The organism is Streptomyces albicerus, from assembly GCF_008905045.1.
Lineage (GTDB): Bacteria > Actinomycetota > Actinomycetes > Streptomycetales > Streptomycetaceae > Streptomyces > Streptomyces albicerus.
Genome location: NZ_VWMY01000036.1, coordinates 1 through 57,671, shown reverse-complemented (window position 1 = coordinate 57,671; position 57,671 = coordinate 1). Strand labels below are relative to the sequence as shown.

Here is a 57,671-nt window from a genome sequence, read left to right as displayed (position 1 = left end):
TTGATGCAAAACCCGCAGATCAAACGGCTGTTGACAGCCAACGGCAGGTGGCCGGTAGGTTCGGCCGGGTCCACCACCGGACGTCCGACCGGTGAACTTCCGCGCAGTCGCCGCAGCGCAGTTGGGTCAGGGGTGGTGTGCCGCACCGGCGCACCACCACTGGGAGCCAGGCCCAGCGCCCGCGCCACGGGGCGAGGGAACGTTCCGGCCGGATGGTGTGACCCGGGTGGGGCCCGGACGCTCAGTAGACAACGGCTTTCGGTCGACCCGCAGCCAGCGGGTCCCAGGTCGGCCCGAAGGGCGCCGGGCCCCGATCCGCAGTCCCACACCTCCCTCTCGGAGCCTTCAGGCCAACGCCTCACCAGCGTGAAGAGCGGTGCTCGCTATGGTGGAGCCCCTGCACGGAAGTCTTAAGGGGAAGCTGTGAACGACGGCGGTGGGCGACGGTTCGGTCCGCTCGGCACGACCTTGGTGATCATCCCGACCTTCAACGAGGCGGAGAACATCAAGGCGATCGTCGGCCGGGTGCGGGCCGCCGTGCCCGCCGCACACGTCCTGATCGCCGACGACAACAGCCCCGACGGCACCGGCAAGCTCGCCGACGAGCTGACCATCGAGGACGACCACATCCACGTGCTGCACCGCAAGGGCAAGGAAGGCCTCGGCGCCGCCTACCTCGCGGGCTTCCGCTGGGGCCTGGAGCACGGATACGGCGTCCTGGTCGAGATGGACGCCGACGGTTCGCACCAGCCGGAGGAGCTGCCCCGGCTGCTCACCGCGCTCAAGGGCGCCGATCTGGTGCTCGGTTCCCGCTGGGTGCCGGGCGGGCGCGTGGTGAACTGGCCCAAGTCCCGTGAGTTCATCTCGCGCGGCGGGAGCCTGTACTCGCGCGTCCTGCTCGATGTACCGCTCCGCGACGTCACGGGCGGCTACCGGGCCTTCCGCCGCGAGACCCTCGAGGGCCTCGGCCTCGGCGACGTGTCCTCGCAGGGCTACTGCTTCCAGGTCGACCTGGCGCGGCGGGCCGTCAAGGCCGGCTTCCACGTGGTCGAGGTGCCCATCACCTTCGTCGAGCGCGAGCTGGGCGACTCCAAGATGAGCCGCGACATCCTGGTGGAGGCCCTGTGGCGGGTGACCACGTGGGGTGTGGGGGAGCGGGCCGGACGGATCCTGGGGCGGAAGAAGTGACGCGAGACGTCCTGAGCGGCGTAAGGCGTAAGGCGTCCTGAGCGATGTGTGGGGTCCTGAGCGACGCGACAAGTCCTGAGCCGGGTTCGGATCTGATCCACAGGCATCGCTGACCACCTGTTTATGCCGTACTGAGCCGTGCCCAGGCACACTGGACGCATGACGACTGGCGCTTCGACTCCGCCCCACCCCGCCCGGCCCCGGCGCTCCCCGCTGCTCAGGTTCCTGCCGCTCGGCATCGCCGCATGGCTGGTGCTGGAGATCTGGCTGCTGATCGTGGTGGCGGGCGCGGCGAGCGGGCTCACCGTCTTCCTGCTGCTGGTCGCCGGTTTCGTGCTCGGCTCCGTGGTCATCAAGCGCGCCGGACGCCGGGCCTTTCGCGCCCTGAGCGAGGCGCTGCAACAGCAGCAGAGCGGGGTGCTGCCGCAGGGCGGGGGCAATTCCGAGGGCAACGGCCTGATGATGCTGGGCGGCCTCCTCCTGATGCTGCCTGGCCTGATCTCCGACGCGCTCGGCCTGCTTCTGCTGATTCCGCCGCTCCAGAAGGCCCTCAGCCGCTATGCGGAGCGCACGTTCGAGCGCAAGATGCGTGAGGCGACGCCGGGGACCCTCGGTGACGCTTTCCAGCAGGCCCGCATTCACCGCCCCGACGGCAAGGTGGTCCAGGGCGAGGTGATCCGGGATGACGAGCCGCGGGGATATGAGGGGGACGCGGGGCCGAGGCGTCCGTTGAACGGCTGAGGCCGGAGGTTTCTCGCCCCCGCCGCCCCTACCCGTCCCATCCTCTGGGGCTCCGCCCCAGACCCCGCTCCTCAAACTCCCCCAGCTACCACTGGGAGGCGCCCCCAGGGGGCTGGATTTTCGCGTTTGAGGACGTGGCGGTTCAGGCCGAAAAGACATCCGCACGCACAAAACCGCAGGGACCGTACTCAGAAGTACGGCACCCGCGGTCGCGTGCGTGCGTTGTATGCCGCCCAGCCCCCGGAGGGGCTACGCGGACTTGCGGCTGTCCCGCGGATGGACCGCGATGTTCATCGCCCCAGAGCGAAGCACGGCCAAACGCTCTTCGAGGACCTCTTCGAGCTCCTCCCGCGTACGCCGCTCCATCAGCATGTCCCAATGCGTACGCGCGGGCTTGGCCTTCTTTTCCTCAGGGCCGTCGCCGTCCACCAGGAGTGCCTGGGCCCCGCAGACCTTGCACTCCCACTCCGGCGGGATCTCCGCCTCCACCGAGAAGGGCATCTCGAATCGATGACCCTTCTCGCATGCGTACTCCACGGCCTGGCGCGGGGCCAGGTCGATGCCGCGGTCCGTCTCGTAGCTGGTCACCACGAGGCGCGTGCCGCGAAGAGCTCGCTCACTCATGAATCGTGCCTCCCGGGCTTGTCGCCCACAGGACAGGTGTCGCTGTCGTCGTCATCCGGTCAACGTCCGGTCGGCGGTAAAGATTCCCGTTCCGGGTCATGCGTCGCCGTCGTAGCCGCCCCTTGTTGTACCCACCTGCGTCCGGTTTGTCACATCTGGGAGCAGATGTAACCCACCGTTTCGGCATCTTTGACGCGCAGTAACGGTACGCCTGGCAGGCCAAACGCGTACACTACCGGCCTTTGGCCTCGGGCGCTAAATCCTGTCCGGAACGGGATTGCCCGCGGCGCGCACCGCCTGCCGCACCGGAACCCGCGCGAGCAGCACGAATCCCAGTACGAAGAAGGCCACGAGCGAGATGATCGCGTCCCGATAACTTCCGGTTAGCTGGTATGTCAGACCGAACAGAAGCGGACCCAGCCAGCTCATGCCGCGGTCGCTCATTTCGTACGCCGAGAAGTACTCGGCCTCCTTGCCCGGCGGCACCAGATGCGAGAACAAGGAGCGGGACAGCGCCTGGCTGCCGCCGAGGACGAGTCCGATCCCGGCGGCGAGGACGAAGAACCAGACGGGGGCGCCCGCGGGCAGGAAGAAACCGGCGGCCAGCGTGAGGGTCCAGGCGATCAGTGAGCCGAGGATGGTCCGCTTGGCGCCGTACGTCCGGGCGAGCCGGCCCATCCCGAGGGCCCCGGCCACCGCGAGCAGCTGGACCAGCAGTACGGCGACGATCAGTGTCGACTGGCCGAGGCCCAGTTCCTCGGAGCCGTATACGGAGGCCTGTGAGATGACCGTCTGGATGCCGTCGTTGTAGACGAGGTAGGCCAGCAGGAACGCGAGCGTCAGCGGTTGGCGGCGCATGTCCCGCACCGTCGCGGCCAGTTGCCGCCAGCCATGCACGGATGTCCCCGAAGGGGATGCCGTCGTACGGCGGTCGCGCAGCCGCTTGAGCGGTATGAGTGTGAAGGCGCCCCACCAGATGCCCGCCGAGGCGAGACAGATGCGAACCGCCGTCGCCTCCGAGACGCCGAAGCTGTCATGGGCCGTGTAGAGCACCAGGTTCGCCACCAGGACCAGCGCGCCGGATGCGTATCCGAAGGCCCAGCCCCTCGACGAGACGGCATCGCGCTCCTCGGGCGGGGCGATCTGCGGCAGATAGGAGTTGTAGAGCACCATCGAGACGGCCAACGAGGCATTGGCCACGATCAGCAGGAGGCCGCCGAGCAGATAGCGGTCGCCGTCCAGGAAGAACATGCCCGTGGTGGCCGCGGCGCCCAGGTAGGCGGCGACCGCGAGGAGAGGCTTCTTGCGGCCCGTGCGGTCGGCCGCCGCGCCCGCCAGCGGCATCACGAAGATCGACAGGATCACGGACGCGGACACGCAGTACGCGAAGAAGGAGCCGGCGCGCAGCGGGATCCCCATCGGGTGCACGAACCCGTCCGCGTCCGCGGCCGCCTTGGCCACCGACGTCAGATAGGGGCCGAGGAAGACGGTGAGCACGCTCGTCGAGTAGACGGAGCAGGCCCAGTCGTAGAAGTACCAGCCGCGTTGTTCGCGCCGCCGCTCGGCCGTCTCGTCGGCCGCCCGTTCCCGCACGGTGTCGGTGCCCACCCGTGCCCTCGCTTCCCCGTCGCAGTCCCCGTGAGCGGACGTGCGCATGGGGCGACGGGCCGTCAGACCCAGGTGCCGCGGTCCTTGAGGACCCCGCGCAGCGTCTCGATGTGATCGGTCATGATGCCATCGACTCCCAGGTCCAGAAGACGGTGCATCCGCTCGGGTTCGTTGATCGTCCACACGTGGACCTGCAGCCCGCGCGCGTGGGCTGCGCGCACGAAGCGGTGGTCGACCACCGGGACACCCGACTGGGACTCCGGCACCTGGGCGCAGACCGCCGAGCGGCGCAGTGCGGCGGGCATGCCCCACGAGCGAAGCCGCAGCCCCAGTACACCCCGGGTGCCGTACGAGGTCGCCAGCCGCGGCCCTGCCAGCTGCTGTGCACGAGCCACGCGCGCCTCGGAGAAGGAGCCGACGCAGACGCGGTCCCAGGACTCGGTGCGGCCGATCAGGTCGAGCAGGGGATGCAGCGCGGGCTCCGCCTTGACGTCGACGTTCCAGCGCACGTCCGGGAACGTCTCGAGCAGCTCCTCGAAGAGGGGCACCGGTTCGGCGCCCGCCACGCGCGCGTGCCGTATGTCGTCCCAGGGGAGGTCCGCTATCCGGCCCGCCCCGTCGGTCACCCGGTCCAGGGTCGCGTCGTGGAAGGCGACGAGTTTTCCGTCCGCCGTGGCGTGTACATCGGTCTCGATGTATCGATAGCCCGCCTCGACCGCGCGCCGGAACTGGGCCACGGTGTTCTCCAGGCCGTCCGCCGCTCCGCCCCGGTGGGCGAAGGGGATCGGGCCGGGATGGTCGAGATAGGGGTGGCGTATACGGCTGGTCACCTGCGCAGTATCGCTCGCTCCGGTTGCCCGGCGGCAACAACCGTGCTGCCGCTCGGTGATGCCGGGGGGACGGCGAACACGCGCAGGAAGAGCTGGGCGAGGGGGCCGATGGCGACCGCGTACAGGACCGTGCCCACGCCGACCGTGCCGCCGAGGACGAAGCCCGTGGCCACGACCGCCAGTTCGAGGGCCGTGCGGACCAGGCGGATCGAGCGGCCCGTGCGCCGGTGCAGCCCTGTCATCAGCCCGTCGCGCGGGCCCGGACCGAAGACGGCCGCTATGTAGAGGCCGGTCGCCACGCCGTTCAGCAGGATGCCCGCCACCAGCAAAGGGATACGGACGGCAAGGGGGTGCGCGTCCGGGACCAGGGCGAGCGTGCCGTCCATGGCGATGCCGATCACGAAGACGTTGGAGACCGTGCCGAGGCCAGGGCGCTGACGCAGCGGAATCCACAGGAGCAGGACCGCGGCGCCCACGATGATCGACACCACGCCGATCGTCAGCCCGGTGAGCTCGGCGAGACCCTGGTGAAGTACGCCCCAGGGTTCAAGCCCCAGGCCCGCCTCCACGAGGAGGGCCGAACTCGCGCCGTACAGAGCCAGGCCCAAGTACAGCTGAAGCAGTCGGCGGGGGAGGCGCCCCGCTGGCGGCGTGGACAAGATGTGCCCCCGTGTGGTGGTAGTGGCCTGACTCGTGACACTCTGTGGCTTGAGAAGAAACCTCTTCCATGGCCAATTCGGGGAAGGTGGACTGGAAATCATGGCGCAGTGGACCTCGGCAGTGGGTGCCGCTCAGCTCGCCCGGCTGCTCAACTCCCAGCAGGAGCGCCCGGCGGGCCCCGGCACGCGCCGCCCGCCCGCCTACCGCGCCCTCGCCGACGGCATCCGGCTGCTCGTCCTCGAAGGACGCGTCCCCGTCGCCGCGCGGCTGCCCGCCGAGCGCGAGCTGGCCCTCTCCCTCTCCGTCAGCCGCACCACCGTGGCGGCCGCCTACGAAGCGCTGCGCGCCGAGGGGTTCCTGGAGTCCCGCAGAGGAGCGGGCAGCTGGACCGCCGTACCGGCCGGGAACCCGCTGCCCGCGCGCGGCCTGGAACCCCTGCCGCCCGAGGCCCTCGGCTCCATGATCGACCTCGGCTGCGCGGCCCTGCCCGCGCCCGAACCCTGGCTGACGCGCGCCGTCCAGGGCGCGCTCGAGGAGCTCCCGCCGTACGCCCACACGCACGGCGACTATCCGGCCGGGCTGCCCGCACTGCGCGAGATGCTCGCCGAGCGGTACACCGCGCGCGGCATTCCGACCATGCCCGAGCAGATCATGGTGACCACGGGAGCCATGGGCGCCATCGACGCCATCTGCCACCTCTTCGCCGGGCGCGGCGAGCGCATCGCCGTCGAGTCGCCCTCGTACGCCAACATCCTCCAGCTGATGCGTGAGGCCGGGGCCCGTCTGGTGCCCGTCGCCATGGCCGAGGGCCTCACGGGCTGGGACATGGACCGCTGGCGGCAGGTGTTGCGCGACGCGGCACCCCGGCTCGCGTACGTCGTCGCGGACTTCCACAACCCGACAGGCGCGCTCGCCGACGAGGACCAGCGGCGGCGACTCGTCGACGCGGCGCGGTCCGCCGGCACCGTGCTGGTCGTGGACGAGACCATGAGCGAGCTGCATCTGGACGACGGGCCCGAACTGCCGCGCCCCGTCTGCGGGTTCGACCCGGCCGGCTCCACGGTCATCACGGTCGGCTCGGCCAGCAAGGCGTTCTGGGCGGGCATGCGGATCGGTTGGGTACGGGCCGCGCCCGACGTCATACGCAGTCTGGTCTCCGCGCGCGCGTACGCCGACCTCGGCACCCCCGTCCTGGAGCAGCTCGCCGTGAACTGGCTGCTCAGCACAGGTGGATGGGAGCAGGCCGTGGACATCCGGCGGACCCAGGCCCGCGAGAACCGCGACGCGCTCGTGGCGGCCATCCGCCGCGAGCTGCCCGGCTGGGAGTTCGACGTGCCGCGCGGCGGGCTCACCCTGTGGGTGCGTACCGGGGGCCTGTCCGGTTCGCGGCTGGCCGAGGCCGGCGAGCGGGTGGGCGTGCGTGTGCCGTCGGGACCGCGCTTCGGAGTGGACGGGGCCTTCGAAGGCTATGTGCGGCTGCCGTTCACCGTCGGTGGCGCGGTGGCCGACGAAGCCGCCGCGCGACTGGCCGCAGCGGCCCGGCTGGTGGAGGCGGGAGGGAACGGAGGGACACAGACGCCGCGCACGTTCGTGGCGTGACGCCCTGCGCTGTTCGCGTCGCGATGAGTCCCCCTTGCTCGCGTGGTTCGTGGCGTGGTGCCCCCGCGCCCGTGTGGTTCGAGGCGTGGCGGCGGCCCGCGTGGTTCACGGCGTGGGGCCCCGCGCTCAGCCTTCCGCGGGGACGCCCACCGGGCCTGGCGAGGTGATCCTTACGGGGTGTGCGGGGGCTGTGTCCACGGAGTCTTCCGGGGCTGTGTCCGCCGGTGCCGCGGCCGCCGGAGTCGTGCGCCCCGGCAGCAGACCGAGCACCGCCCGGCGGTGGGTCTCGCTCGTCGCCTCGTCGTAAGGGTCCGGGGTCGCCGGTACCTGGAGGCGGTGGACCGGGCCCGCGCCCAGCCGGGCGTAGCCGCGGCCCGGCGGCACGTCGTGCGTCGGAGTGGTGGGCGGGCGCGACCCGAGGACCGCTTCGAGCTGATCCGTCGACGCCGGGCCGAGGACGACACGCGCGCGCGTGTGCCCCCGTACCGCGTCACTCAGGGACTCCATGGCGTCGAACTGCTCGGCCACCACCACCGTCACACCGGCGGCGCGGCCGTGACGCAGCGGCACCTGGAGGAGGGCCTGCGGGTCCTGGCGGTTGTCGGCCGCCGCGAGGTGGCCGAGCGCGGTCGGGCGGTCCAGGAGGAGCCAGAGGGGACGCCTCGTGTCCTCCGGCGGGGTGAGGCCCGCCTGCCGGGCCCGGTTCGCGGCGATGAGGCGGCGCTCCGTCTCGTGCGCCGCCCACTCCAGGCCGGCCAGCGCACCCGCCAGACCGCATTCGACGGCCAGCACGCCGTCGCGGCCCGTGAGACACGCGAACTCGCCGGTGCCGCCGCCCTCGACGATCAGTACGTCGCCGTGCTGGAGGGCCTGGAGCGCCACGGAGCGCAGGAGGGTGGTCGTGCCGCTGCCGGGTCCGCCGATCGCGAGCAGGTGCGGCTCGGTCGAGCGCACGCCGGTGCGCCAGACGACCGGCGGGACGTCCCGCCGCTCCTCGCCGAAGGTGAGCGGGAGCGTGCGCTGGACGCCGGCCGGGTCGGTGAAGCCGAGGACGGTCTCGCCGGGAGCCGTGACGAATCGCTGGGCGGCGACGTCGGTGGGCAGCGGCGGCAGGACCGTCACGGTGAGCTGGTTGCCCTCCTCGTCCCACTCGAAGCGGTACTCGCGCCCGCGGCCCGACTTGGCGTGCAGCAGCTGTTCGATACGGGCTCGGGCGTCCGCCTCCCCGTCCGTGAAGTACGCGGGGTAGCGGATCGAGAGGTGTGAGACACGGCCGGTGCCGTCGAACTCGTACGAGGCGAAGGCCTTCGCCCAGTCCCCGCCGTGGGCGTAGAGGGGCTCTGGATCCTCGGGGACCGAGAAGTACGGGACGAGCGCTTCGTAGAGCGATTCCAGGCGCTTGGTCTGCGCCTCGTCGGGCCCCGTCGGCCCGGGCGTGCGGTCCCGGCCCCGCCACGCGGCTGCCCCCATCAGGGCGATGACGGCGAGCAGCGGTCCGTACGGCACGAGGGCCACGACCAGGACGACCGAGGCCACCAGGAACAGCAGGGGCCCGCGTCGGTCCTTGGGGGTGTCCGCCCACTTGCGCCGCCCGGCGGCTGCCAGTCGGCGCAGTCCACGAGTGACCGTGATCAGCGGGTGGAGGACGTCGGTGGCACTGTCGGCGGCCGTCCGGGCCAGGTCCCGGCTACGGGCGATGTGTGCGCTGCCGGTACTCACGATGCGGGGGAGAGGGCGCCGGGCCACTGCTGTCTCCTGGAGGTGCGTGCGAGCGGGCTGGGGGTCAGAACTTGATCCCGCCGAGCAGGCTGGCCAGGCTCGCGCCGCCGGCCTGGATGCTCGGTGCGATGGCCGTGCCGGCGAGGTAGAACCCGAAGAGGGCGCAGACCAGCGCGTGCGAGGCCTTGAGGCCGTCCTTGCGGAAGAAGAGGAAGACGATGACGCCGAGCAGGACTACACCTGAGATGGAGAGGATCATGAGAGTTCTCCTGGTCGATGGGGACAGTCACCATGAGTACTTCCAGGCTCACAGCATGTATCCATACGATAAAAGGTGCAACTGAGTGAATTTCCACTTATTTCATCCTGGTGGCTCTGTCCTGCTGGGCCACCAGGGCGGTCGCTCGACGGTTTGCCGCATTCGTGGTGATCTTTGCCTCGGTCGGGCCCGGTCATGTGCCCGCGGAGCCAGTACGCTGGCGATTCACTCGTACGGCCGCACCGCTGACGGCCGCACGTTCTCGCAGTCCCGTTCGTTGTCGCAGTGTTCTCGCAGTGAGAGGCGGTCCGGCCGATGAGTGAAGCCCCCGACCCCGAGGTCGTGGAGCTGGCGACCAAGATCTTCGATCTGGCCCGGCAGGGGCAGACCGAGGCGCTTGTGGCGTACGTCGACGCGGGCGTTCCGGCCAACCTCACCAACGACCGTGGCGACTCGCTCGTGATGCTCGCCGCCTACCACGGCCACGCCGACGCCGTACGCGCCCTCCTGGAGCGCGGCGCCGAGGCCGACCGCATCAACGACCGGGGCCAGACCCCGCTCGCCGGAGCCGTCTTCAAGGGGGAGGACGAGGTGATCCGGGCCCTGCTGGACGCGGGCGCCGACCCCTCCGCGGGCACGCCCTCCGCCGTCGACACAGCTCGTATGTTCGGCAAGGCCGAATTGCTCGACCTGTTCGGCGCGTACTGAACCGACCGCCCTGACCAGGCGAAACAACAATTTTGGGGGAGGCGGTACGGGGCCGCCGGAAATGCGGTCGCGGCAGCGAGAACCGCTGGGTCATCATGACGTCGTGATTCACGGACGCGATGGCTGGGCAGGTGTTGCCGCACCGCGCGGACCGTGATGCGGCCCGCACGGGCCACCGACGAGAGGCAGAGGAAGATGGTCTACAGCAAGCAGGAAACGGCGGGCGCCCCGACGTGTTGTCACGCGGCCAGGTAAAGCAGGATCCCCGGTTGCGTCGACGCTTGATGTGAGGCTGTTTCCCATGTTCGATCCGGTCATAGCGCCCAGCGGTACGCTGCTCGGCCTGCTCCAGAGGGGCCGCGGCGACGGCACGCTGCACGCGCTCACCGCACCGCGCGCCGAAGCGCTCGCGGCGCTGAACCACTGTGTGCTGCGCGACCCCCGCCACGACTGGCAGGTGGAGAACCGCTCCCTCTACTACGCCCGTCTTGTCCTCGACCTGAACGGTGAGCTCGACGAGATCGAGGCGCACCTCTTCGACGCCGAGGACGTCCTCGACACGGACGAGTCACGCACGGGCCTCTCGCTTGCGGTCCTCGGCCATCTCGCCTCGTACGGCAGGCGGGACGCCCTCGAACTGCTCAGGCGATACGCCGCCTGCGGCGCCAACTGGGCCTGGGCCCTCGACGAACTGGCGCTTCGCGACGACGACGCCGGTCTGCGCGCCCTCGCGGCTCCCGTCCTCGCCAGGTTCCCCGCCGATCCCGAAGGCGAGGCCGAACTGGCCGCGGTCGTACGGGACTCCTTCGAACCCCGGCCCTGGCGGCTGTGGGCCGACGATCCCCGCGAATCCATCGGCGCACGCGTGCGCGGCGCCCAGGAGGCAGGCTCCTTCGACCGATGGCAACGGCAGATGCGACCGTCCGGGCCCCGCCCGGGGTGGAGCGTGCGTGCCGTCTTCGAATGGGCCCAACAGGGCATCGAGCGCGGAGCCGCACTGCATGTCCCGGCCGCGCGCTGTCTCACGGCCGTCGCCGGACCCGAGGACCGCCCCGAGATCGTCGAGGCAGCCCGGACCGGAGACGACGGCGCCCGCTGTACGGCGCTGCGCTATCTCGCCGACAGCCACGATCCCGACGCACTCGATCTGATCGAGGCCGCCCAGGCCTCCGGCTCACGGCTCGTCGTGGACGCCGCCGTGGACGCGTTCGAGCGGATGCGGTCCATCGCCGCCGTGGAGCGGGCGCGCGGCTGGGCCCACCGGCCCGACGCCCTCGGAGAGGCCGCCGGGCGCGTCCTCGCCTGCCGGGGCGGCGCACAGGACAGCGAGCTCGTCCTGGGCGCTCTCCGCGAGGCCGTACGGGGCGAGGGGCCGGACGCGCCGACCCTGTGGACCCTCGTCGACGGCGCCGGACGGCTCGGCATCGCCAACGCCGCTCCCGTACTGCGGCATGTGTACCGGGAGACAGCCTCGTCCCATCTGCGCGGGCGCGCGGCCCGTGCGCTGGCCGCCACCGATCCCTCCTTCCCGGCCGGATTCGCCGTCGAGTGCCTCTGGGACTGCGAGGAGTCCACGCGCGAGGTCGCCGCGAGGCACGCCGAGACCGGGGACGCCCGGGTGGTCGACCAGCTCCGGCGGCTCGCCGCCGATCCGGCCGAGGAGGCCGACGTACAGACCGCGGTACGCAGTCGGATCGGGCCGGACGCGTCCGCCGTGTGAGGCCGGGAGGGCGCACCGCGCGAACCCGGATGCGACCCCTGTGTGAGAGTTCCGTCGCCGGCCCGTATCCCGTTGGTACGGGCCCGGACGCCGGAGCGTGACCGGTCCGTGATGAGGGGGCGCGCGGAGCGCAACGCTCATGGGACGTTCCTCGTTCGGAAAGATCCACGTTGACGCGGCCACGTCCAGTACGGCGACAACACCGGTATGCGTGTCGTCATCGTGACCGAATCCTTTCCCCCCGATGTGAACGGCGTGGCCCACTGCGCGCTCCAGACCGCCCGGCACCTCGTCGATCGCGGTCACGCCCCCATCGTCGTCGCCCCGGCCACCGCCGCCGGGAACGGGCCCGACGCCCTCGCGCCGTGCCCCGTCGTCCGTGTCCCCTCCCTACCGCTCCCCGGCTACCCCCAGGTCCGCGTCGCCCTCCCCAGCCGACGCGTCGCCGCGGCGATCGTCGAACACCGCGCCGACATGGTCCACCTGGCCAGCCCCTTCATCCTCGGCGTCCGCGGCATGGCCGCCGCCACCCGGCTCGGCATCCCGGCCGTGGCCGTCTACCAGACCGACCTCGCCGGATACGCCCGCACCTACGTACACGCCGGCGAGGCGGCCGCCTGGCGCCGTATCCGCTCGGTCCACGCCGCCGCCGACATCACCCTCGCCCCGTCCAGCGCGGCCCTGCACGACCTGGAGGCACACGGTGTGCCCCGGGTGCGCCTGTGGCCGCGCGGAGTCGACACCGTCCGTTTCCGGCCAGAACACCGGGACGACACTCTTCGCCGTGAACTCGCCCCCAACGGCGAGCTGATCGTCGGCTACGTCGGCCGGCTCGCCCCCGAGAAGCAGGTCGAACTCCTCGCCGGAGCCTGCGCCCTGGACGGCGTACGCGTGGTCGTCGTGGGTGACGGCCCGAGCCAGCCCAGCCTGACCCAGGCGCTCCCCGGAGCCGTCTTCCTGGGCCGGCGCACCGGCGACGAACTCGCCCGGATCTTCGCCTCGTTGGACGTCTTCGTGCACACCGGGCCGTTCGAGACCTTCTGCCAGACCGTTCAGGAGGCGATGGCCAGCGGCGTCCCGGTCGTCGCCCCCGCCGCGGGCGGTCCGCTCGACCTGGTGGCGCACGGGCGGACCGGACTGCTCGTCCCGCCGCGCGACGCGGCCGCCGTGCGCGACGCGGTGTGGTCGCTCGCCTCCGATCCCGCGCTGCGGGCCGCGTACGGCGCCGAAGCGCGCCGTACCGTCGAGGGCCGCACCTGGGCGGCCGTCGGGGACCAGCTCATCGGGCACTACGCCGACGTGCTCGCCGGACGGACGGTGGTGGCGGCATGAGCGGCTCCCTGCGGATCGTCCGGCTCGCCAACTTCGTCGCCCCCGCCTCGGGCGGACTGCGGACCGCGCTGCGCGAACTCGGCGCCGGATACCGGGCGGCCGGGCACGAGCCCGTGCTGATCGTGCCCGGCGAGCGCGGCTCGGACCGCGAGACCGAGCAGGGGCGGGTGATCACCCTGCCGGGTCCGCTGCTGCCCGGCACCGGCGGCTACCGCGTCCTCACCGACAAGCGACGCGTGGCCGGTCTCCTGGAGGCCCTCGCGCCCGACCGGCTCGAGGTCTCCGACCGTACGACGCTGCGCTGGACCGGCGTCTGGGCGCGGCGTGCCCGTGTGCCCGCGGTGATGGTCTCGCACGAGACCGCCGACGGCGTGCTGCGCACCTGGGGCCTGTCGGAGGGCATGGCCCGGCGGGCCTCGGACGCCCTCAACCTCCGTACCGCACACCACTATTCACGGGTGGTGTGCACGACCGAGTTCGCGGAGCGTGAGTTCGTCCGCATCGGGGCGCGCAATGTCGTACGCGCCCCGCTGGGCGTCGACATGGAGGGCCGGCACCCCTCGCTGCGGGACCCGGGGCTGCGCGCCCGGCACGCGCGCGTGGACGAGGTGCTGCTGGTGATGTGCTCGCGGCTGTCCGTCGAGAAGCGGCCCGGTACGGCGCTGGACGCCCTGGAGGCGCTGCTGCGTCGCGGGCAGCGCGCCGTGCTCGTCGTGGCCGGTGACGGGCCGCTGCGGGCCAGGCTCGAACAGCGGGCGCGTGAACGGCGGTTGCCGGTCACCTTCCTCGGACATGTCTCCGACCGGGCACTCCTCGGCGGTCTGCAGGCCTCCGCCGACGTGTGCCTGGCTCCTGGACCTGCCGAGACCTTCGGGCTCGCCGCCCTGGAGGCGATGGCCTGCGGCACGCCCGTCGTCGCCAGCGCCTCCTCCGCCCTCCCCGAGGTCATCGGCTCCGCCGGAGCCACCGCCGCGGACAACGGAGAGGCCTTCGCGGACGCCGTACGGATGCTGCTGGACCGTCCCGAGAGTGAGCGGCGGGAGGCGGCACGCGCGCGTGCGGCGTGTTTCGGCTGGCCGGCCGCCGTCGAGGCGTTCCTCACCGCGCACGACGCCCCGGTCCGCGTGGGGCGGTCCGAGTCGCCCGCGGCCGCCCGCCCCGTGGAACGGGCTCGGGAGGGCGTCGGATGAGACCCCTGCGGTTCGTGGCGCTGGGTGACTCCCTCACGGAAGGGGTGGGCGATCCGGTGGGCGAGGGGTGGCGCGGCTGGGCCGCGCTGCTCGCCGCCGGGATCGCTCCGGCCGACGCGCCCGTGGAGTTCGTCAACTTCGCGGTCAGCGGCGCCCAGACGCGTGACGTCCTGGAACGCCAGACCCCGGCCGCGCTGGCCGAACGGCCGGACATCGCCTCGGTCGTCATCGGCGTCAACGACACCCTGCGCTGCACCTTCGACATCCGCGCCGTGGCCGAACGGCTCGACGAGGTGTACGCGGCCTTCACCGGGCAGGGCGCGGTCCTGCTGACCGCGTGCCTGCCCGACCCGGGCGCGATGCTGGGACTGCCCGGGGCGCTGGCCCGGCCGCTCGCACGGCGTCAGCGGGCCGTCAACGCGGTCGTGCACGCGCTGTCCGAGCGGTACGGCGCGGTTCATCTGCACGCCGCGGAAGGGGACTGGGTCACCGACCGGGCCATGTGGAGCGCGGACCGGCTGCACCCGGGCGAGCGGGGGCACCGGCAGCTCGCCCTGCACTTCCACGGGCTCCTCGCGCGCGAGGACATCGCCACGGGAGCCGTGCCGTCCCCCGAGCCCGAGTTCCCCGAGCCCACCCGGTCGGCGAGCCTGTGGTGGCTGGCCACCGCCGGGACCGGGTGGGTGGCCCGCCGCTGCACCGACCTGCTGCCCCAACTCCTCACCCTGGCCGCCGACGAGATCCGTCACCGCGCCCGGGGCACCAGCGCCCGCCTCGACCTCAGCGCGTCCCACGCGGTGGCGGCGGCGCTGGCGGCGCTGTCGGTGACGGAGCAGCCTGACGCGGCGTAGCGCTCCGCGGGTTGGGCCGTTGTTGGGTGCGGGTTTGTTGTGGCTGGGCGCGCCCACGCGGCGGAGCCGCACATCGGATACAGCCCCGCGCCCCTTACGGGGCGCGGCTCAGCGCGTTCGATTGCGTACTGCCACGAACCGCACCGGCGTCCCCGGTACGGCCTGGGCGGTGGCGGGTAGGTCCGCGGGGTGGGTCACCGCGATGACCGGGTACCCCCCGGTGGTCGGGTGGTCGGCGAGGAACACGACGGGTCTGCCGTCCGGGGGAACTTGGATGGCACCCAACACCATTCCTTCGCTGGGCAGTTCGCCCGGAAGCGCCCGCTCCAGAGCGGGCCCCTCCGTGCGCAGGCCGATGCGGTTGCTCGCCGAGGACACCCGGTAGGTGTGCGTGGTGAGGGTGTGCACGGCCGCGGCGGTGAACCAGTCGTCGCGCGGGCCGAGCATCACTCGTAGGACGAGTTCGACCGGAGGGCGCGGCTGCGGAACGACGTCCACGCGCGCGTGGGGGCCGATCGGCCTCCCCAGGGGGAGCACCATTCCGTCGGTGAGCGGCGGCGGGCCGAGGCCGGACAGCAGATCCGTCGACCGGCTGCCGAGCACCGGCTCGACGGTCACTCCGCCCGACACGCCCACATAACTGCGTACTCCGGAGACCGCGGTCCCCACGGACAGCAGCGCCCCGGCCGGCACGCGCACCGGCGCGCCCCAGGCGACCGGGCGTCCGTCCACGGAGACCGGACACGGGGCACCGCCGAGGGCGACGGTCACCGCTGAACGCGGCCGTACGTCACAGCCGTTGAGCGTGGTCTCCAGGAGGGCCGCCTCGGGCGGATTGCCGACGAGCCGGTTGACCAGGGCGGCGGCGGGCGCGTCCAGTGCGCCGGAGCGCGGTACGCCCAGGTGCGCGTGGCCGGGCCGCCCCTGGTCCTGCACGGTGGTCAGCGCCCCGGCGCGTACGACGACGAGCGCGCGGTCCGTCATCGGGAGCCCACCGGCACGAAGCGGACCGGCGTGCCCGGCGACAGCAGCGCGGCCGGCACGCGCGCGTGGTCCCACAGCACCGCGTCCGTCGTGCCGATCAACTGCCAACCGCCTGGTGACGAGCGCGGGTACACGCCCGTGTACGGGCCCGCCAGCCCCACGGAGCCCGCCGGAACGGTCGTGCGGGGCGTCGCGTGCCGGGGCACGCCGTAGCGGGCCGGGAGCCCGGTCAGATAGCCGAAACCCGGCGCGAACCCGCAGAAGGCGACCCGGAACTCGGCCGCCGCGTGGATCCGCGCCACCTCGTCCGGCGACACGTCCCAGTGCTCGGCCACGTCAGCCAGGTCCGGGCCGTCGTAGCGGACGGGGATCTCCACGACCTCTGCCGCGCGCGGGAGAGCGGACGGCAGCTTTGATGTGGTCAGTTGCGCGGCGAGTCGGGCGGGGTCGTCGATGCCGTCCAGGAGGACCGTACGGGCCGCGGGGACGATCTCGCGCACCGAGAGGGAGCCTTCCGAGCGGCGGCGCAGCAGGTCCGCGTGCAGGGCCTGGGCCTCCTCGTCCGTGGACACCTCGACGAGCAGGGCACGGTCACCGACCGGCAGTGCCCTCATACGAACGCCTCCACCCGGACGCCCGACTCCTCGAGCCGCGCACGGACCTGGCGGGCCAGGTCCACCGCGCCGGGCGTGTCGCCGTGCAGGCACAAGGAGCGGGCCCGTACCGCGATGTCACGCCCGGAGTGGGCCGTGACGACACCGAAGCGGGCGAGGCTCATGGAACGCTCGACGACCGCGCCGGGGTCGGTGATCACCGCACCCTCCTCACCGCGCGGCACGAGCGTGCCCTCGTCCGTGTAAGCGCGGTCCGTGAACGCCTCGGTGACGACCGGGAGTCCGGCCTTCTCGGCCACGTCGAGGAGGCGCGAGCCGGGCAGCCCGAGGACGGGGAGCGTGGCGTCCGCGAGCAGCACCCCGTCGACCACCGCCCCCGCCTGCTCCTCGTCGTGCACGACGCGGTTGTAGAGCGCGCCGTGCGGCTTGACGTACGCGACGCGCGCGCCCGCCGCGCGCGTGAAGACCTCCAAGGCGCCGATCTGGTACGCCACTTCGGCCGCCAGCTCGTCGGGCGGCACGTCCATCGCGCGTCGCCCGAAGCCCGCCAGGTCCCGGTAGGAGACCTGCGCGCCGATCCGTACGCCGCGTTCGGCCGCCAGCTCGCACACCCGCCGCATGGTGACAGCGTCCCCGGCGTGGAAGCCGCAGGCCACATTGGCGCTGGTGACGACGGACAGCAGCTGTTCGTCGTCGGTGAGGTGCCAGCGGCCGAAGCCCTCGCCCAGGTCGGCGTTGAGATCGATCGGGGTCATGGAGTGTTGGTTCCTCCGGTCAGGCGACGCGGTACTGCTCGTCGCGGGCGTCGGTGATGAACATCTGGCCCGGCGCGTGGGTGATCGCGAACGGTGGGCGCGAAGCCATCACCGCGGCCTGCGGCGTCACACCGCAGGCCCAGAACACCGGGATGTCGTCCGGTTCGACGTCCACGGCATCGCCGAAATCGGGGCGTCCGAGGTCCTCGATGCCGAGGCCGCCCGGGTCGCCGCAGTACACCGGGCTGCCGTGCACCGCGGGCAGCAGGCTGGTCTCCCGGATCGCGGCGGGCAGGTGCTCGGGCGGCACCGGGCGCATCGACACCACCATGGGACCGTGCAGCCGCCCCGCGGGACGGCACTGACGACTCGTCACGTACATGGAGACGTTGCGCCCCTGCTCGATGTGGCGCATCGGCACGCCCGCCCCGGTCAGCGCCCACTCGAAGGTGAAGCTGCACCCGATGAGGAACGACACGAGGTCGTCGCGCCAGTGGGCCACCACGTCCGTGGGCTCCTCCACCAACTCGCCGTGCTCCCAGACCCGGTAGCTCGGCAGATCGGTGCGCAGATCGGCGCCGTCGGCGAGGACGGTCGTCCAGGAACCGGCGTCGGTGACGTCGAGCACCGGACAGGGCTTCGGGTTGCGCTGGCAGAACAGCAGCATGTCGTACGCCCAGTCGGCGGGCACCGAGATCAGGTTCGCCTGGGTGTGGCCCGCCGCGCAGCCCGCCGTGGGGCCCGACACGCCCGAACGGAAGCGGGAGCGGGCCTCTGCCGGGCTCCACGCGTGCGCGTGGTCGTCGAGGAGGTTCAGGGCGCGGTGCCGTGTACTCGGTGGCGGGTTCACAGAAGCTCCTTCCCACGGGTCTCGGGCAGACCGATCAGAGCCAGTGCCGCGAGACCGTAGCCGATCGCGCCGAAGACCAGCGCGCCCCCGACACCCCAGCTGTCGGCGAGGAAACCGACCAGCGTCGGGAAGACCGCGCCCACGGCACGGCCCGTGTTGTACGTGAAGCCCTGCCCGGTGCCGCGCACTGCCGTCGGGTACAACTCGCTGAGGAACGAGCCGAAGCCGCTGAAGATCGCCGACATACAGAAGCCGAGCGGGAAACCGAGCACGAGGACAAGGGTGTTGGCGCCGCTCGGGATGTTCGCGTAGGCCAGGATGCAGATCGCCGAGAGGATCGCGAAGAGCAGGATGTTGCGCTTGCGGCCCAGCCTGTCGGTGAGATAACCGCCGGTCAGGTAGCCGATGAAGGCTCCCGAGATCAGGAACGTGAGGTAGCCGCCGGTGCCGACGACGGACAGCCCGCGGTCCGTCTTCAGGTACGTCGGAACCCAGGTGGCCAGCGTGTAGTAGCCGCCCTGGACGCCCGTGGAGAGCAGGACCGCGAAGATCGTCGTCCGCAGCAGTCCCGGCGCCTCGGCGGTGCCCGGCCTGAAGATGGCCGTGAACGAGCCCTTCTGGGGGCTCTTCTTGCGGCGCTCGGCCGCTTCCGGGGCGTCCTGCACGCTGCGGCGCACCCAGACGACCAGCAGGGCCGGCAGCGCCCCGGTCCAGAACATCACGCGCCAGGCGATGTCGTCGTCCAGGAACTGGAAGACCATCGTGTAGACGATCACGGCGAGTCCCCAGCCGACGGCCCAGGAGCTCTGGATCGCGCCGAGCGTACGGCCCCGGTGCTTGGGGCTCGCGTACTCGGCGACCAGGATCGCGCCGACCGCCCACTCACCGCCGAAACCGAGCCCCTGAAGCGCCCGGAAAACCAGCAGGGTCTCGTAGTTGGGCGCGAAGCCGCAGGCCACGGTGAAGACCGCGTACGTGATGACCGTGATCATCAGCGCCTTGACGCGCCCGATCCGGTCCGCGATCACACCCGCGGCCGCGCCGCCGATCGCGGACACCACCAGCGTGACGGTCGTGAACAGCCCGGTCTGGCCGCTGTTGAGACCGAAGTACGCGGCCAGGGCCACCATGCTCAGCGGCAGCGTGAAGTAGTCGTACGAGTCCAGGGCATAGCCGCCGAACGCGCCGCCGAAGGCACGGCGGCCACGCGGACCCAGGGCCCGCAGCCAGGCGAACGCGCCCTCGTCGGCGGTGGGTTCACCCGCTCCGGGGCGCGTGTCGGTGGTCAGTGCCTGCGGTGGAGGGGTCGTGCTCATGGGCACCTCGCAGTTGTGGGACGGGAGGGTGCTGGGGACTGAGCCGTGCCGTGCGGGAGCGCTTGAAGTACCGAGCGTGAAGGGCCGAACTGTGGCGTGCGGAAGCCGTCGGCTCCGGAGTGAGCGGTCGGTGCCTGACTAGCAAGGTAGAGGATCGTTGAACGATCCCTCAATACCCATGTTGTTTCGTTCTTGTATCTGCGATTGAATTCGGGCGTGGCCGAACTGAACGGACTGGCGGACGACCGCGCGCTGCTGGGCCGCACCAGCACCGCCGAGCGGGTCTCGGACATCCTCAGGAGCCGGATCGCCGAGGGGTACTTCCCGCCCGGTACGCGCCTGTCCGAGGACAGCATCGGCGGGGCGCTCGGCGTCTCGCGCAACACGCTGCGTGAGGCGTTCCGGCTGCTCACGCACGAGCGGCTGCTGGTCCACGAGCTCAACCGGGGCGTCTTCGTACGGGTCCTGAGCGTCGAGGACGTCGAGGACATCTACCGCACCCGCGGCCTCGTCGAATGCGCCGTCGTACGTGGACTCGGCAAGCCGCCGTACGCCCTGGACGGTCTCGCCGAGGCCGTCGCCGACGGGCGGCGGGCGGCACGCGAAAGTGACTGGAAAGGCCTGGGCACCGCCAACATCCACTTCCACCGGGAGCTGGTCGCGCTGGCCGGCAGCGTCCGCACCGACGAGCTGATGCGCAGCGTCTTCGCCGAACTGCGGCTCGCCTTCCACCTCGTGGACGACCCGAAGCGCCTGCACGAGCCGTATCTCGCCCGCAACGGCCAGATACTGCAGGCCCTGCAGGACGGCGACCGCCAGGAGGCGGAAACCCTGCTCGCGATATACCTCGACGACTCAAGGAAGAGGGTCGTGGAGGTCTACGGGCGCAGGGTGGCGGAGGACGACTGAGCAGAGGGAGCGTCCCCAAAGGGGGCGCGGGGCTGTGTCGATATGCGGCTCCGCCGCGGGGCGCGACCAGCCAAAGTCAACCCGCAGGCAACAGACAACCCGCAGTACCCCGGCGATCCCAGCGGAGCGCTTCGCGCTGTTTGGGTCGTTGTCAGACCGAGGACCTAGTCTGTGCATCGTGACTTCGCCTGCATCGACGGACAGTGTTCCGCCCCAGCTCAGCGCGGGGCCGCGCCCCGCACCGGGCCCGGCCGCCGACGAGGGACTGGCGCGGCGGCTGCGCGCGCTCGCCTGCACCGCGCCGCTGCACGACCTGGACGTACGCAAGGCGAACCTCGCCGGTGAGTACTCGGTGTACGGGATGGCGGAGGTGGCCCTCGCCGCCATCGACCTCGTCACACTGAACATGGACTTCGACACGGGCGCCGACCACGACCAGATAGTGGCCAGGCTCATCCCGCGCATCGCCGCCCAGGCCCCGCGGCGGCCGGTCGCCGAGCACGAGCGCGTCGCCCGCTGGGTCCTGGAGAACCTGATCAACGTCGGCAGCGTCGACCGAGGCTTCCGGGCCGTATACGGCACGTTCGCGCCCGACGGTTCCTACGTGCGCCGGGACTACGACTTCAAGCTGATCGAGGAGGTGCCCGGCTACGGGGGGAGCGTGTATCTCCGTACGACGGACGAGGCGGTCAACGTCCTCGTAGGCGCCCTCGACACCGACGTCACCAGCGCCCAGATCGCCGCCGAGGTCAAGCTGGAGGTGCTGATCAGCCGCGGCCGCCTCGCGGACGCGCAGCTCGCCGCCGAGCAGGCCCGCTACCGGACCGTGCAGTACTCGGAGACGCTCCGCAGGGCCCTGGACGCGACCCGGCGCAACGTACGGGCGGTGGACTGGCTGCAGGCCGTGCCCGACATGATCGCGGAGGCCCTTGATCATGTGGCCGACCGGTATCGGCACGAGAACGCGATCCTCACGAACATCCGCAAGGCGCGTGACGAGTCGGAGGATCCCGAGCAGAAGCGGCGGGCCGCAGAGCTCGTCGACATCGTCAAGGACTGCATCCGGCGGCATACGCAGCTGCAGTCCCGGCTGCTGGAGGCCGGGCCGCTGTTCCGGGCGGAGCAGGACCGGCAGGCCTTCGCCACGCCCATGACGACGTCGGGGATCGACCTGTACGGGCATCTTGTGGCGCCCGTGCTGCCGCTGCCCGTGGAGCAGGCGTTGCGGGTGACGGATGCGTTCTTCGCCCGCGGGACCGGGTTGCGGACGCCCGTGTCCGTCCGGGTCGGGGATCTTGTCGACATACTGCTGACGCCGCCGATGGAGCGGGAACATCTCGGGGCGGAGATGCCTGAGCCCGATCTGATCGCCACGCCTGACGACAGTCGGTTCAGCGAGGAGCAGCTCGGCCGGGCCATGGAGTTGCTCGACCTGCCGTCCGACGCGCCGCGGCGGCTGTCCGGACTGCTTGCCGACGCGCGTCGGCAGGATCCCGAACTGCCTTATCTGGTGGCCCTGTTGGCGGTTCACGCGGCCAGTCCGCCGGTCGGGACCGCCTATCGGCAGGGCGAGGAGAAGTTGCTGTTCGCCGTGGATGACGGGACCGAGTTGGACGATCCGGAGTTCGGCGGGGCCGACCTCATCGTGGGGATGGCTCTGCTGGATGCGGTCGGGATGGCTGCCGGCCGAACGGAGGCGGCGTGATGTCCCACAGGCTGTTGTTCGGCTGCGGGTCGGCTGTGGCTGGTCGCGCCCCGCGGCGGAGCCGCATATCGACACAGCCCCGCGCCCCTTATGGGGGCGCCTTCGTCCCCGTACCTCTGAACAAGGAGCCCTGGCTGTGACCGAGCACGTCGAGTGGAGTGAGCCGGAGCCCGCCACCGTGCCGGTGAGTGCCGCCGTCACACCCGCCGACGCTGCCGATGCTGCTCGGCTTGTCGCTTTCGGGCTGCAGCCCAAGCTTCAGCCCGCGCGGGACCAGGAGTACGCCGAGTTGCTGCGCCGGTACCGCGAGGACCCGCCCTTCGCGCGGCTTGCCGACGCCGTGGCCGCCGGGCTCGGGCTCATCGTGCTGGAGGTGTCCTCGCGGGCCGGGATGGCGGTGACCGCTGCCGAGGACTCGGTGTTCGCCGTGCGTATGGGGGATTACGCGCGGCGGGCGTCCGCCGATTCGGGGGACCGCTTTCTGCACGGGCTCGCGCATCTCGCTGTCGCCGCCATGGCATTTCCGCGGCCCGAGGATCTCGCGGACGACGGATACATCGGGCGGGTATCGGTCAACGGCGTCGACGCGTTCGTACGACAGGCCTGCCGGCGTCTCGAGGAGCGGGCCGAGGTGCAGGGCGAGAACACCGACCCGGCGACGGACGCCCCGGGTCTTGAGGCCGCCTGGCGGATCTGGGCGCGGCGCAGTGCCGCCGGGGCCACCAAGGACGCGCGAAGACTCGCCGGTTCGACCACCGGCATCGTCGGGAAGGCCGTCGCGTTCCTCACAGACTCCGGGTTCCTGCAGCGCACCGGGGACGACGCCGGAGGGACGTACCGGACGACCGCCCGCTATCAGCTCCAGGTGCGGGACATGGCGGGCAGCGCCGCGATGGCCGAGCTGCTGGAGCTGGGCATCGTGCCGGTCACCGACGGCACGGCGAGCCTGCTGCCCGCCGAGGACACCGACGATCTGGAGCTTGCCGCCGACGCCGGGCTGCCCTTCCACTCGTGACCGACGGCCGATCCGCCGACCGGCCGATCCACTGACCGACTGACCGCCTCAACTTCCTTTACGACTACGAGAGTCCGCCGCCATGTACGAGCTGTCCCGGGTCCGCCTCTACTCCATCGGGCCGGCCGGTGCGCGCTATGCCGACACCGTGCTGGACCTGCGGGATGTGGGCGAGCCCGTGCCCGACCCCGCGCCCACACAGGCGGAGTTCTTCGAGGAGGAGCCCGTCGGACCGCCGCGCCGCCCCGCGCCCGCCGGCGTGCTCTTCCTGGAGAACGGCGGCGGCAAGTCGGTCCTGCTCAAGCTGATCTTCTCGGTGATGCTGCCGGGCCACCGGAACACGCTGGGCGGTGCCAGCTCCGGTGTACTGCGGAAGTTCCTGCTCGCGGACGACTGCGGGCACGTGGCCTTGGAGTGGCAGCACACGCTGACCGGTGAGTGCGTCGTGGTCGGCAAGGTCAGCGAGTGGCGGGGGCGGCAGGTCTCCAACGACCCGCGGAAGTTCGCCGAGGCCTGGTACTCCTTCCGGCCCGGACCCGGGCTCAGCCTGGACAACCTGCCGGTCGCCGAGGCCACCGCGGTGCGACCGTCCGTGGAGGGTGTCTCCGGAGCGCAGGGGCGGCGGCGCACCATGAAGGGCTTCCGGGACGCGATCACCGAGGCGGGCAAGGCGTACCCGCACCTCGAAGTGCACTGGGAGGAGATCCACGACCGCTGGAACGAGCACCTCGGTGACCTGGGCCTCGACCCCGAACTCTTCCGCTACCAGCGGGAGATGAACGCGGACGAGGGCGAGGCCGCCGGTCTCTTCGCGGTCAAGAAGGACTCCGACTTCACCGATCTGCTGCTGCGCGCGGTCACCGACACCAGGGACACCGACGGGCTCGCCGACCTGGTGGGCGGGTTCGGCAACAAGCTCGGGCGGCGGGCCGAGCTGATCGCCGAGCGGGAGTTCACCGCCGGATCCGTGGACCTGCTCGGGCGGATCGTGGAGGCCGCCGGGGCGAGGGCACGCGCGCGTGACATCCACGCGGGCGCCGAGCGGCGTACGCGCACGCTGGCCCGGCGGCTCTCCGCGCGCGCCGTGCAGGAGCGTGGCCGCACCGGCGACCTCGCCCAGCAGGTCACCGCCGCCGCGCACCGGGTCACCGAGGCCGAGAGCTCCCGGCAGCGCAGCGCACTGATCGCGGCCGAACTCGCTTACCGGCACGCCTCGTTGGCGCTCGCCGGAGCCGAGAAGAGCGCGGCCGCCCAGAAGCGGGAACTCGCCGACGCGCGTACGCTGCACTCCGCGTGGCAGGCAGCCGAGCTCGTGCTGCGCCACCGTGCCGCCGCCGACCGCTCCGCGCGCGTGTCCGCCGCGATCCGCGAGGCCGAGCGGGACGCCGCGCCCGCGCTCGCCGCGCGTGCCAAGGCCGCCGTCGACCTCGTACGCGCCCTGCACGGCGCCGCCGAAGGGGCCGAGACCGTCGCCAACGAGGAGGAGGAGCGGTCCGCCGCGCTCCAGGAGGTGAGCCAGGCGGCCTACCAGGACTCGACCGCCGCGGCCACCGAGGCGCAGCGTGCCCGCAGCGAGGTCGGCCATCTGCGTCAGCGCCTCAGTGAGGTCGAGCAGGAGACCGCCGAGGCGGTGCGCGCCGGATGGCTCGACGACACGGCTCCGGACGCCGACCCGGCCCGTGCCGCGCTCGCCGCCAGCGATGCCGAGAAGACCGCCGTAGCCGCGTGGGACACCGCGCGCGAGGCGTCCCGCCGCACCACGGAGCACGCCCGCGAGGCGGCGTCCAACGAGTCCCGCGCCGAGCTCACGGCGGCCCGTGCGGCCGATGCCGCGACGGCGGCCGAGCGTGCGTACGACGCTGAGCGGCGCACCGCGGAGGCTCTGGCGGGGGAGGAGCGGCTGGCCGAGCTGCTGAGTCTGCCGGGGGCCTCCGGCGGTTCGGGGGGCTCCGGGCGCTCGGGTTTGCCGCAGCAGCGACAGGGCGCCGGGATGGCTTCCGGCGAGGGCGCCGCGAGTGCGGGCGGCGACGCGGGACACGGGGGAGCGGCCGGAGCCGGGCAGGGGCACGCGGCGGGCCGCGGCTCGGGAGCCCACTCCGGCGGCGATACCGAGCCCGCGCCCGGTATGCGCGGCAGTGACGCGGCAGGCGCCCGCCGAGGGCACGGCGGCCCGGCCGCCGACCCCTGGTCCGACGGCGAAGTGCCGTTGTCCGCCGAGGAGTTGGACCCCTACGCCGACGAGCTCCGGCAGCTGCTCGACGACGGAGTCGCCGCCGCCGAGCGGCAGCTCTTCGAGCTGCGGACCGCCGCGGCCGACGACGCCCGGATCCTCGGCGCGCTCGGAGACGGCGGGTTGCTGCCGCCCGGACCCGATGTGCTGGCCACCGTGGAGTACCTGGGCGAGCACGGCATCCCCGCACTCCCCGGCTGGCGTTACCTCGCGCAGGCCGTCGACCCCGTCGACCACGCGCGCGTGCTGGCCGCGCGGCCCGAGCTGGTCGACGGCGTGATCATCACGGATCCGGACACGCACGCGCGCGCACGGGAAGCCCTCGTCGACGCCGCGCTGCTCCCGCGGTCCGCCGTGGCCGTCGGCACGGCCGCCGCGCTGCTCGCCCCGACCCCGGCTCCGGATGCCGACGACGGAGGCGTCTTCCTCGTACCGCCGAACCCGGCCATGCACGACGAGCACGCCGCCGACGAGGAGCGGCAGGCGCTGCGGACACGTGCGGGCGAACGGGACGAGGAGATCCGGGAGTTGGCGGCGCGGCTCGCCAAGGACCGCGAGCTGGCCGCACGGCTCGCCTCCTGGCGCACAGGCTGCCCGGCGGGGCGGCTCGCCGAGCTCGCCACGGCGGCCCGGGACGCGCGCGCGTTCGCTGAGGAGACCGAGACCGAGCTCGCCGAGGCGCGTACGGTCCGGGCCGAGGCCGACGAGGCGGCGGCCGAGGCGGCCCTCGTACGGGACGAGCGGCAGGAGGCCGCGCAGCGGGCCCGGCGCGCCGCTGACGCGCTCGCCGGACTCGCCTTCCGGCTGCGCGAGCGCGCCGGCTGGCAGGTCAAACTGCGTGAACTCGCCGATGAGGCAGCCGAGTCGGAGGCCCGCGCCCAGTCCTGCCTGGAGCGCGCCCGCGCCGCCGACGAGGACCGGCGCGGCGCCCAGCGCGCCGCCGACGACGCCCGCCGCACGGCCCGTGCGCTGCGCGCCGAGCGCGCGGAGATCGCGGGCGCCCCCGACGACGTACCGGAGGCCGATCCGGCCGCCGCGAAGTCGTCGCTGCCCGCCCTCCGCGAGGCCTATCGCGCCGCCTCCCAGCTGTACGAGAAGGTCGGCGTCGGCGCCGACCTGCGGGCTGAGCAGGCCCGGGCCGAGAGCGACGAGAGCGCGGCGCTCGCGGAACTGGACCGGCTGAGCAACAAGGTGCGCACGCGCGCCGCGCAGCTCCTGGAGTCCACCGACGGCTCCGACGGGCCGTCCCGGCAAGCCGCCGCCGCGCGCGCCGAGGAGCTGGTCCAGCTCCTCGAAAGCCGGGCATCGACCGCGAGCGAGCAGCTCGGACGGCTGCGCGGCGAGGCCGAGCGGCACGCGCCCGAGGACGGCGAGGCGCACACCGAGCTGCCCGAGGACCTGGTACCGCGCGACGCCGAGCACGCGCGGAGCCTGCTGCGCACCGCCACGGCCGAACTCGCCTCCCGCACCGAGGCGTTGAGTCAGGCGCGCGAAGCCCACGCCGAGCTGCTGGACGCCCACCGCTCCGCCGAGGACGCGGCCGGCGGCTTCGACGAGACGGCCGCCCTGCTCCGGGACCTCCTCAGGGAGCACTCGGACGAGGAGCAGGAGGAGCCCGAGCCCTACCCCGGCACCCTCGAAGAGGCCCGGCAGTCGGCCGCCGAGGCCCGCCGTTCCCTGCGCGGCTGCGCGGCCGACCTGTCCGCCGCCGAGGCGGCCGTGCGCGAGGCCAGCGACATCCTCGTACGGCACGCCAACTCCACGCGGTACGAGCAGGTGCGCACCCCCGCGCGTCAGCAGATCCGTGAGCTCCCCGCGTCCACGCTGCCCGAGCACGCACAGAAGTGGGCGGACGCCTTCGCGCCCCGACTCCGGGTCCTCACCGACGAGTTGGAGCAGCTGGAGCGCAACCGGGACTCGATCGTGGACCGGCTGCGCGGGCTCGTGGAGTCCGCGCTCGCCACGCTCAGGTCGGCCCAGCGGCTGTCCCGTCTCCCGGAAGGGCTCGGCGAGTGGTCCGGGCAGGAGTTCCTGCGCATCCGCTTCGAGGAGCCCGACCAGGCCACGCTCGCCGAACGGCTCGGCGAGGTCGTCGACGAGGCGACCCGGGCGGCCGTCAAGAAGAACTCCGACCTGCGCCGGGACGGTATGTCCCTGCTGCTCCGAGGGGTCAGCGCAGCACTTCAGCCGAAGGGCGTCGCCGTCGAGATCCTCAAGCCGGACGCCGTACTGCGTGCCGAGCGCGTCCCCGTCGGACAGATGGGTGACGTGTTCTCCGGCGGCCAGCTGCTCACCGCCGCGATCGCGCTGTACTGCACGATGGCGGCCCTGCGCTCCAACGACCGGGGCCGCGACAAGCACCGGCACGCCGGCACGCTGTTCCTGGACAACCCCATCGGGCGCGCCAACGCGACGTATCTGCTGGAGCTGCAACGGGCCGTCTCGGACGCCCTTGGCGTCCAACTCCTCTACACCACCGGCCTGTTCGACACGACCGCGCTCGCCGAGTTCCCGCTCGTCATCCGCCTCCGCAACGACGCCGACCTCCGGGCCGGCCTGAAGTACATCAGCGTGGAGGAACACCTCCGGCCGGGACTGCCGCAGCAGACCCCGGCCGGCGAGGGAGAGTCGGTGCACAGCGAGATCACAGCCACTCGCATGTACAAGCGGCCGGCAACCAGCGCCCCCTAAGGGGCGCGGGGCTGTGTCGATATGCGGCTCCGCCGCGGGGCGCGATCAGCTACAGCCAACCCGCAGCGACCCATAGAGTCCTTGAGTTCGTGGTTCCTTGAGTACTTAGGTCCTTTGGTTCTTGGGTTCTCGAGCCTTCGGGTCAGGGCTCAGTCGGCCGCCGGAGCGGCCGTGGGCGAGGTGGGCGGTACGGACGCGTCCGCCGAGGTCTGGAGCTGGTGCTCGGCCAGCACCCCGGTCCGGTGCCGCTGCACGAACCAGTAGTAGGCGAAGCCGCCGGCCATCACGATGCCGACGAAGAGGACGGCACCCCAGCGCAGATACCAGTGGTACGGGGCGGCCGCGTTGTAGACCGCGGCGCGGCCAGATCAGGTTGATCGTCATGGCCGTGCCCCACGCCACGGCGACGATGTTGACGAGCAGGCCCCAGCGGCCGAGCGAGAACTTGCCGTCGCCCGCGGGCCGCCACTTGCCGCGCAGCCTGACCACCAGCATGGGCCCGGTGACCATCAGATACGCGATGTAGATCATGATGATGCCGATACTGGTGACCACCGTGAAGATCTGCGGCTGGCGGATGTTGACCACCAGGATCGCCAGCGCCAGGATGCCGATGATCACGGTCGGCAGTACCGGGGTCTGGAAGCGCGGGTTGACCTTGGCCAGTTTGGACGAGGCGGGCAGGTTGTTGTCGCGGGCCATCGCGAAGGCCAGCCGGATCGCCGCCGTGTGCACCGCCAGGGCGCACACCGTGACCGCGATCAGCACACACCACAGCATCGCCTTGCCCGCGTCCTGACCGAGCACGTCGAGGACGACGTACTGCAGGCCGTCCGTGGACAGCTGCTCACCCTTCAGGCTGGACACGCTCATCAGCGCGAGCAGCAGGATGAGTCCGCCGAGGAGGAACGACGCGACGATGGCGCGGATGATGGCGCGCGGCGCGTTGCGTGACGGGTCGAGACACTCCTCGCCGAGCGACGAGGCCGTGTCGAATCCGTACATCACGTACGCGGACGCGAGCGAGGCGATCAGGAAGGCGCTGAGGTAACCGGCGGGCTGGCCCGTGCCCGTGCCGTTCGTCTCCAGCACGACCTGGGGCCCACGGGTGAGTTGTCCCTGGCGGGAGGGGAGTGCGGCTCGTGCGGGGTCGTTGGTGAGCGGGTGCTGGATCATCGGGCTGATCGGCGGACGCCGGATCGTACGCTGGTCAGCGGGTCCCGGATCTTACGGCGACGAGTGCCGGATCTTGCGGTGAAGAGCGCAGGATCTCACGGTGAAGTGCGGTGGATCCTGCGATGGATCAGGCGAACCAGCCCTGTGGACTCGGGTTGGTCGTGCGCCAGATGTGCTTGGTCTCGCGGTACTCGGCGAGACCGGCAGGACCGAGCTCCCGCCCGAACCCGGACTGCTTGTAACCGCCCCACTCGGCCTGCGGGACGTACGGGTGGAAGTCGTTGATCCACACGGTGCCGATGCGCAGCGCGGACGCCACACGGTTGGCCTTGGCCTCGTCGGAGGTGAAGATCCCGCCGGCCAGACCGTAGATCGTGTCGTTGGCCAGCCGCACCGCCTCCGCCTCGTCCGTGAACCGCTCCACGGTCAGCACCGGGCCGAAGGATTCCTCCTGGACGACGGACATCCCGGCGGAGCACTCGTCGAGGACGGTCGGCGGGTAGTAGAAGCCCTCCGGGTGCGGAGGATCGGCGGGCCGCTCCCCGCCGCAGCGCAGGACCGCGCCCTCCGCACGGCCCTTGGCGACGTACGCCTCGACCTTCGCCCGGTGCGCCGCCGAGATCAGCGGACCGGTCTGCGCCCGCTCGTCGAACGGCCCGCCCAGCCTGATCAGTTGGGCCCTGCGGACGACCTCGTCGACGAACCGGTCGTGCAGTGAATCCTCGACCAGGAGCCGGGCCCCGGCTGAGCAGACCTGCCCGGAATGCAGGAAGACGGCCGTCAACGCCATGTCGACGGCGGTCTCGAAGTCGGCGTCGGCGAAGACGATGTTCGGGTTCTTGCCGCCCAGTTCGAGGGCGACCTTCTTCACCGTCCCGGCCGCCGCGGCCATGAGCCTGCGGCCGGTCTGCAGACCGCCGGTGAAGGAGACGAGGTCCACGTCCGGATGGTCGCTCAGAGGCGCGCCGGCCTCGGGCCCGGCGCCGAGGATCAGATTGCCCACACCCGCGGGCAGCCCGGCCTCCTCCAGGAGCCGCATCAGATGGATCGCGGTGTGCGGGGTCAGCTCGCTCGGCTTGAGGACGAAGGTGTTGCCCGCGGCGAGCGCCGGGGCGACCTTCCACGCCGTCTGGAGCAGCGGATAGTTCCAAGGCGTGATCAGCGCACAGACACCGACCGGTTCGTACACGACCCGGCTGTCGACGCCCTCCGTGCCCGTGTCCACGACCCGGCCGGTCTCGCTCGCGACGAGCCGGCCGAAGTAGCGGAAGCAGTTCTCGATGTCGTCGATGTCGTACTCGCTCTCCACCAGGCGTTTGCCGGTGTCGAGGGACTCCTCACGGGCGAGTACGTCCTTGTCGCGTACGAGGAGGTCGGCGACCCGCAGGAGCAGATCGCCGCGCTCGTTCGCGGGCGTCCGCGGCCAGGGGCCCTCGTCGAAGGCACGGCGCGCGGCCGCGGACGCGTCGGCCGTGTCCTGTCCGCCCGCCTCGTCCACGACGGCGACGAGCGAACCGTCGGCCGGGCAACGGATCTCGCGGGTTCTCTTCTCCCGCGCGCTCGTCCACGTACCGCCGATATAGAGATCAGCCATCCATGCCTCCCAGCATGCCTATGAGCCACTCGTGGAAATCCCGATGTGGTGCTCGGTGGGCACCAGCACCCTGCCTCGCCGGTCGGCGCGGGACGCCATCGTCGGCTGCGTACGTTCGCAGGCCTTGAAGTCCTGGGCGGTGACCCGGTGGAAGAGTTCCACGGACTTCGACACATCGGCGCCCGACTCGACGACCTCGGGTGCGTAGAGCCAGTCGCACTCGACGATCGTCAGGTCTTCGGCGAGGGGGAACATGCGGTGCAGGATGACATGGTCGGGGACGTGATTGATGAACACGGTGGGTTTGACCGTTATCGCATAGTAACGACGGTCTTGCTCCTCGGCGACCGCGGGTAGTTTCCCGCAGCCCTCGCTGCCGTCGACCGTGAAGCCCTTGCCCGCCTCGCCGAACGCGGCGCCGTGGCCCACGTGGTGCTGGGCGGTGTAGCCCTCCGCGAACTCCGTGAGTACGTCGGTGAGTTCGGGGTGGATCGTCGTGCAAAGGCAGCGCTCTGGCCCGACCGGGAGCCGCCTCCTAGGAGTGGGACAACTGCCCTGCGCCGCCGCCCTGTCGGCGTATCCGCTCCTTGGCCCGCTCCGTCGCCCGCTCGTGGCGCCGGGCCCTCCGCCGCTCGCGCCGCAGGGCCCGGGCGGTGCTGCTCGGCACCGACACCACGCCGTTCCGCTGGTTCCACACCTGCCGGGTCACCCACACGTCCAGTGCGCCCCAGGTGGCCACCACCGTGCTCGCCACGCTGCTCAGCACCATGGGGAACGCGAGCCAGGAACCGGCCAGCGTGCACAGGAAGGCGACCATCGCCTGGATCAGGGTGATGGCGATGATGATGACGGCCCGCACTGCGGACGCGCGCACGGGATCGGGCAGCCGGCGCCTGCCCTCAGGCTCCTCGATCCACAACGGCCGGTAGTACTCCTGCTCTTCGGCCTCGGTGTACGCCTCGGCCTCGGTGTCCCTCTCGGTTTTGGAGTCCGTCTCGGCCTTGGTGTCTGCCTCGGTCTCGACCTCCATCGCCGGACTCTCGGCCGGAATGTCGTGATCCGGTGCCTGTGGACCCCGCTGTGCCTCCGCGATTACCGCGACGCCCGTCCCGGCTGCCCCATGCCGCTCCGCCGTGCCCATCAACTCGTCACTCCCCACCGCCCGACAGCCGCTCGCTCCGGTGTCCTGAGACCCCGGCTCCCCATTGGCTGCCCGGCTTGCGCTGTTTTACGCCCCCTGGGCGCGGCATGCGGCACCTGCTGCCGATTCCGCCTCCAACTTCCATACAGACAGACGATCGACGTAAGCCGAAGATTCCCAGCGACCGAAAAATTCCGGCCAACTGATCCACTATGCGGACCGGATGGCGCCCGCTGCCCCGTCTCGGATTCGGGGAGACAATCTCCCGCAATGAACGGACAACTGCGGATGTCTTGTTCCCACCGCGGACCGAGTCGGTCCGGACAGGCCTTCGAGATACCGGTGTGTCGGTAGTAGGCTCACGCCGTTTGTTGACGCACATGTGTGCCCCCGACCGGTGGGGGCCGAGCTGGGGGAGGCCATGCGCTTTCGCGGGAAGTCCATCCGCCGGAAGATCGTGGCGCTGCTCCTCGTGCCGCTGGTTTCCCTGACCGCTATCTGGGGCTTCGCCACCGTCCTGACGGGCCGTGAGGTCAATCAGCTGTTCGACACGACGTTCATCGTCCAGAAGATCGGCTACCCCACCGAGGACGTCGTCAGCGTCCTGCAGGACGAGCGCCGCCAGACCCTCGTCTACCTCGCCGACCCCCGAGCCTCCGACGCCCTCGCCGACCTGCGGCGCACCCGGACCGCCACGGACGAGGTCGTCGCGAAGATCCGCAAGAACGCCAAGAACAGCGACGTGCGGGACGAGATGGGGCCGGACACCGCCGAGCGCCTCACCGCGGTCCTGGACGCCTTCGACGGCGTCGGTCCGCTGCGCCGGAGCGTCGAGGACGGCACGGTCACCCGAGCCCAGACCCTCGACCACTACAACCGCCTGGTGGACCCCTGTTACACCCTCATGGCCAACCTCCAGGTCCTCGACAACGTGGACGTGGACAAGCAGAGCCGTGCCCTGGTCAACATGTCGCGCGCCCGTGAGCTGCTCGCCCGCGAGGACGCCCTGCTCGGCTCCGCCCTCGTCGTCGGCCGAGTCACCCGTGAGGAGGGCCGTGAGGTCTCCGACCTCGTCGCCCAGCGCACGCTTCTGTACGACACCAGCCTGCCGCTGCTGCCCTCCGCCGAGCGCGCACGCTTCGACCGGTACTGGAAGAACGCCGTCACCGCGCCGCTGCGCGTGGCCGAGCAGTCCGTCATCGCCTCCGCCCCAGGGGCACCCGGCGGAGTCACCGCGAAGAGCTGGGACGGCGTCGCGGACCAGGTCCTCGACGGGCTCGACAAGCTCAACACACAGGCGAGCGACCGGTTCCAGGACCGCGTCCGCCCCATCGCGGTCGGCGTCATCGTCAAGGCCGCCATCGCCGGCGTGCTCGGCCTGGCCGCGCTGCTGGTCTCGCTCTTCATGTCCGTACGCATCGGCCGCAGCCTCATCCGCGACCTGCGCCGGCTCCGCCAGGAGGCCCACGAGACGGCCGGGGTCCGGCTGCCCAGCGTGATGCGCCGCCTCTCCGCGGGCGAACAGGTCGACGTGGAGACCGAAGTCCCGCGCCTGGAGTACGAGAAGAACGAGATCGGCGAAGTCAGCCAGGCCCTCAACATCCTCCAGCGGTCGGCCGTCGAGGCCGCCGTCAAGCAGTCCGAGCTGCGCAGCGGCGTCTCCGAGGTCTTCGTGAACCTCGCCCGCCGCAGCCAGGTCCTGCTGCACAAGCAGCTCACCCTGCTCGACACCATGGAGCGCAGGACCGAGGACACCGACGAACTCGCCGACCTGTTCCGCCTCGACCACCTGACCACCCGCATGCGCCGGCACGCCGAGGGCCTGGTGATCCTCTCCGGCGCGGCCCCGTCCCGGCAGTGGCGCAAACCCGTCCAGCTGATGGACGTCGTACGCGCCGCCGTCGCCGAGGTCGAGGACTACGAGCGCATCGAGGTGCGGCGGCTGCCGCGGATGGCCGTCACCGGGTCCGCCGTCGCCGACCTCACCCACCTCGTGGCCGAACTCCTGGAGAACGCCACGGTGTTCTCGCCGCCGCACACGGCCGTGCAGGTACTCGGCGAGCGCGTCGCCAACGGCTTCACACTGGAGATCCACGACCGCGGCCTCGGTATGGCCGCGGAAGCGCTCCTCGACGCGAACCTGCGACTCGCCGAGACCCCGGAGTTCGAGCTCTCCGACACCGACCGGCTCGGTCTCTTCGTCGTCAGCCGGCTCGCCCAGCGGCAGAACGTACGCGTCTCCCTGCAGCCGTCCCCGTACGGCGGCACCACCGCCGTGGTCTTCATCCCCGACGCGCTCCTCTCGGACGACGTGCCCGACACGAACGGCACGGGGTTCCGGCTCGACCGGGCGCTCCCCTCGAAGAACTCGACGAACTCAAAGGAAGACGACGAGGGCCGCAAGGCGCTGTCCCAGGTGCCGGTCACGCTGCCCGGCCTGTCGGCCTCGATCCTGGACGGGCCGGTCGAACTGGAGGCACCCGTCGACCTGGACGCCCTCGACGACTTCCCGGGCGGCCTCGACGACGAGGACAGCGAACGCGGCGGCATCTTCCGCCCGCGCCGCTCCATCGCCGGGGTGCCGGACGACCAGCAGCAGGAACACGAGCCCTCGTCCCCCGACGGCGACGACAGGTCCGGTGCGCCCGTGCCGCTTCCACGCCGTCGGACCCCGAAGCTCGTCAGCTCCCACGGGCGCCCCGTGACCCAGACCAAGGCGCGCCGCGACGAGGCGACGGACCGTGCGGACGCCGACGAGGCGGCGGGACTGCCCCAGGCCCAGGACTCGCCCGAGCGGCCCGGCATGCTCGAGGAACTGCCGAAGCGGTCCAGGGGCGCCAGGCGAGGGCCGGCGCGCCGAGAGGCCGGTGACGCGCCCGGCGCCCGCCGTGGCCCCGCCGACGACTGGCCCGCGGGTACCGACTCGGCCGACGGTGGCACGGAGCGTCGTCCGGCCCTGGGCCATGGCGCCGAGCGCGCCGGTTCTTCAGGCCGTGGCTCCGAGCCGGGCGAGGCACTCGCGCGCGGACCGGAGGCCACGGAAGGCCGTCGGGACGGCGCAGCCCCGGCCCTTCCCCAGCGCGCGGCGCGGCGCGGCATCGAGCCGAGCGGTACCCGTCCCGGTATCCCGGCCGGAGGCGGCGGAACCCGCCCGGGCACCCCGGCCGCGGGCGGCGGCACCGGCCCGCTGCCCCGCCGCGTACGGCAGGCCAATCTGGCTCCGCAGCTGAAGGACGGCCCCGACCGGCGCACCGAGCGCGACACGGCCCGCCCGACGGATCCCACGGAGCGCGACGCCGACGAAGTACGCAACCGCATGGCCTCGCTCCAGCGCGGCTGGCAGCGCGGCCGCGACGAGAACGCCGCGGGCGACGAGGCCCAGAGCGGCCCAGCACCAGGAACGACTAAGGGGGACGGTCGATGACCGCACCGAAGGCCACCGGTCACACCACGGCCAGCACGGCGACGGGGGAACTCAACTGGCTGCTCGACGACCTGGTGGAGCGCGTCGCCAGCATCCGCAAGGCACTCGTGCTCTCCGGGGACGGTCTTCCCACGGGGGTCTCCAGTGACCTGACGAGGGAGGACAGCGAGCATCTGGCGGCAGTCGCCTCCGGATTCCACAGCCTCGCCAAGGGCGTCGGCCGTCACTTCGAGGCGGGCAACGTCCGGCAGACGGTCGTCGAACTGGATGAGGCTTTCCTGTTCGTCACGGCCGCGGGCGACGGCAGCGCTCTCGCCGTCCTCTCGGACGCCGACTCGGACGTCGGGCAGGTCGCGTACGAGATGACCCTGCTGGTGAAAAGGGTCGGCGCACATCTGGCCGCCGCTCCGCGCACCGAACTGCCCTCGGGCGGGTAGTGGGATGGCATGAGCGGAGACGGTCAGGGGATGTCCCACTGGTTCGACGACGAGGCCGGACCGGTGGTCCGTCCGTATGCCATGACACGCGGCCGCACCACCAGTGCGGCCCAGCACCGCCTCGACCTGATCGCGGTGGTCGTGACGGAGCAGTATGCCGACGACCCGGAGGCGGACAACACGCTGTCCCCGGAGCACGTGGACATCGTCGAACTCTGCCGGGACGCTCCGCAGTCGGTCGCCGAACTCGCCGCCGAACTCGACCTGCCGATCGGGGTCGTACGTGTCCTCATAGGCGACCTCGTGGACGATGAGCTGGTCCATGTGACGCGTCCGGTACCTCCTGCCGAGCTGCCGGACGAGAGCATCCTGCGCGACGTGATCAGCGGCCTCCGGGCCCTGTGACCCGGAGGCCGGGGCGATCCGGTCCTCCGTGTCCGACGACCGGGGCAAGGGAGGACCCGGCCCACGCGCGTGCCGTCTTCACAGGGCGGGGCGGCCGCTTGCGGGGCGCGTCCGCCACGGCCCGCGGCCCCGGCATGGCGGGCTACCGGGCCGTACCCCATTCGGACGACGCCGAGGAGCGCCCCTTGGCCTGCGCCAGGAAGCGACGCCCGCTCCGGAGCGGACGCCGGGGCACCGGACCCCGTTATGATCTGACCGATCGTCGACCGGCACCTCCGGCTCAGGGTCGGAGCAGCGCGACATCGGGGAGACAGACGTGAACGGCTGGCAGTTCTGGGTCGACCGCGGCGGCACCTTCACCGATGTCGTCGCGCAGCGCCCCGACGGCCGGCTGCTCACCCGCAAGCTCCTCTCGGACAACCCGGCCCGGTACGCCGACGCCGCCGTGGCAGGCATCCGGGAGCTCCTCGCCGAAGCCGGCGATGCCTTAACGGGCCGGCCACCAGGACCGGAACTCGGACAAGGACCCGGACCGGAACCCGCACGAGGTTCCGCAGGGGGATCCGATCAGGAACCCGGCCACCAGAACGGCCTACCGGTGGATTCCGTCCGCATGGGCACCACCGTCGCCACCAACGCCCTCCTGGAACGCAAGGGCGAACGCACCCTCCTCGTCGTCACCCGCGGCTTTCGCGACGCGCTGCGCATCGCCTATCAGAACCGCCCCCGGATCTTCGCCCGCGAGATCGAACTCCCCGACCTGCTCCACGAACGCGTCATCGAGGCCGACGAACGCATCGCCGCCGACGGCACCGTCCTGCGCGCCCCCGACCTGGACGCCCTCGCCGGTCCGCTCCAGGAGGCGTACGACGCCGGGATCCGTGCCGTCGCCGTCGTCTGTATGCACAGCCACCTCCACCCCGCCCACGAACAGGCCATCGGCGAGCTGGCCGCCCGCACCGGTTTCTCGCAGATCTCGCTCTCCAGCGAGGTCAGCCCCCTCATGAAGCTCGTCCCGCGCGGCGACACGGCCGTCGTCGACGCCTATCTGTCGCCCGTCCTGCGCCGCTACGTCCAGCACGTCGCCGATGAACTCCGCGGCGTACGGCTGATGTTCATGCAGTCCAACGGAGGCCTCGCCGAGGCCGGACAGTTCCGTGGCAAGGACGCCATCCTGTCCGGGCCCGCGGGCGGCATCGTCGGCATGGCGCGGATGTCGCAGCTCGCCGGCTTCGACCGGGTCATCGGCTTCGACATGGGCGGCACGTCCACGGACGTCTCGCACTTCGCGGGCGAGTACGAACGCGTCTTCACCACCCAGATCGCCGGAGTCCGGCTGCGCGCGCCCATGCTGGACATCCACACCGTCGCGGCCGGCGGCGGCTCCGTCCTGCACTTTGACGGCTCCCGCTACCGCGTAGGGCCGGACTCGGCGGGCGCGGATCCGGGCCCGGCCTGCTACCGGGGCGGTGGTCCGCTCACCGTCACCGACGCCAATGTGGCTCTCGGCCGGATCCAACCCGCCTATTTCCCCAGGGTGTTCGGCCCCGACGGCGACGAGTCGCTCGACGACGTCCTGGTCCGCGACCGCTTCGACGCCCTGGCCCGTGAGATCCGCGACCGGACCGGCGACGACCGCACTCCCGAGCAGGTCGCCGAGGGCTACCTCCAGATCGCCGTGGCCAACATCGCCAACGCCGTGAAGCGCATCTCGGTCCAGAAGGGCCACGACGTCACCCGGTACGCGCTGACCACCTTCGGCGGCGCGGGCGGCCAGCACGCGTGCATGGTCGCCGACTCGCTCGGCATCCGCACCGTCCTCGTCCCGCCCATGGCCGGTGTGCTCTCCGCGCTCGGCATCGGGCTCGCCGACACCACGGCCATGCGGGAACAGTCCGTGGAGGCGCCCCTGGAGGCGTCCGCGATGCCGGGCATCCTGAAGACCGCCGACGACCTGGAGGGCGCGGCCCGCGGCGAACTCCTCGCCGAGGACATCCCCGAGGACCGGATCCGGGTCATCCGCCGGGCCCAGCTGCGCTATGACGGCACGGACACGGCACTCACCGTCGAGCTGACCGAGCCCGACACCATGACCCGCACCTTCGAAGACCGCCATCGCGCCACCTACTCCTTCACCCTCGACCGTCCGGTCGTCGTCGAAGCCCTCTCCGTGGAAGCCACCGGTCTCACCGAACCTCCCGATCTCTCCGCCCTCGCCACCCCGCACTCCACGCCGGGCGCCCCGGAGACGGTCCGCCTCCACACCGGCGGCACCTGGCGCGACGTACCCCTGCACCGCCGCGAGGAACTGCCCTCCAGCGAAACCGTCACCGGCCCCGCGATCATCACCGAGGCCAGCGCGACGACCGTCGTCGACGACGGCTGGCAGGCGGCCATGACCGACGACGGGCATCTGGTCATGGAACGCGTCGCGGTCACGGAGAGTTCCGATCTCGGCACGGAAGCCGACCCCGTTCTCCTCGAGGTCTTCAACAACCTCTTCATGTCCATCGCCGAACAGATGGGCGCCCGTCTGGAGTCCACCGCCCAGTCGGTCAACATCAAGGAGCGCCTGGACTTCTCCTGCGCGCTCTTCGACCCCGACGGCAACCTGGTCGCCAACGCCCCCCATATTCCGGTGCACTTGGGGTCGATGGGCACCAGCGTCAAAGAGGTCATCCGCCGCCGCGGCGACGGCATGCGCCCCGGCGACACGTACGCGGTCAACGACCCGTATCACGGCGGCACCCACCTCCCCGACGTCACCGTGATCACCCCGGTCTTCGACACGCAGGGTGAGCAGATCCTCTTCTACGTCGCATCCCGTGGCCACCACGCCGAGATCGGCGGCATCGCCCCCGGCTCCATGCCCGCCAACAGCCGCACCATCGAGGAGGAGGGCATCCTCTTCGACAACTGGCTGCTCGTGGAGGGCGGCCGCTTCCGGGAGGCGGAGACCCGGCGCCTCCTCACCGAGGCGCCCTACCCCTCACGCAACCCGAAGACCAACCTCGCCGACCTGCGCGCCCAGATCGCCGCCAACCAGAAGGGCGTCGACGAAGTCGCCCGCATGATCCAGAACTTCGGGCTCGACGTCGTCCAGGCATACATGAAACACGTCCAGGACAACGCCGAAGAAGCGGTACGACGCGTTGTCGACGCCCTTGAAGACGGTGAGTTCGCCTACGAGACCGACTCCGGGGCGATCATCCGGGTCCGCGTCTCCGTAGACCGCGAAAAACGGTCCGCGACCATCGACTTCACGGGAACGTCCCCGCAGCTCGCCACCAACTTCAACGCGCCGTTCTCGGTGGTCAACGCGGCCGTCCTGTACGTCTTCCGCACCCTGGTGGCCGACGACATCCCGCTCAACGACGGCTGCCTGCGCCCCCTCGACATCGTCGTGCCGCCCCGCTCGATGCTGGCCCCCGAACCCCCGGCCGCCGTGGTGGCGGGCAATGTGGAGACCTCGCAGGCGATCACCGGAGCCCTGTACGGTGCCCTCGGAGTGCAGGCCGAGGGCTCCGGCACCATGAACAACGTCACCTTCGGCAACGAGCGGTACCAGTACTACGAGACCGTGGCCTCCGGGTCCGGCGCGGGCGACGGCTTCCCCGGCGCGCCCGTCGTACAGACCCACATGACCAATTCGCGGCTCACCGACCCCGAGGTCCTGGAGTGGCGGCTGCCCGTCCAGCTGGACGAGTTCGCCGTACGACGCGGCAGCGGCGGGGCCGGCCGGTGGCGGGGCGGCGACGGTGCCGTACGCCGCATCCGGTTCCACGAGCCGATGACCGTCTCCACGCTCTCCCAGCACCGCAGAGTCCCGCCCTACGGTATGGCGGGCGGCGAGCCCGGCGCACTGGGTGCCAACCGCGTGGAGCGGGCGGACGGCACGGTCACCGAACTCGGCGGAAGCGACGCGGCGGACGTCGGCCCCGACGACGTCCTGGTCATCGAAACCCCCGGCGGGGGCGGATACGGTCCGCCACCGCCCGACACCACTGAAGCAGGAGAAGAGATCGATGATCTTCGGGCGCACTGAGCGCGGCAAGGCCCCCGTCGAGCCCGTCACGCTCAAGATCCTCGTGGCGGGCGGCTTCGGCGTGGGCAAGACCACCATGGTCGGCGCCGTCAGCGAGATCAAGCCGCTGCGCACCGAGGAGCTGCTGACCGAGGCGGGCCGTCCCGTGGACGACACCAGCGGCGTGGAGGGCAAGCACACCACCACGGTCGCCATGGACTTCGGCCGGATCACGCTCCGCGAGGACCTCGTGCTGTACCTCTTCGGGACGCCCGGTCAGGACCGCTTCTGGTTCCTGTGGGACGAGCTCGCCACCGGCGCGCTGGGCGCAGTCGTGCTCGCCGACACGCGCCGCCTGGAGGACTGCTTCGCCGCCGTCGACTACTTCGAGCGGCGCTCCATACCCTTCGTGGTGGGCGTCAACTGCTTCGAGGGCGCGGCCCGTTACCCGAACGAGGACGTCCGCCAGGCCCTCGACCTCGACCCCGGAGTCCCCGTCGTCCTGTGCGACGCGCGCGACCGGGAGTCGGTCAAGGAGGTCCTCATCAAGGTCGTCCAGCACGCGATGGCGTACGCGGCCGACCGCCGCCAGACCGTCACGACCTGACGCACCCGGTCGTCCCCGGACAGCCACTGCCAGAAAGCATCCGGCCGCAGCGCCGCACCGGCACGAGTACGACCCGTACCCCCGCCGACCGGGGTACGGGCCGTAGTCCTCAGGTGGTGCTCACGGGCCACGCGCGCGTGGACCCCGAAAACGCGGGTCAGCCCGCGCCGTCCTCGTGCCAGCCGAAGCTCTTCTCCACGGCCTTGTGCCAGTTGTGGTACTCGCGGTCGCGGACCGAGGCCTCCATGGCGGGCGTCCACTCGACGTCCTTCTGCCAGTGCGACTTCAGCTCGTCGAGGTCGTTCCACACCCCGGTCGCGAGCCCGGCCGCGTACGCCGCGCCCAGGCAGGTCGTCTCGGAGACCTTCGGGCGGACCACCGGCACGCCGAGCACATCCGCCTGGTGCTGCATCAGCAGATTGTTCTTGGTCATGCCGCCGTCGACCTTCAGGATCGTGATGTGCACCCCGGAGTCCTGGTACATGGCGTCGACGACCTCACGCGTCTGCCAGCTCGTCGCTTCCAGGACGGCCCGCGCGAGGTGCCCCTTCGTGACGTACCGGGTCAGGCCCGTGACGACACCGCGCGCGTCGGAACGCCAGTAGGGCGCGAACAGGCCCGAGAACGCGGGCACGATGTACGCGCCGCCGTTGTCCTCGACACTCGCCGCCAGGGTCTCGATCTCGTCGGAGGTACGGATGATGCCGAGCTGGTCGCGGAACCACTGCACCAGCGCGCCGGTGATCGCGATCGACCCTTCGAGGCAGTAGACCGGCGCCTCCGTGCCGATCTTGTACCCCATCGTGGTCAGCAGCCCGCTCTTCGAAGGCACGGGCCGGTTCCCGGTGTTGAGCAGCAGGAAGCTGCCCGTGCCGTATGTGTTCTTGGCCGTTCCCACGTCGTAGCAGGCCTGTCCGAACACCGCCGCCTGCTGGTCGCCCAGCGCCGACGCGACGGGCACCCCGGAGAGCTGGCCCACGGCGGTCCCGTACACCTCGGACGAGGACTTGATCTCGGGGAGGATCGCCTCGGGGACGTTCATCGCGGAGAGGATGGACTGATCCCACTGGAGCGTCTCGAGGTTCATCAGCATGGTGCGCCCGGCGTTGGTGACGTCGGTGACGTGATGTCCGCCGTCGGTGCCGCCGGTGAGGTTCCAGATCAGCCAGGAGTCGATCGTGCCGAAGGCGATCTCGCCGCGTTCGGCGCGCGCTCGCAGCCCCGGCACGTTGTCGAGCAGCCAGGCCGCCTTGGGCCCGGAGAAGTAGCTGGCCAGCGGGAGTCCGGTCTGCTCGCGGAAACGGTCCTGCCCGTCCGAGCCGCCGAGTTCGTTGCAGAGCGCGGAGGTGCGGGTGTCCTGCCAGACGATCGCGTTGTGCACGGGCTTGCCCGTGGCGCGGTCCCAGAGGACCGTCGTCTCGCGCTGGTTGGTGATCCCCAGCGCGCTGAGCTGGTCGGCGCGGAGCCCGGCTTTCGCGATCGCGCCCGCGACCACGGCCTGCACCTTCGACCAGATCTCGGTGGCATCGTGCTCCACCCAGCCGGGCTTGGGGAAGATCTGGCGGTGCTCACGCTGGTCGACGGCGACGATCGCACCGTCCTGGTTGAAGATGATGCAGCGGCTGGACGTGGTGCCCTGGTCGATTGCGGCGACGAACTTGTCCGTCATGACGTCCCCTTCGTCGGATTCTTCGGAAGGCTGCGTTTAGAAGGCTGCGTTGAAGATGAGCCCGGACAGCACTCCGCCGATGAGCGGCCCCACCACCGGGATCCACGAGTAACTCCAGTCCGAGGTCCCCTTGTTGGGGATCGGAAGGACGGCGTGGGCGATACGCGGGCCCAGGTCTCGGGCCGGGTTGATGGCGTACCCCGTCGGACCGCCGAGCGACAGACCGATGCCGACCACCAGGAACGCGACGATCAGAATCGCGGTGCCGGACTCGCCGAGCCCCTTGGTGAGTCCGAAGGCCAGGATCGGCAGGACCAGACCGATCGTCGCGATGATCTCGGTGATGAGGTTCGCCACGGGATTGCGGATCGCCGGCGCGGTGGAGAAGATCCCGAGCGTCGGCTGCGCCTTGTCCTCTTCGGAGTTGGCCTGGAACTGCGCGAAGTAGACCAGCCAGCACAGGATCGCGCCCAGGAAGGCTCCGACCATCTGCCCGGCGACGTAGATGTGGACCTTGTCCCAGTCCCCGGTGTCGATGGCGATGCCGACCGTCACCGCCGGGTTGAGGTGCCCGCCGGACAGCGGGGCGGCGGTGTACGCGCCGGCCATGACGCCGAAGCCCCAGCCGAACGCGATGACGACCCAGCCGGCGTCCTTCGCCTTGGAATAGTTCAGTACGACGGCGGCGACCACGCCGGCGCCGAAGAGGATCAGGATCGCTGTGCCGATGACTTCACCGACGAAGATGTCTCCGTTGCTCATGGCGGCTCCTAGGCCCTCGCCCGGGGCGGTCCGCCCCGGTCCACCGTGCAGGGTGCGTTTCCCACGGCTACTTCTGGCTACTTCAGCCGAAGGCAGGGAGGGTCCCGCGCCCCGCCCGGCGTCCGTGACGAGCGTGCCGTCGCAGCCGAATCGCCCGTGGGGGACGGCCCGTTGACGCAGGCGAGGGCCCGCGCGGCGCAGTGCCTGAATACGCCGGAATGCGGCGATGCCGACTGACACCGGAAGTGTTCACCGGCACTGTGGGAGCGTCAAGGTCGCGGGCGACAACGGTTCGGGCCCGCGCATACGCCGGTACGCCGCCGTAGGGGCTCCGAGACGGGCGTACGACGGCGGGGGCACCGGGGCGACGGGCTCGGCGCAGAGGACGGCCTGGGGCTTCCTGGCGCCCGGCCAGGTGGCGGGCACGGGACTCCTCGGTCGCCCGGCTGGGTGGGCCGCGTGGTATCCGTTCAGCGCCCGCCTCCCGCGCCGGGCCGCCTTCCACCCCACCCGGGGGCGCGGGGAATGTCGCCGGTGCCGAGGTGGGTCGGCGTCGACCCCCGTCCACCCCGGCGGAGCTCCGTCGCGTCCCGGCGTCCTGGCCGACGCCGTCGCAGCCGTGCCCCATGTGCGGCCGACACAGCGCGACCGGGCCCCAGAGCCCTGGCCGATTCAGTGCAGCAGAAGCTTTTCAACTCCGGTCGTCCGACGCCGAGGAGCCACTCACCCCCGCCCGGACCCTCCCGCCCAACTGCCGGCCGGCGCAGGTGCCGCCCCCGACCCGCGCCGGATCTCATGGCCCGGAAAGCCCGCACGGCCCAGCACCCAGCTGGCCCCCCGAAGGGATTTCGCGGCCTGCTTGAGGGGTGCCAGACACGCGGCGGCCTGGCGGTGGTCGGTCACGGTGCCCGGGGCGCACAGCACGGTGGCGAGGGACAGCGTGACCGCGAGCCCCCCGGCCGACCAGGGCGTGTCGAGCACGGATGTGGCCAGCGGATCGAGCCCCTCCGGATCCGCCAGGACCAGGAAGTCGTCACCGCCGATGTGCCCGACCCGCGTGGCCCCGGACGCGGCCGCCTGCAGTGCCCGCCCCACCGCGCGAATCAGCTCGTCGCCCGCCGCGAACCCCGCCCCGTCGTTGACCTGCTTGAAGCCGTCGACGTCCAGCCAGCTCAGCGCGAACACCCGCCCGTCGGCGATCCGGCGGTCCACCTCCCCGGTGATGGCGTCCGAACCGGGCAGCCGCGTCAGCGGATTGAGCCCGACGGCCTCCTCGACCCGGCTCTCCGCCAGCGCCCTTACGAGATCCGCCAGCCGTACGACGCCCACGCAGCGCCCCAGCCGGTCGACGACCGCGACATCGTCCGACGTACGGTCACGCTCTCCGTCCGCCACCACGTCGAGGACCTCCCACGCGGTGGCGTCGACCCCGACCGTACGCGGCGGATCGCCGAGCCTCGCGGCAGGCCGGTCGGCGTACAGCGCATGGCCGTAACGCCCCGACAACGACAGCAGGAACCGCGAGCGGTGCACCGACCGCACCGGAACCCCGGCGGTGTCCACGAGCACCACCCCGGACACCTCGGGCGACCCTGTCAGCAGCGCCCGCACCTGTCCCGCGGACGCGGTTGCGGGCAACAGCGCGGCAGGCCGTACGAACTGTCGCACGGGCGGCCCGTAGGGCGGCGCCGCCGCGGCCACGGGGGCGAGGGACGGAACGTACACATCCGCCGCGGGCCGCCGCGCCGGAGGCGCGAACAACGCACCCTGCGCCAGCTGCGCACCCGCGGACAGCGCCGCCGCGCACTGCAGCTCCGTCTCCACGCCCTCCACGGACAGCAGCGCACCGAGCTGCTCGCACAGGGTCCGCATCGCCCGCACCACGGCCGGCCGCGACAACAGCGACGCGTCCAGCTTCACCAGGTCGGGCGCGAGATCCGCGAGCACCCGGAGGGGTACGTCACCGTCGCCGATGCCGTCCGCGCAGATCCGGAAACCCTCGTCCCGGAGCGCGGTCACCGCCTCGAGCAGCGCCTGATGCGGTACGTGCGTGAAGGGCGGGCCGACGTCGACGGTCAGCTCCCAGGGCATGCGCCCGGCCTCGCGCACCGCGTCACGCAGCGCGGCGAGCCCTCCGAGATCGGCGAGGGTCCCGGCGAACACATTGACGTGGAGCGGCAGCAGTGTCTCCTGACGGGCTGCCGCCCGGATCGCCAACGCGGCCAGCCGACCGTCGAGTTCGGGATCCCGGCGGGCCTGAGCGAGGACGTCACCGCTCTCCGGACGGGCGAGTATCTCCAGCGCCGCGACCCCTCCGGTCGTCAGATTGACGACCGGTTGGAAGGCGAAGCGGAGAGTATCCGTCCAGGAGGGCACGGAAGCATAATGGCGCTCCTTTCGTACGCCCAGGCGCAGTTCACGAGCTGTTCACGCAGGATTCCGGGCCGATCACACAGCGTGCGCGCGGCCCCCGCAGGACGGGCCCCGAGGTTCCCGCCGGGCAGACGCCTCACGCCTCACCTGACGGCGATCACAGACGACCCGTGCCCGAACAGCCCCTGGTTCGCGGTGATCCCCACCCGGGCCCCCGCGACCTGCCGGTCACCCGCCGCGCCCCGCAACTGCCAGGTCAGCTCACAGACTTGGGCGATGGCCTGTGCCGGAACGGCCTCTCCGAAGGAGGCGAGTCCGCCGCTGGCGTTGACGGGTATGCGGCCTCCAAGCGCCGTCGCGCCCTCCCGCAACAGCTTGGCCGCCTCGCCCTCGCCGCACAGCCCCAGATCCTCGTACCACTGCAACTCCAGGGCCGTGGACAGGTCGTAGACCTCGGCGAGTGAGAGATCCTCCGGGCCTGTCCCCGCCTCCTCGTACGCAGCCCGCGCGATCGACGCCCGGAACGTGTCGGCCGCCGGCTCCGCCGCGACCGCGGAGTCCGTCGCGATGTCCGGCAGATCGAGCACCGTGTTGGGATAGCGCGGCGTCACCGTGGACACCGCCCGGATCCGCACGGCATCCGCCGCCCCGTGGCGGCGAGCGAACTCCATGCTGGACAGCACGAGCGCCGCCGCGCCGTCCGAGGTCGCGCAGATGTCGAGCAGCCGCAGTGGATCGGCCACCACGGCCGAGGCGGCGACCTCCTCGGCCGTGACCCGCTTGCGGTAGCGCGCGTTCGGATTCAGCGCCCCCAGGGCCGCGTTCTTCACCTTGACCTGCGCGAAGTCCTCCAGGGTGTCCCCGTGGACGGCCATCCGCCGCCGCGCGTACAGCCCGAAGTACGTCGGATTCGTCGCCCCCAGGACCCGGAACCGCAGCCAGTCCGGATCGTCGGGCCGGTCCCCGCCCGCGGGCCGGAAGAACCCCTTCGGCGCCGCGTCCGCGCCCACCACCAGGACCACGTCCGCGAGGCCCGAAAGGATCTGCGCCCGTGCCGTGTTGACGGCCTGTGCCCCCGACGCGCACGCCGCGTACACGCTCGCCACCCGGGCTCCCTGCCAGCCCAGCGCCCTGGCGAACGTCGCCCCCGCCACATACCCCGGATATCCGCCGCGGACCGTGTCCGCGCCGACGATCGAGCCGACGTCCCGCCAGTCGACCCCGGCGTCGGCCAGCGCCGCGCGCGCGGCCACCGTCCCGTACTCCACGAAGCCGCGCCCCCACTTGCCCCAGGGGTGCATGCCCGCGCCGAGCACCGCCACCTCGCCCGTCATTCCGTCACCCCCGTCGGCCGCCAGTGCCAGGTCGTCCAGGTCGTCTCCGCGTCCTCGTTCAGCACGCCCGGGACGACCTCCACCTCCATGCCCACCGTCAGATCGGCGACGGTGACCCCGGGAACCGTCTGTCCGAGCACCACGAGGCGCTCGGATTCCAGTTCCACAGCGATCAACGCGTAGGGCCGCCATTCGAGTTCCGGATCGGACACGTACGGTGACGGCGGCCGGTACCGGCTGTCCGTGTACGACCACACGCGGCCGCGCCGCGACAGCGGGACCTCCTCCAGGTCGCCGCCTGGGCAGGCCGGATTGCGGCAGAAGGCGTCCTCGCGGGGGAAGAACACGGACGCGCAGGCCGAGCAGCGCGTTCCGAGGAGTCTGAACTCGCCTCCCTCGCCGGTGAACCAGCCGGTGACCACGGGTGTACGGGTGCGCGACAAGACCCCTCCACGACACTGGATCTGACGGAACGTCAGAAGTGTGCCACGGGCCGCGCCGATTGGGCAGTACGTCGCCCTACGTCACGGAGAACCGCCCGGGCCTCCTGAGCGTCGGAGTATCGGTAGGGACGGCCGGGGCCCACGGGGGTGGTTCCGGCCGTTCCTCGTTCGGGAGTGCCGGCGGCCCACTGTCCGTGGGTGATGCCGGGCCGACCCTGGTCGCCTGATCGGGCGCGGACTGTATCCAATCGCTTCCCGACGGAACCCGCGCCTGATAGACGCAGGGGGCATGACACGACTTTCGATGGCGGTACGCGGCCTCGTCGCCGCGCTCGCCGCCCTGCTCGCCGTCACCGCCGCCTCCGCCACTGCCCGGGCGACACCCGAGCCGAAGGCCCCCGAAGACTTCGTCGCCCTGAGGTCCGTGGACCGCACGATCATCGAGGAGATGCGCTACTTCACCCCGCACAACTTCGTGGGCGAACGCATCGACGGCTACCGGCAGCCGCTCTGCATCCTCACCAGGCCCGCCGCCGAGGCCCTCCACAAGGCCCAGCGGCGGCTGCTGAGCCAGGGCTACTCCCTGAAGGTGTACGACTGCTACCGGCCCCAGCGTGCCGTGGACCACTTCGTCCGCTGGGCCGAGGACCTCGACGACCAGGCCATGAAGGGCGAGTTCTACCCGAACGTCGACAAGACCCGCCTCTTCGAGGACGGTTACATCGCCGAGAAGTCCGGCCACAGCCGCGGCTCGACGATGGACCTCACGCTCGTGAAGCTGCCGGCGAAACCGACCCGGCCGTACGTCCCAGGAGAGCCCCTCGTGCCCTGTTACGCGCCCCAGGACGAGCGTTTCCCGGACAACTCCGTGGACATGGGCACCGGCTTCGACTGCTTCGACACCCTCTCGCACACGCTGGACCCGCGCATCCAGGGCGAGCAGCGCACCAACCGACTACTCCTGAAGGACACCCTCGAAGGCCTCGGTTTCGTGAACCTGGCAGAGGAGTGGTGGCACTTCACGTACAAGCCGGAGCCGTACCCCGACACCTATTTCGACTTCCCGGTGTCGATGAAATCCCTCGTCCCGTCCCACTGAGGCGGCCCGCGGAGACGTCCATGTGATGATCGGATACAGTCCCGGGCGTGTCTCCATCCCTGATCACGTCCGCCAACTCCGCGCCGGACTCCCACTGTTCGAGCTGCGGAGCGCCCTACGGAGAGGGCGTCTCCGGCTGGCCCCGCACCTGCGCCTCCTGCGGAACCGTGGCCTACCGCAACCCACTGCCGGTGGCAGTGGCCCTGCAGCCCGTGTACGACACGAAGGGCACAGCCCTGGTCGTCATCACCCGAACCATCGCCCCCGCGCGCGGGGGTATCGCTCTGCCCGGAGGGTTCATCGACCACCGGGAGGACTGGCGGCAGGCCGTCGTCCGCGAGCTCAAGGAGGAGACGGGCATCGCCGCGGCGAGCCGCGACGTACGGCTCGTCGACGCGATGAGCTCCCCCGACGGCCACCTGCTGCTCTTCGGAGCCCTCCCGGAGCGCCCGGCAGCCGACCTGCCGCCGTCCGCCGCGACGGACGAGACCGAGGGCTGGCAGCTGCTGCGCAGGGCGTCCGAACTCGCCTTCCCGCTGCACACCTTGGCGGCACGGGCGTGGTTCGAGGGGCGGTACGTCTGAGGGTTCCTCTGGGCTCTGAGGGGCCTCGAGGTTCCTCAGGGCCCTGAGGGGCCCCGGCGGGCTGACCGCCGACGAGCTCCCATCGGGGCTGCGAGGCCGTTTCAGGGGCGTGTCACCACGCCCCCAGCCCCCGCACCCGCACCGGAAGGGACGGCTCGTCCGGGCCGTCCTCCCCGTCCCGCTCCACGACCACCCGCTTCCCTTCCCAGCGCGTCACGTAGCGCTCGATCTCCAGCTCCTCCCAGCCTTCACCCGAATCCGCCACCACCAGCCCGCCCCCGGTCCGTCCGGGGGCGGGCGCCCACACCTCCAGCTCCAGACCACCGTCGCGGCCGCGCACCGGCAGGACGGCGCCCGCGCGGGCGAGCACCGGAATCCGCGACAAGGGGGCGTCGACCAGCACTTGGCCGGGCCCTTCGTACGCCTCCTCGGTGACCGTGTCGTACCAGCGCCCCCGCGGCAGCTGCACCGCACGCCGGTCCGCGCCCGGGTCCAGCACCGGCGCCACCAGGAGACAGTCACCGAGCAGGAAGGCGTCCTCGCAGTCGCGCAGTGCCCTGTCCTCCGGCGCGCCCCACCACATCGGTCGCACATAGGGCGCTCCCGTACGGCGTGCCAGATGCGCCAGCGTCATGAAGTACGGCAGCAGCCGCCGCCGCTCGACGAGCGCCACGCGCGCGTGATCGAGGACCTCGTCACCGAACTCCCAGGGCTCCCTGCGCCCCGCCCGAATGCTCGCGTGCGTACGGAACAGCGGCAGATACGCGCCCAGCTGGAACCACCGCAGATACAGCTCGGGGGAGGGGCTCCCGTCGTAACCGCCCACATCGGGACCCGAATACGGCACCCCGCACAGCCCGAGGCCCAGCACCAGCGACAGTGACGCCCGCAACCCCGGCCACCCTGTAGCCACGTCCCCGGACCAGGTACCTCCGTAGCGCTGCATTCCGGCCCACCCGGAGCGCGAGAAGAGGAACGGCCGCTCCTGGGGCGTCAGTTCGCGCAGCCCTTGGTAGCCCGCCCGCGCCATTCCGAGCGCGTACACGTTGTGCGCCTCGCGATGGTCGCCGCCGCGGCCCTCCAGGTCGTGCCGCGCCGAACGGGGCAGCGTCGACTCTCCGAAGGCGGTGAAGGACACCGGCTCGTTCATGTCGTGCCAGAAGCCCGCGAACCCCTGCGAGAGACGCTCTTCGTAGAGCCCGCCCCACCACTGGCGCACACGCGCGCGCGTGAAGTCCGGATAGACCGCCTCACCCGGCCAGACGACGCCGCGCGCCACCGGCCCGGCGGAGTCCCGCACGAAGGCGTCCTCGGCGGTTCCGCTGTCGTACACGGCGTTCCCGGGCGCGGCCTTGATCGCCGGATCCACGATCGACACCAGCCGGATCCCGTCCCGGCGCAGCTCCTCGGCGAGCACCGGCAGCTTCGGGAAGCGGTCCCGGTCGACCGTGAACACCTGATGGGCGTCGAAGTGGTCGATGTCGAGGTGCACGGCGTCCAGCGGCAGCCCGCGCTCGTGGTACCCGCCGACGATCCGCCGTACTTCCTGTTCGTCGCCGAAGCCCCACCGCGCGTGATGGTGCCCCAGGGCCCAGACCGGCGGGAGCGCGGCGGCTCCGGTGAGCGACGCCCAGGTGTGCAGCACGCGCGCGGGAGTGCCCACCAGGACCCAGCAGCGCAGCGGCCCGCCGTCCATCCGCAGCTCGCTCGTCCCCGCGCGGTCGTGCCCGGACCCGGCGCCCTCCTCGCCCTCGCGCAAGATCACGCTGCCGTCCCAGGTGCTGTCGTGGAACACGAGGTGGGTGGCCGCATCGGCCACCACCATCTGCACCGGCATCGTGATGTACAGGGGGTCGTCACCGGGACCGAAGGCGTGCCCGGGATCGGTGTTCCACAGCCGGTACGTCCCGTCGCGCAGCCGGGGCCCCGACGCGCGTCCGCCCAGGCCGAAGAACCGCGCGTCCGCGGCCACTTCGGACCGCTGCATCCAGCGCGCCTCCCCACCGCCCGCCGGCTCCCACCACCGGGGCGGCAGATCGCGCCGCAGGGTCACCCCGCCCGGTGTGCGCACCTCCACGGCGCCGTGCCGCGAGACGACGACCGTCAGGCGCTCTGCCACCACCCGCCAGGCGCCGTCCTTGTCCGGCTCCAGAACGGCCCGGGGGTCCGGTTCGGGAGCGCGGCCGTCGAGCGCGTAGGACGGCTCGGGCCGGGCTCCGTCCCAGCCCCAGTAGACGGCTCCGTTGACGGTGACGGTGATCCGCAGCTCCGACCGGGTGAACCGGACGACTCCGCCGCCGGGACCCGGCTCCACGGCCAGCACCGGCCCGGGTACCCGCGCGCGCTCGGCGCCCCGCACCGGCAGCCCGGCGGCGTCGGCACGCCTCCTGCGCCACGCGGCCAGCACGGTACGCAAGCCCTGGGCCGCCCCCGCCGAGCCGACCGCCTTCACCGAACGCACCAGGTCACGACCGTCCATGCTGCTCAGCCTGCCATTGACACCGCCGGAAGTGTGAGTCGTTCAACTTCCGTTCACCCGTGGCAGGACCACATCTTCACGACACGGACTATGTGGGGCCAACCCTGGTGCGGAAGTCGATCACATGGCATCGTCCGTGTCAGCCGCGTAACGCGCACACCCTGGTCCGTGCGCGGTACACGCACACGACGCGCACAGTCCGGGAGCCGCCCCATGACCTCAGCGAACCCCTCGCCGCTCTGGCAGCCAGACCGGGAACGCATCGCCCAGGCACAGATCACCCGATTCCAGGCCTGGGCGGCCGAGCACCACGGAGCCCCCTCCGAGGGTGGCTACGCCGCCCTGCACCGCTGGTCCGTGGACGAACTGGACACGTTCTGGAAAGCCGTCACCGAGTGGTTCGACGTACGGTTTTCGACCCCCTACGCGCGCGTGCTCGGCGACCGCTCGATGCCGGGCGCCCAGTGGTTTCCCGGAGCCACCCTCAACTACGCCGAACATGCCCTGCGGGCGGCCGACACCCGAGCGGACGAACCGGCCCTCCTGTACGTCGACGAGACCCACGAGCCGCAGCCGGTCAGCTGGTCCGAACTCCGCCGTCAGGTCGGCTCCCTGGCCGCCGAGCTCCGTACCCTCGGCGTACGCCCGGGGGACCGGGTCAGCGGCTACCTCCCGAACGTTCCGCAGGCCGTGGTCGCCCTCCTCGCCACCGCGGCCGTCGGCGGCGTATGGACGTCCTGCGCCCCCGATTTCGGTGCCCGCAGCGTCCTCGACCGCTTCCAGCAGGTCGAACCCGTCGTGCTCTTCACCGTCGACGGCTACCGCTACGGCGGAAAGGAACACGACCGCCGCGACACCGTCGCCGAACTGCGCCGCGAGCTGCCCACCCTGCGCGCCGTCGTCCACATTCCGTTGCTCGGCACCGAGCCGCCGGAGGGCGCCCTGGAATGGTCCGCCCTCACCTCCGCGGACGTGGCGCCCGTCTACGAAGAGGTCCCCTTCGACCATCCGCTGTGGGTGCTCTACTCCTCCGGCACGACGGGCCTCCCCAAGGCCATCGTCCAGTCCCAGGGCGGCATCCTCGTCGAGCACTTCAAACAACTCGGCCTGCACTGCGACCTGGGCTCCGAGGACCGCTTCTTCTGGTACACGTCCACCGGCTGGATGATGTGGAACTTCCTCGTCTCCGGCCTCCTGACGGGCACCACGATCGTCCTGTACGACGGCAGCCCGGGCTACCCGGACACCGGCGCCCAGTGGCGCATCGCCGAGCGTACGGGCGCCACCCTCTTCGGCACCTCGGCGGCGTACGTCATGGCCTGCCGCAAGGCAGGCGTCCACCCCTCCCGCGACTTCGACCTCTCGCGCGTCCAGTGCGTCGCCACCACCGGCTCGCCCCTGCCGCCCGACGGATTCCGCTGGCTGCACGACGAGGTCCGCGACGACCTGTGGATCGCCTCCGTCAGCGGCGGCACGGACGTGTGCTCCTGCTTCGCAGGAGCGGTACCCACCCTTCCCGTGTACATCGGCGAACTCCAGGCCCCCGGCCTCGGCACCGACCTCCAGTCCTGGGACCCGAGCGGCAAACCCCTCACCGACGAAGTCGGCGAACTCGTCGTCACCAACCCCATGCCGTCGATGCCCATCCGTTTCTGGAACGACCCCGACGGCAGCCGCTACCACGACAGCTACTTCGACACGTACCCCGGAGTGTGGCGCCACGGCGACTGGATCACCGTCACATCGCGCGGCTCGGTCGTCATCCACGGCCGCTCGGACTCCACTCTCAACCGCCAGGGCGTACGCATGGGTTCGGCCGACATCTACGAAGCCGTCGAACGCCTCCCCGAGATCCGCGAATCCCTCGTCATCGGCATCGAACAGCCCGACGGCGGCTACTGGATGCCGCTCTTCGTCCACCTCGCTCCGGGAGCCGTACTCGACGACGCCCTTCTGGGACGCATCAAGCAGACCATCCGCGAACAACTCTCCCCACGCCACGTCCCCGACGAGGTCATCGAAGTACCCGGAGTCCCGCACACCCTCACCGGCAAGCGCATCGAGGTCCCGGTCAAACGCCTTCTCCAAGGCACCCCGTTGGAGAAGGCGGTCAACCCAGGCTCCATCGACAACCTCGACCTGCTCCGCTTCTACGAGGAACTGGCCCGCAAACGCGCCTGATCAACCCACGCGGCCGGCCTCGGACTTCGCCCCCACGGCGACGAAGTTCCGAGGCCGGCCGCGCCGCGTCGGCCGGTGCGAGTTCCGCGGCCGAGCTCTGCACCGGCCCCGGCCGACTGGGCCGTCTTCGGTACCGCCATCGCTCTGACCTGCGTCTTCCGGCGCCGTCTCGTGCCTTGCTGCGCTCAGCCGACAGGCATTGTCAGTGCCGCCGGTTACGGTGAGTGAGCATTGATCGACTGCGCACAGGGGGAAATGATGGCGCACACCCAGCACCAGACCATGCGACGCGTCCTGCGCCGCGAAATCGCCGGCACGATCGGTCTGTTGACCGACGAGCAGGACTTCACCGCAATGCGGCGGCGCTACCGCACCTTCGCCTTCAACGACCACGCGAGCTATCTCCAGCAGGTGGAAGCCCTGCTCCGGACACTCGCATCCCAGGGCAGCCACACCACGGTGGCACTCTTCGACCCCGAGGAGTACGCGGAGTTCTGCGCCGAGAACGACCTGGAACCCGACACCCCATCCAGCCGCACCCGCTTCACAGCGGAACTCGCCGCGACAGGCGCGACCGTCCCGTACGAGGGCCAGCCCCTCGACGACCTCGTCCCGAACCTCATCGACGAAGCCGTCCGACAGGCCACTTGGGAGTACGCGACGACACTCCTGGCCCGCATCGGCACCTGCGCCTCCTGCGGCGAGGACATCGGCCGCGCGGCCTTCGTGCGCGCCTCCGACCTGCTCGTCCGCATCCTCAACGCCTCGGGCCCCGGCGAGCGTCACCTCGTGTGCAGCGTTTCCACGCAGCCCGAAACACTCGTCGCCGTCCTCCGGGCCGACGACGACCACCACGGAACACCCCAGCTGGACGAGGCCGAGGCCCTCGAGTTCACCACCGTCCTCGCCCTGGGCATCGCAACCCAGAGCGCCGGAGGACTCGTCATGCGCACCAGCTCCCCCGACACGACCGACCGTGTCTTCGGCTGGCGGCTGCGCGGCGAGGGCCTGGAACCGCTCACCGCCGGAGAGGTCTTCGACGCCTACTGCACCGACGTCGAGTCCGGCGACCTCGTCTCCCCGGAGTCGGGCGTCGACTACTGCGTACCCCCGGACCTGGGAGACGACGGGCCAACGACGGGGCACACGCACTGAACACTCGAGGGGCGCCCCACCCTCAGGCGGAGCGCCCCTCGATCACAGCCGATCAGCGACAGCGGCGCAGGGCACGCCGACTACTCGACTACTCGCCGGACAGCACCGCCTGAGCCGCCGTACGCGCCTCCTCGGCACTGTCGGAGGCACGCGCGGCCGCCGCGGCACGCTCGCACTGCGCCAGCGTGTACTTGGCCAGCGTCCCCCGGACATAGGGAATCGACGCCGCGCCCATGGAGAGAGAGGTGACACCCAGACCGGTCAGCACACACGCGAGCAGCGGGTCCGAGGCGGCCTCACCGCAGACACCACAGCTCTTGCCCTCGGCCTTGGCCGCCTCGGCGGACAGCGCGACCAGGTCGAGCAGCGCGGGCTGCCACGGATCCTGGAGCCGCGACACGGCGCCCACCTGGCGGTCGGCGGCGAAGGTGTACTGCGCGAGGTCGTTGGTCCCCAGCGAGAGGAACTCGACCTCCTGCAGGATCGACCGCGCCCGCAGAGCGGCCGACGGAATCTCGACCATGGCACCGAACTTCGCCTGCAGACCCGCCTCACGGCACGCGTCGGCGAACGCCTTGGCGTCGGCACGGTCCGCGACCATCGGCGCCATCACCTCGAGGTAGACAGGCAGCCCCTCGGAAGCCTTCGCGAGCGCCGTCAGCTGCGTACGCAGCACCTCGGGGTGGTCGAGCAGGGTCCGCAGACCGCGCACGCCAAGCGCCGGGTTCGGCTCGTCGGCCGGCGTCAGGAAGTCGAGCGGCTTGTCGGCGCCCGCGTCGAGCACCCGCACCACGACCCGCCCCTCAGGGAAGGCCTCGAGCACCTTGCGATACGCCTCGACCTGCTTCTCCTCGGACGGCGCGTTCTTGCTGTCGTCAAGGAAGAGGAACTCGGTACGGAACAGACCCACTCCCTCAGCGCCGGCCTCGACCGCCGCCGGAACGTCCGCGGGACCACCGACATTGGCCAGCAGCGGGACCTTGTGCCCGTCGGAGGTGGCACCGGGCCCGGTGGACGCGGCCAGCGCAGCCTTCCGCGCTGCGGCCGCGGCCGCCATCTCGGCCTTCTTCTCCGCACTCGGATTCACGAAGATCTCACCGGTACTGCCGTCCACGGCGATCACCGTGCCCTCGGCGAGCTCACCCGCACCCGGCAGCGCCACCACGGCGGGAACACCGAGCGCCCGCGCCAGGATCGCGCTGTGGCTGGTCGGACCGCCCTCCTCGGTGACGAAACCGAGGACCAGCGTGGGGTCCAGCAGAGCGGTGTCGGCGGGCGCGAGGTCACGAGCAATAAGGACGTACGGCTCGTCGCTGTCCGGGACACCGGGCATCGGAACACCGAGAAGCCGGGCGACGATACGGTTCCGCACGTCGTCGAGGTCCGCCACGCGTCCGGCGAGGTACTCACCGGCATTCGCCAGCAGGGCGCGGTATGCGGCGAACGCGTCGTACACGCCGCGCTCCGCCGTGCTCCCGACTGCGATACGCCGCTCGACATCGGCCATGAGCTCCGGGTCCTGGGCCATCATGGCCTGGGCCTCGAGAACGGCCTGAGCTTCGCCGCCCGCCAGATTGCCTCGCGCCATGAGGTCGGCCGCCACGGCTTCCACGGCCTTGCGGGCGCGCCCCTGTTCGCGCTCCGCGTCCTCCGTCGGTATCTGCTTGGCAGGCGGCTCGAGCACCGCCGTCCCCATGTGCCGAACCTCGCCGATGGCCACACCATGGCTCACACCGACGCCTCGCAGCGTTGTCTCCATGTCACCCGTCTCCGATAGTGCGGCGGGTCCCGCCGCCGCGATGGTTGTCGTGCCTGCCGTCCATGACGGCGCTGAAGCTCAGTGCCAGCTGAAGAGAGCGTCGCCAGCCTTCACATCGCCGTCAACGTTGACATCGGAGAGGGACTCAGCCGTGGCCTCGAGTGCCACGATGGGGCAGATCGGGGACTTGCCGGCGGCCTCGACGGCGGCCGGGTCCCAGCGCACCACGGCCTGGCCGCGCTGCACAGTGTCGCCCTTGTTGACGAGCAGCTCGAAGCCCTCGCCATTGAGCTGAACAGTGTCGATACCAAGGTGCGTCAGCACACCATGCCCCTGGTCGTCGACTACGACGAAGGCGTGCGGGTGGAGCGACACAATGACACCGTCGACGGGAGCAACGGCCTCCGAGGCCTCCCGGACGGGATCGATCGCGGTACCGGGGCCTACCATGGCTCCAGAGAAGACTGGATCAGGTACAGCGGTGAGTCCGATGGTGCGTCCTGCAAGAGGGGACGTCACGGTGGTCATGGGAAGCCTCCCAGGGGTGGAGATTCATATGGGCCGTCACTGCCTGTCCCGGACGGCGCACTGTTCAGCAGCGTAAGTCATAAGAAGTGCCGGTTCCGCACGAGACGACCCGGTTGACGGCCGTAGAGCACAGCACAAACGATTTGCGCCCGCTCCGGAGCCCGATGTAGAGTCGTACCCCTGCTTGAGGCTGAGCGACGCGACCAAGCGTCCTTGCCTGGCAGCACCCAACTTGTCAGATCCTATCTCGGGGTCTGGTTCTGCATGCCTGCAGGACCATGGTCAGAGAGACGGAAAAACCCTGATAGAGTTTGGAAACACCGAAGGGAAGCGCCCGGAGGAAAGCCGCGAGAGAGTCTCTCGGGTGAGTACGAAGGAAGCGTCCGTTCCTTGAGAACT

At 71.4% G+C, this 57,671-nt stretch carries 42 protein-coding genes and 2 pseudogenes; 21 read left to right on the top strand and 23 right to left on the bottom strand.

The window, feature by feature from the left end:
• Positions 1-423 precede the first annotated feature (423 nt).
• On the top strand, positions 424-1,188 hold the full coding sequence (locus tag GAS53_RS30650) for a polyprenol monophosphomannose synthase (protein WP_151480981.1): 765 nt from the start codon (positions 424-426) through the stop codon (positions 1,186-1,188).
• Between the two features lie 159 nt (positions 1,189-1,347).
• Complete coding sequence (gene fxsA / locus GAS53_RS30645; protein ID WP_151480980.1) at positions 1,348-1,929, top strand: FxsA family membrane protein; 582 nt, start codon at positions 1,348-1,350, stop codon at positions 1,927-1,929.
• A 249-nt stretch (positions 1,930-2,178) separates the two neighbouring features.
• Here the strand turns inward: fxsA and GAS53_RS30640 are convergent, their stop codons facing one another.
• The 4 genes from GAS53_RS30640 to yczE all read right to left on the bottom strand — a co-directional run bounded on the left by GAS53_RS30640 (position 2,179) and on the right by yczE (position 5,650).
• Positions 2,179-2,553, bottom strand: coding sequence for an RNA polymerase-binding protein RbpA (locus GAS53_RS30640; protein ID WP_003977404.1), 375 nt, complete (start codon positions 2,551-2,553; stop codon positions 2,179-2,181).
• Positions 2,554-2,808: 255 nt separating this feature from the next.
• Positions 2,809-4,161 (bottom strand): MFS transporter, encoded by a 1,353-nt coding sequence (locus GAS53_RS30635; protein ID WP_151481040.1) that lies wholly within the window; start codon positions 4,159-4,161, stop codon positions 2,809-2,811.
• A gap of 62 nt (positions 4,162-4,223) precedes the next feature.
• The gene (locus GAS53_RS30630) at positions 4,224-4,991 is read right to left on the bottom strand and encodes a glycerophosphodiester phosphodiesterase (RefSeq protein WP_151480979.1); all 768 of its coding nucleotides are present in this window, start codon (positions 4,989-4,991) and stop codon (positions 4,224-4,226) included.
• Positions 4,988-5,650 (bottom strand): membrane protein YczE, encoded by a 663-nt coding sequence (yczE, locus tag GAS53_RS30625; protein ID WP_151480978.1) that lies wholly within the window; start codon positions 5,648-5,650, stop codon positions 4,988-4,990. Before yczE ends, GAS53_RS30630 begins: the two co-directional genes overlap by 4 nt.
• A gap of 100 nt (positions 5,651-5,750) precedes the next feature.
• Here yczE and GAS53_RS30620 point away from each other — a divergent pair, with 100 nt between their 5' ends.
• Complete coding sequence (locus GAS53_RS30620) at positions 5,751-7,250, top strand: SCO1417 family MocR-like transcription factor (protein WP_151480977.1); 1,500 nt, start codon at positions 5,751-5,753, stop codon at positions 7,248-7,250.
• A 126-nt stretch (positions 7,251-7,376) separates the two neighbouring features.
• Here the strand turns inward: GAS53_RS30620 and GAS53_RS30615 are convergent, their stop codons facing one another.
• Both GAS53_RS30615 and GAS53_RS30610 read right to left on the bottom strand, forming a co-directional pair.
• Positions 7,377-8,996, bottom strand: coding sequence for a hypothetical protein (locus tag GAS53_RS30615; protein WP_151480976.1), 1,620 nt, complete (start codon positions 8,994-8,996; stop codon positions 7,377-7,379).
• A gap of 37 nt (positions 8,997-9,033) precedes the next feature.
• On the bottom strand, positions 9,034-9,228 hold the full coding sequence (locus GAS53_RS30610; RefSeq protein WP_151480975.1) for a hypothetical protein: 195 nt from the start codon (positions 9,226-9,228) through the stop codon (positions 9,034-9,036).
• 315 nt (positions 9,229-9,543) lie between these two features.
• Here GAS53_RS30610 and GAS53_RS30605 point away from each other — a divergent pair, with 315 nt between their 5' ends.
• The 5 genes from GAS53_RS30605 to GAS53_RS30580 all read left to right on the top strand — a co-directional run bounded on the left by GAS53_RS30605 (position 9,544) and on the right by GAS53_RS30580 (position 15,029).
• Entirely contained in the window at positions 9,544-9,936 is a 393-nt protein-coding gene (locus GAS53_RS30605) for an ankyrin repeat domain-containing protein (RefSeq protein WP_151480974.1), read from the top strand.
• 301 nt (positions 9,937-10,237) lie between these two features.
• Positions 10,238-11,656, top strand: a complete 1,419-nt coding sequence (locus GAS53_RS30595; RefSeq protein WP_151480973.1) for a HEAT repeat domain-containing protein — start codon at positions 10,238-10,240, stop codon at positions 11,654-11,656.
• A 207-nt stretch (positions 11,657-11,863) separates the two neighbouring features.
• Positions 11,864-12,988 (top strand): glycosyltransferase family 4 protein, encoded by a 1,125-nt coding sequence (locus GAS53_RS30590; protein ID WP_151480972.1) that lies wholly within the window; start codon positions 11,864-11,866, stop codon positions 12,986-12,988.
• Positions 12,985-14,178 (top strand): glycosyltransferase, encoded by a 1,194-nt coding sequence (locus GAS53_RS30585; protein WP_151480971.1) that lies wholly within the window; start codon positions 12,985-12,987, stop codon positions 14,176-14,178. The genes GAS53_RS30590 and GAS53_RS30585 overlap by 4 nt, the downstream gene beginning before the upstream one ends.
• Positions 14,175-15,029, top strand: a complete 855-nt coding sequence (locus tag GAS53_RS30580; RefSeq protein WP_151480970.1) for an SGNH/GDSL hydrolase family protein — start codon at positions 14,175-14,177, stop codon at positions 15,027-15,029. Before GAS53_RS30585 ends, GAS53_RS30580 begins: the two co-directional genes overlap by 4 nt.
• A 108-nt stretch (positions 15,030-15,137) precedes the next feature.
• On the opposite strand, the gene GAS53_RS30575 is transcribed toward GAS53_RS30580, so the two are convergent.
• The 5 genes from GAS53_RS30575 to GAS53_RS30555 are packed head-to-tail and all read right to left on the bottom strand — an operon-like array spanning position 15,138 to position 19,548.
• Positions 15,138-16,013, bottom strand: a complete 876-nt coding sequence (locus GAS53_RS30575; RefSeq protein ID WP_151480969.1) for a 5-oxoprolinase subunit C family protein — start codon at positions 16,011-16,013, stop codon at positions 15,138-15,140.
• Positions 16,010-16,627 carry a 5-oxoprolinase subunit PxpB gene (pxpB, locus tag GAS53_RS30570; protein WP_151480968.1) on the bottom strand — a complete coding sequence of 206 codons (618 nt, stop codon included), beginning with the start codon at positions 16,625-16,627 and terminating at the stop codon, positions 16,010-16,012. The genes GAS53_RS30575 and pxpB overlap by 4 nt, the downstream gene beginning before the upstream one ends.
• Positions 16,624-17,382, bottom strand: a complete 759-nt coding sequence (locus GAS53_RS30565; protein WP_151480967.1) for a LamB/YcsF family protein — start codon at positions 17,380-17,382, stop codon at positions 16,624-16,626. The genes pxpB and GAS53_RS30565 overlap by 4 nt, the downstream gene beginning before the upstream one ends.
• A 19-nt stretch (positions 17,383-17,401) precedes the next feature.
• The gene (locus GAS53_RS30560) at positions 17,402-18,232 is read right to left on the bottom strand and encodes a putative hydro-lyase (RefSeq protein WP_151480966.1); all 831 of its coding nucleotides are present in this window, start codon (positions 18,230-18,232) and stop codon (positions 17,402-17,404) included.
• Entirely contained in the window at positions 18,229-19,548 is a 1,320-nt protein-coding gene (locus GAS53_RS30555) for an MFS transporter (protein WP_151480965.1), read from the bottom strand. Before GAS53_RS30555 ends, GAS53_RS30560 begins: the two co-directional genes overlap by 4 nt.
• Before the next feature lie 216 nt (positions 19,549-19,764).
• On the opposite strand from GAS53_RS30555, the gene GAS53_RS30550 reads away from it, so the two are divergent.
• From GAS53_RS30550 to GAS53_RS30535, 4 genes are all read left to right on the top strand, one after another.
• A complete protein-coding gene (locus GAS53_RS30550; RefSeq protein WP_151480964.1) occupies positions 19,765-20,457 on the top strand; it encodes a GntR family transcriptional regulator in 693 nt (230 codons plus the stop codon).
• 178 nt (positions 20,458-20,635) lie between these two features.
• Positions 20,636-22,162 (top strand): hypothetical protein, encoded by a 1,527-nt coding sequence (locus GAS53_RS30545; protein WP_151480963.1) that lies wholly within the window; start codon positions 20,636-20,638, stop codon positions 22,160-22,162.
• Positions 22,163-22,298: 136 nt separating this feature from the next.
• A complete protein-coding gene (locus GAS53_RS30540) occupies positions 22,299-23,177 on the top strand; it encodes a hypothetical protein (RefSeq protein WP_151480962.1) in 879 nt (292 codons plus the stop codon).
• An 82-nt stretch (positions 23,178-23,259) separates the two neighbouring features.
• The gene (locus GAS53_RS30535) at positions 23,260-28,098 is read left to right on the top strand and encodes a coiled-coil domain-containing protein (RefSeq protein ID WP_151480961.1); all 4,839 of its coding nucleotides are present in this window, start codon (positions 23,260-23,262) and stop codon (positions 28,096-28,098) included.
• 149 nt (positions 28,099-28,247) lie between these two features.
• On the opposite strand, the pseudogene GAS53_RS30530 reads toward GAS53_RS30535, so the two are convergent.
• From GAS53_RS30530 to GAS53_RS30515, 4 genes and pseudogenes are all read right to left on the bottom strand, one after another.
• Positions 28,248-29,211 (bottom strand): annotated as a pseudogene (locus GAS53_RS30530) (amino acid permease); the annotation flags it as partial.
• Between the two features lie 190 nt (positions 29,212-29,401).
• Positions 29,402-30,868, bottom strand: coding sequence for an aldehyde dehydrogenase family protein (locus GAS53_RS30525; RefSeq protein WP_151480960.1), 1,467 nt, complete (start codon positions 30,866-30,868; stop codon positions 29,402-29,404).
• A pseudogene (locus tag GAS53_RS30520) lies at positions 30,861-31,369 on the bottom strand (SRPBCC family protein); the annotation flags it as partial. The gene GAS53_RS30525 and the pseudogene GAS53_RS30520, both read right to left, overlap by 8 nt.
• Before the next feature lie 34 nt (positions 31,370-31,403).
• Positions 31,404-32,009 carry a hypothetical protein gene (locus GAS53_RS30515; protein ID WP_151480959.1) on the bottom strand — a complete coding sequence of 202 codons (606 nt, stop codon included), beginning with the start codon at positions 32,007-32,009 and terminating at the stop codon, positions 31,404-31,406.
• A gap of 421 nt (positions 32,010-32,430) precedes the next feature.
• Here GAS53_RS30515 and GAS53_RS30510 point away from each other — a divergent pair, with 421 nt between their 5' ends.
• From GAS53_RS30510 to GAS53_RS30490, 5 genes are all read left to right on the top strand, one after another.
• On the top strand, positions 32,431-35,433 hold the full coding sequence (locus GAS53_RS30510) for a nitrate- and nitrite sensing domain-containing protein (RefSeq protein ID WP_151480958.1): 3,003 nt from the start codon (positions 32,431-32,433) through the stop codon (positions 35,431-35,433).
• Complete coding sequence (locus tag GAS53_RS30505; RefSeq protein WP_151480957.1) at positions 35,430-35,870, top strand: roadblock/LC7 domain-containing protein; 441 nt, start codon at positions 35,430-35,432, stop codon at positions 35,868-35,870. Before GAS53_RS30510 ends, GAS53_RS30505 begins: the two co-directional genes overlap by 4 nt.
• Before the next feature lie 9 nt (positions 35,871-35,879).
• Entirely contained in the window at positions 35,880-36,275 is a 396-nt protein-coding gene (locus GAS53_RS30500; protein ID WP_151480956.1) for a DUF742 domain-containing protein, read from the top strand.
• Between the two features lie 316 nt (positions 36,276-36,591).
• Positions 36,592-40,320: a hydantoinase B/oxoprolinase family protein gene (locus GAS53_RS30495; protein WP_151480955.1), complete on the top strand. Its 3,729-nt coding sequence runs from the start codon at positions 36,592-36,594 to the stop codon at positions 40,318-40,320.
• Positions 40,301-40,906 (top strand): GTP-binding protein, encoded by a 606-nt coding sequence (locus tag GAS53_RS30490; protein WP_151480954.1) that lies wholly within the window; start codon positions 40,301-40,303, stop codon positions 40,904-40,906. The genes GAS53_RS30495 and GAS53_RS30490 overlap by 20 nt, the downstream gene beginning before the upstream one ends.
• A gap of 157 nt (positions 40,907-41,063) precedes the next feature.
• Here GAS53_RS30490 and glpK read toward each other — a convergent pair whose 3' ends face one another.
• From glpK to GAS53_RS30465, 5 genes are all read right to left on the bottom strand, one after another.
• Positions 41,064-42,575 carry a glycerol kinase GlpK gene (gene glpK, locus GAS53_RS30485; protein WP_151480953.1) on the bottom strand — a complete coding sequence of 504 codons (1,512 nt, stop codon included), beginning with the start codon at positions 42,573-42,575 and terminating at the stop codon, positions 41,064-41,066.
• A 36-nt stretch (positions 42,576-42,611) separates the two neighbouring features.
• Positions 42,612-43,337 (bottom strand): MIP/aquaporin family protein, encoded by a 726-nt coding sequence (locus GAS53_RS30480; protein WP_151480952.1) that lies wholly within the window; start codon positions 43,335-43,337, stop codon positions 42,612-42,614.
• A 723-nt stretch (positions 43,338-44,060) separates the two neighbouring features.
• Complete coding sequence (locus tag GAS53_RS30475; protein ID WP_151480951.1) at positions 44,061-45,713, bottom strand: GGDEF domain-containing protein; 1,653 nt, start codon at positions 45,711-45,713, stop codon at positions 44,061-44,063.
• Positions 45,714-45,853: 140 nt separating this feature from the next.
• Positions 45,854-47,044 carry a lipid-transfer protein gene (locus tag GAS53_RS30470; protein ID WP_151480950.1) on the bottom strand — a complete coding sequence of 397 codons (1,191 nt, stop codon included), beginning with the start codon at positions 47,042-47,044 and terminating at the stop codon, positions 45,854-45,856.
• The gene (locus tag GAS53_RS30465) at positions 47,041-47,466 is read right to left on the bottom strand and encodes a Zn-ribbon domain-containing OB-fold protein (RefSeq protein WP_151481039.1); all 426 of its coding nucleotides are present in this window, start codon (positions 47,464-47,466) and stop codon (positions 47,041-47,043) included. The genes GAS53_RS30470 and GAS53_RS30465 overlap by 4 nt, the downstream gene beginning before the upstream one ends.
• A 310-nt stretch (positions 47,467-47,776) precedes the next feature.
• Between GAS53_RS30465 and GAS53_RS30460 the strand changes: the two genes are divergently transcribed.
• Both GAS53_RS30460 and GAS53_RS30455 read left to right on the top strand, forming a co-directional pair.
• Entirely contained in the window at positions 47,777-48,586 is an 810-nt protein-coding gene (locus GAS53_RS30460; protein ID WP_151480949.1) for a M15 family metallopeptidase, read from the top strand.
• 47 nt (positions 48,587-48,633) lie between these two features.
• A complete protein-coding gene (locus tag GAS53_RS30455) occupies positions 48,634-49,170 on the top strand; it encodes an NUDIX domain-containing protein (protein WP_151480948.1) in 537 nt (178 codons plus the stop codon).
• A gap of 112 nt (positions 49,171-49,282) precedes the next feature.
• On the opposite strand, the gene GAS53_RS30450 is transcribed toward GAS53_RS30455, so the two are convergent.
• Positions 49,283-51,649: a glycoside hydrolase family 31 protein gene (locus GAS53_RS30450; protein ID WP_151480947.1), complete on the bottom strand. Its 2,367-nt coding sequence runs from the start codon at positions 51,647-51,649 to the stop codon at positions 49,283-49,285.
• A gap of 213 nt (positions 51,650-51,862) precedes the next feature.
• Between GAS53_RS30450 and GAS53_RS30445 the strand changes: the two genes are divergently transcribed.
• Both GAS53_RS30445 and GAS53_RS30440 read left to right on the top strand, forming a co-directional pair.
• The gene (locus GAS53_RS30445; protein ID WP_151480946.1) at positions 51,863-53,830 is read left to right on the top strand and encodes an acetoacetate--CoA ligase; all 1,968 of its coding nucleotides are present in this window, start codon (positions 51,863-51,865) and stop codon (positions 53,828-53,830) included.
• 258 nt (positions 53,831-54,088) lie between these two features.
• A complete protein-coding gene (locus GAS53_RS30440; protein WP_151481038.1) occupies positions 54,089-54,985 on the top strand; it encodes a hypothetical protein in 897 nt (298 codons plus the stop codon).
• Positions 54,986-55,073: 88 nt separating this feature from the next.
• Here the strand turns inward: GAS53_RS30440 and ptsP are convergent, their stop codons facing one another.
• Positions 55,074-56,744, bottom strand: coding sequence for a phosphoenolpyruvate--protein phosphotransferase (gene ptsP, locus GAS53_RS30435; protein ID WP_151480945.1), 1,671 nt, complete (start codon positions 56,742-56,744; stop codon positions 55,074-55,076).
• 78 nt (positions 56,745-56,822) lie between these two features.
• Complete coding sequence (locus GAS53_RS30430; RefSeq protein ID WP_151480944.1) at positions 56,823-57,272, bottom strand: PTS sugar transporter subunit IIA; 450 nt, start codon at positions 57,270-57,272, stop codon at positions 56,823-56,825.
• Positions 57,273-57,671 lie beyond the last annotated feature (399 nt).

What these genes read in the sequence shown, in the direction of transcription:
- GAS53_RS30445 (WP_151480946.1), top strand. Translation starts at nt 51,863, where the DNA reads ATGACCTCAGCGAACCCCTCGCCGCTCTGGCAGCCAGACCGGGAACGC.
- GAS53_RS30460 (WP_151480949.1), top strand. Translation starts at nt 47,777, where the DNA reads ATGACACGACTTTCGATGGCGGTACGCGGCCTCGTCGCCGCGCTCGCC.
- GAS53_RS30555 (WP_151480965.1), bottom strand. Translation starts at nt 19,548, where the DNA reads ATGAGCACGACCCCTCCACCGCAGGCACTGACCACCGACACGCGCCCC.
- GAS53_RS30585 (WP_151480971.1), top strand. Translation starts at nt 12,985, where the DNA reads ATGAGCGGCTCCCTGCGGATCGTCCGGCTCGCCAACTTCGTCGCCCCC.
- GAS53_RS30450 (WP_151480947.1), bottom strand. Translation starts at nt 51,649, where the DNA reads ATGGACGGTCGTGACCTGGTGCGTTCGGTGAAGGCGGTCGGCTCGGCG.
- ptsP (WP_151480945.1), bottom strand. Translation starts at nt 56,744, where the DNA reads ATGGAGACAACGCTGCGAGGCGTCGGTGTGAGCCATGGTGTGGCCATC.
- GAS53_RS30470 (WP_151480950.1), bottom strand. Translation starts at nt 47,044, where the DNA reads ATGACGGGCGAGGTGGCGGTGCTCGGCGCGGGCATGCACCCCTGGGGC.
- GAS53_RS30430 (WP_151480944.1), bottom strand. Translation starts at nt 57,272, where the DNA reads ATGACCACCGTGACGTCCCCTCTTGCAGGACGCACCATCGGACTCACC.
- GAS53_RS30595 (WP_151480973.1), top strand. Translation starts at nt 10,238, where the DNA reads ATGTTCGATCCGGTCATAGCGCCCAGCGGTACGCTGCTCGGCCTGCTC.
- GAS53_RS30590 (WP_151480972.1), top strand. Translation starts at nt 11,864, where the DNA reads ATGCGTGTCGTCATCGTGACCGAATCCTTTCCCCCCGATGTGAACGGC.
- GAS53_RS30565 (WP_151480967.1), bottom strand. Translation starts at nt 17,382, where the DNA reads ATGACCCCGATCGATCTCAACGCCGACCTGGGCGAGGGCTTCGGCCGC.
- pxpB (WP_151480968.1), bottom strand. Translation starts at nt 16,627, where the DNA reads ATGAGGGCACTGCCGGTCGGTGACCGTGCCCTGCTCGTCGAGGTGTCC.
- GAS53_RS30535 (WP_151480961.1), top strand. Translation starts at nt 23,260, where the DNA reads ATGTACGAGCTGTCCCGGGTCCGCCTCTACTCCATCGGGCCGGCCGGT.
- GAS53_RS30575 (WP_151480969.1), bottom strand. Translation starts at nt 16,013, where the DNA reads ATGACGGACCGCGCGCTCGTCGTCGTACGCGCCGGGGCGCTGACCACC.
- glpK (WP_151480953.1), bottom strand. Translation starts at nt 42,575, where the DNA reads ATGACGGACAAGTTCGTCGCCGCAATCGACCAGGGCACCACGTCCAGC.
- GAS53_RS30605 (WP_151480974.1), top strand. Translation starts at nt 9,544, where the DNA reads ATGAGTGAAGCCCCCGACCCCGAGGTCGTGGAGCTGGCGACCAAGATC.
- GAS53_RS30640 (WP_003977404.1), bottom strand. Translation starts at nt 2,553, where the DNA reads ATGAGTGAGCGAGCTCTTCGCGGCACGCGCCTCGTGGTGACCAGCTAC.
- GAS53_RS30580 (WP_151480970.1), top strand. Translation starts at nt 14,175, where the DNA reads ATGAGACCCCTGCGGTTCGTGGCGCTGGGTGACTCCCTCACGGAAGGG.
- fxsA (WP_151480980.1), top strand. Translation starts at nt 1,348, where the DNA reads ATGACGACTGGCGCTTCGACTCCGCCCCACCCCGCCCGGCCCCGGCGC.
- GAS53_RS30480 (WP_151480952.1), bottom strand. Translation starts at nt 43,337, where the DNA reads ATGAGCAACGGAGACATCTTCGTCGGTGAAGTCATCGGCACAGCGATC.
- GAS53_RS30620 (WP_151480977.1), top strand. Translation starts at nt 5,751, where the DNA reads ATGGCGCAGTGGACCTCGGCAGTGGGTGCCGCTCAGCTCGCCCGGCTG.
- GAS53_RS30500 (WP_151480956.1), top strand. Translation starts at nt 35,880, where the DNA reads ATGAGCGGAGACGGTCAGGGGATGTCCCACTGGTTCGACGACGAGGCC.
- GAS53_RS30490 (WP_151480954.1), top strand. Translation starts at nt 40,301, where the DNA reads ATGATCTTCGGGCGCACTGAGCGCGGCAAGGCCCCCGTCGAGCCCGTC.
- GAS53_RS30515 (WP_151480959.1), bottom strand. Translation starts at nt 32,009, where the DNA reads ATGGGCACGGCGGAGCGGCATGGGGCAGCCGGGACGGGCGTCGCGGTA.
- GAS53_RS30505 (WP_151480957.1), top strand. Translation starts at nt 35,430, where the DNA reads ATGACCGCACCGAAGGCCACCGGTCACACCACGGCCAGCACGGCGACG.
- GAS53_RS30610 (WP_151480975.1), bottom strand. Translation starts at nt 9,228, where the DNA reads ATGATCCTCTCCATCTCAGGTGTAGTCCTGCTCGGCGTCATCGTCTTC.
- GAS53_RS30440 (WP_151481038.1), top strand. Translation starts at nt 54,089, where the DNA reads ATGGCGCACACCCAGCACCAGACCATGCGACGCGTCCTGCGCCGCGAA.
- GAS53_RS30525 (WP_151480960.1), bottom strand. Translation starts at nt 30,868, where the DNA reads ATGGCTGATCTCTATATCGGCGGTACGTGGACGAGCGCGCGGGAGAAG.
- GAS53_RS30510 (WP_151480958.1), top strand. Translation starts at nt 32,431, where the DNA reads ATGCGCTTTCGCGGGAAGTCCATCCGCCGGAAGATCGTGGCGCTGCTC.